Origin of the sequence: Clostridium sp. ATCC BAA-442, assembly GCF_964239415.1 — a bacterium.
In the GTDB taxonomy this organism is placed as follows: Bacteria; Bacillota; Clostridia; order Oscillospirales; family Oscillospiraceae; genus Flavonifractor; species Flavonifractor plautii.
Genome location: NZ_CAXSQB010000023.1, coordinates 1 through 56,569 on the forward strand (window position 1 = coordinate 1; position 56,569 = coordinate 56,569).

The 56,569-nt window shown below is 58.6% G+C and carries 52 protein-coding genes, 3 tRNA genes and 1 riboswitch; of the genes, 22 read left to right on the forward strand and 33 right to left on the reverse strand.

Going from position 1 to position 56,569, the window contains the following annotated elements:
* The 9 genes from ACESY8_RS11020 to ACESY8_RS11060 all read right to left on the reverse strand — a co-directional run.
* Positions 1-2,191, reverse strand: a 2,191-nt coding sequence (locus tag ACESY8_RS11020; RefSeq protein WP_498794741.1) for an InlB B-repeat-containing protein, incomplete at its 3' end; no start/stop codon positions are given.
* A gap of 83 nt (positions 2,192-2,274) precedes the next feature.
* Positions 2,275-2,775, reverse strand: a complete 501-nt coding sequence (locus ACESY8_RS11025) for a hypothetical protein (RefSeq protein WP_174888205.1) — start codon at positions 2,773-2,775, stop codon at positions 2,275-2,277.
* Between the two features lie 817 nt (positions 2,776-3,592).
* Complete coding sequence (locus ACESY8_RS11030; RefSeq protein WP_009257672.1) at positions 3,593-4,225, reverse strand: histidine phosphatase family protein; 633 nt, start codon at positions 4,223-4,225, stop codon at positions 3,593-3,595.
* Positions 4,225-5,010: an MBL fold metallo-hydrolase gene (locus tag ACESY8_RS11035; RefSeq protein ID WP_083493501.1), complete on the reverse strand. Its 786-nt coding sequence runs from the start codon at positions 5,008-5,010 to the stop codon at positions 4,225-4,227. Before ACESY8_RS11035 ends, ACESY8_RS11030 begins: the two co-directional genes overlap by 1 nt.
* Positions 4,971-5,786 (reverse strand): ABC transporter ATP-binding protein, encoded by an 816-nt coding sequence (locus tag ACESY8_RS11040; protein ID WP_009257670.1) that lies wholly within the window; start codon positions 5,784-5,786, stop codon positions 4,971-4,973. The genes ACESY8_RS11035 and ACESY8_RS11040 overlap by 40 nt, the downstream gene beginning before the upstream one ends.
* Positions 5,783-6,751 (reverse strand): ABC transporter ATP-binding protein, encoded by a 969-nt coding sequence (locus ACESY8_RS11045; protein WP_009257669.1) that lies wholly within the window; start codon positions 6,749-6,751, stop codon positions 5,783-5,785. Before ACESY8_RS11045 ends, ACESY8_RS11040 begins: the two co-directional genes overlap by 4 nt.
* The gene (locus ACESY8_RS11050; RefSeq protein WP_009257668.1) at positions 6,748-7,566 is read right to left on the reverse strand and encodes an ABC transporter permease; all 819 of its coding nucleotides are present in this window, start codon (positions 7,564-7,566) and stop codon (positions 6,748-6,750) included. Before ACESY8_RS11050 ends, ACESY8_RS11045 begins: the two co-directional genes overlap by 4 nt.
* Positions 7,563-8,525: an ABC transporter permease gene (locus tag ACESY8_RS11055; RefSeq protein ID WP_021631695.1), complete on the reverse strand. Its 963-nt coding sequence runs from the start codon at positions 8,523-8,525 to the stop codon at positions 7,563-7,565. The genes ACESY8_RS11050 and ACESY8_RS11055 overlap by 4 nt, the downstream gene beginning before the upstream one ends.
* Positions 8,526-8,638: 113 nt before the next feature.
* On the reverse strand, positions 8,639-10,189 hold the full coding sequence (locus tag ACESY8_RS11060) for an ABC transporter substrate-binding protein (RefSeq protein WP_024724590.1): 1,551 nt from the start codon (positions 10,187-10,189) through the stop codon (positions 8,639-8,641).
* Positions 10,190-10,555: 366 nt separating this feature from the next.
* Between ACESY8_RS11060 and mgtA (ACESY8_RS11065) the strand changes: the two genes are divergently transcribed.
* The 6 genes from mgtA (ACESY8_RS11065) to mgtA (ACESY8_RS11090) all read left to right on the forward strand — a co-directional run bounded on the left by mgtA (ACESY8_RS11065) (position 10,556) and on the right by mgtA (ACESY8_RS11090) (position 18,097).
* Positions 10,556-13,219, forward strand: a complete 2,664-nt coding sequence (gene mgtA, locus ACESY8_RS11065) for a magnesium-translocating P-type ATPase (protein WP_155857064.1) — start codon at positions 10,556-10,558, stop codon at positions 13,217-13,219.
* Between the two features lie 10 nt (positions 13,220-13,229).
* Positions 13,230-13,724: a winged helix-turn-helix domain-containing protein gene (locus ACESY8_RS11070; RefSeq protein ID WP_035300053.1), complete on the forward strand. Its 495-nt coding sequence runs from the start codon at positions 13,230-13,232 to the stop codon at positions 13,722-13,724.
* Between the two features lie 221 nt (positions 13,725-13,945).
* On the forward strand, positions 13,946-14,605 hold the full coding sequence (locus tag ACESY8_RS11075) for an MgtC/SapB family protein (RefSeq protein WP_054339052.1): 660 nt from the start codon (positions 13,946-13,948) through the stop codon (positions 14,603-14,605).
* A gap of 11 nt (positions 14,606-14,616) precedes the next feature.
* Positions 14,617-14,874 (forward strand): hypothetical protein, encoded by a 258-nt coding sequence (locus tag ACESY8_RS11080; RefSeq protein WP_054339051.1) that lies wholly within the window; start codon positions 14,617-14,619, stop codon positions 14,872-14,874.
* Positions 14,871-15,188 carry a DUF3784 domain-containing protein gene (locus tag ACESY8_RS11085; RefSeq protein WP_044942228.1) on the forward strand — a complete coding sequence of 106 codons (318 nt, stop codon included), beginning with the start codon at positions 14,871-14,873 and terminating at the stop codon, positions 15,186-15,188. The genes ACESY8_RS11080 and ACESY8_RS11085 overlap by 4 nt, the downstream gene beginning before the upstream one ends.
* Before the next feature lie 146 nt (positions 15,189-15,334).
* Complete coding sequence (gene mgtA, locus ACESY8_RS11090) at positions 15,335-18,097, forward strand: magnesium-translocating P-type ATPase (RefSeq protein ID WP_054339050.1); 2,763 nt, start codon at positions 15,335-15,337, stop codon at positions 18,095-18,097.
* A 539-nt stretch (positions 18,098-18,636) separates the two neighbouring features.
* On the opposite strand, the gene ACESY8_RS11095 is transcribed toward mgtA (ACESY8_RS11090), so the two are convergent.
* Positions 18,637-20,457 carry an ABC transporter ATP-binding protein gene (locus ACESY8_RS11095; RefSeq protein WP_204681420.1) on the reverse strand — a complete coding sequence of 607 codons (1,821 nt, stop codon included), beginning with the start codon at positions 20,455-20,457 and terminating at the stop codon, positions 18,637-18,639.
* Between the two features lie 2 nt (positions 20,458-20,459).
* Positions 20,460-22,187, reverse strand: a complete 1,728-nt coding sequence (locus tag ACESY8_RS11100; protein WP_498794742.1) for an ABC transporter ATP-binding protein — start codon at positions 22,185-22,187, stop codon at positions 20,460-20,462.
* 103 nt (positions 22,188-22,290) lie between these two features.
* Between ACESY8_RS11100 and ACESY8_RS11105 the strand changes: the two genes are divergently transcribed.
* Both ACESY8_RS11105 and ACESY8_RS11110 read left to right on the forward strand, forming a co-directional pair.
* Entirely contained in the window at positions 22,291-23,118 is an 828-nt protein-coding gene (locus ACESY8_RS11105) for a MerR family DNA-binding transcriptional regulator (protein ID WP_009257653.1), read from the forward strand.
* Positions 23,119-23,295: 177 nt separating this feature from the next.
* Positions 23,296-24,501: an FprA family A-type flavoprotein gene (locus tag ACESY8_RS11110; RefSeq protein WP_054339048.1), complete on the forward strand. Its 1,206-nt coding sequence runs from the start codon at positions 23,296-23,298 to the stop codon at positions 24,499-24,501.
* Positions 24,502-24,557: 56 nt separating this feature from the next.
* Here the strand turns inward: ACESY8_RS11110 and ACESY8_RS11115 are convergent, their stop codons facing one another.
* Together ACESY8_RS11115 and ACESY8_RS11120 are read right to left on the reverse strand one after the other, a co-directional pair.
* On the reverse strand, positions 24,558-25,295 hold the full coding sequence (locus ACESY8_RS11115) for a hypothetical protein (RefSeq protein ID WP_338154737.1): 738 nt from the start codon (positions 25,293-25,295) through the stop codon (positions 24,558-24,560).
* A 105-nt stretch (positions 25,296-25,400) separates the two neighbouring features.
* Positions 25,401-27,524 carry an ATP-dependent helicase gene (locus ACESY8_RS11120; protein ID WP_434307726.1) on the reverse strand — a complete coding sequence of 708 codons (2,124 nt, stop codon included), beginning with the start codon at positions 27,522-27,524 and terminating at the stop codon, positions 25,401-25,403.
* A gap of 118 nt (positions 27,525-27,642) precedes the next feature.
* Here ACESY8_RS11120 and ACESY8_RS11125 point away from each other — a divergent pair, with 118 nt between their 5' ends.
* The 5 genes from ACESY8_RS11125 to ACESY8_RS11145 all read left to right on the forward strand — a co-directional run bounded on the left by ACESY8_RS11125 (position 27,643) and on the right by ACESY8_RS11145 (position 32,092).
* On the forward strand, positions 27,643-28,221 hold the full coding sequence (locus ACESY8_RS11125; protein WP_055179787.1) for a GNAT family N-acetyltransferase: 579 nt from the start codon (positions 27,643-27,645) through the stop codon (positions 28,219-28,221).
* 58 nt (positions 28,222-28,279) lie between these two features.
* Positions 28,280-28,390, forward strand: a riboswitch (TPP riboswitch).
* Between the two features lie 76 nt (positions 28,391-28,466).
* Complete coding sequence (locus ACESY8_RS11130; protein ID WP_154024685.1) at positions 28,467-29,078, forward strand: ECF transporter S component; 612 nt, start codon at positions 28,467-28,469, stop codon at positions 29,076-29,078.
* Positions 29,079-29,081: 3 nt separating this feature from the next.
* On the forward strand, positions 29,082-29,960 hold the full coding sequence (locus ACESY8_RS11135) for an ABC transporter substrate-binding protein (RefSeq protein ID WP_204681422.1): 879 nt from the start codon (positions 29,082-29,084) through the stop codon (positions 29,958-29,960).
* Complete coding sequence (locus tag ACESY8_RS11140; RefSeq protein WP_054339046.1) at positions 29,941-31,410, forward strand: ABC transporter ATP-binding protein; 1,470 nt, start codon at positions 29,941-29,943, stop codon at positions 31,408-31,410. Before ACESY8_RS11135 ends, ACESY8_RS11140 begins: the two co-directional genes overlap by 20 nt.
* Positions 31,385-32,092: an energy-coupling factor transporter transmembrane component T family protein gene (locus ACESY8_RS11145; protein ID WP_054339045.1), complete on the forward strand. Its 708-nt coding sequence runs from the start codon at positions 31,385-31,387 to the stop codon at positions 32,090-32,092. The genes ACESY8_RS11140 and ACESY8_RS11145 overlap by 26 nt, the downstream gene beginning before the upstream one ends.
* Before the next feature lie 38 nt (positions 32,093-32,130).
* Here the strand turns inward: ACESY8_RS11145 and ACESY8_RS11150 are convergent, their stop codons facing one another.
* The 3 genes from ACESY8_RS11150 to ACESY8_RS11160 all read right to left on the reverse strand — a co-directional run bounded on the left by ACESY8_RS11150 (position 32,131) and on the right by ACESY8_RS11160 (position 33,545).
* On the reverse strand, positions 32,131-32,985 hold the full coding sequence (locus ACESY8_RS11150) for a DNA/RNA non-specific endonuclease (RefSeq protein WP_204681423.1): 855 nt from the start codon (positions 32,983-32,985) through the stop codon (positions 32,131-32,133).
* Positions 32,982-33,395, reverse strand: coding sequence for a hypothetical protein (locus ACESY8_RS11155; RefSeq protein WP_054339044.1), 414 nt, complete (start codon positions 33,393-33,395; stop codon positions 32,982-32,984). The genes ACESY8_RS11150 and ACESY8_RS11155 overlap by 4 nt, the downstream gene beginning before the upstream one ends.
* Before the next feature lie 62 nt (positions 33,396-33,457).
* A tRNA-Leu gene (locus ACESY8_RS11160) sits at positions 33,458-33,545 on the reverse strand.
* Positions 33,546-33,751: 206 nt separating this feature from the next.
* On the opposite strand from ACESY8_RS11160, the gene ACESY8_RS11165 reads away from it, so the two are divergent.
* On the forward strand, positions 33,752-35,041 hold the full coding sequence (locus tag ACESY8_RS11165; RefSeq protein ID WP_148342316.1) for a ParB N-terminal domain-containing protein: 1,290 nt from the start codon (positions 33,752-33,754) through the stop codon (positions 35,039-35,041).
* Positions 35,042-35,432: 391 nt separating this feature from the next.
* On the opposite strand, the gene ACESY8_RS11170 is transcribed toward ACESY8_RS11165, so the two are convergent.
* The 13 genes from ACESY8_RS11170 to ACESY8_RS11230 form a co-directional block, all read right to left on the reverse strand.
* A complete protein-coding gene (locus ACESY8_RS11170) occupies positions 35,433-35,813 on the reverse strand; it encodes a sensory rhodopsin transducer (RefSeq protein ID WP_021632449.1) in 381 nt (126 codons plus the stop codon).
* A 44-nt stretch (positions 35,814-35,857) separates the two neighbouring features.
* Positions 35,858-36,232, reverse strand: a complete 375-nt coding sequence (locus tag ACESY8_RS11175) for a phenylpyruvate tautomerase MIF-related protein (RefSeq protein ID WP_009257643.1) — start codon at positions 36,230-36,232, stop codon at positions 35,858-35,860.
* A 26-nt stretch (positions 36,233-36,258) separates the two neighbouring features.
* A complete protein-coding gene (locus tag ACESY8_RS11180; protein WP_055179784.1) occupies positions 36,259-36,594 on the reverse strand; it encodes a phenylpyruvate tautomerase MIF-related protein in 336 nt (111 codons plus the stop codon).
* Between the two features lie 62 nt (positions 36,595-36,656).
* Entirely contained in the window at positions 36,657-37,787 is a 1,131-nt protein-coding gene (locus ACESY8_RS11185; protein ID WP_054339041.1) for an iron-containing alcohol dehydrogenase, read from the reverse strand.
* A 27-nt stretch (positions 37,788-37,814) separates the two neighbouring features.
* A complete protein-coding gene (locus ACESY8_RS11190; protein ID WP_007488641.1) occupies positions 37,815-38,636 on the reverse strand; it encodes a carbon-nitrogen hydrolase family protein in 822 nt (273 codons plus the stop codon).
* A 25-nt stretch (positions 38,637-38,661) separates the two neighbouring features.
* A complete protein-coding gene (locus ACESY8_RS11195; protein WP_009257641.1) occupies positions 38,662-39,411 on the reverse strand; it encodes a glutamine amidotransferase in 750 nt (249 codons plus the stop codon).
* Positions 39,408-40,421: an ABC transporter ATP-binding protein gene (locus ACESY8_RS11200; protein ID WP_007488637.1), complete on the reverse strand. Its 1,014-nt coding sequence runs from the start codon at positions 40,419-40,421 to the stop codon at positions 39,408-39,410. The genes ACESY8_RS11195 and ACESY8_RS11200 overlap by 4 nt, the downstream gene beginning before the upstream one ends.
* 42 nt (positions 40,422-40,463) lie before the next feature.
* The gene (locus ACESY8_RS11205) at positions 40,464-41,366 is read right to left on the reverse strand and encodes an ABC transporter permease (protein ID WP_054339040.1); all 903 of its coding nucleotides are present in this window, start codon (positions 41,364-41,366) and stop codon (positions 40,464-40,466) included.
* 21 nt (positions 41,367-41,387) lie between these two features.
* The gene (locus tag ACESY8_RS11210) at positions 41,388-42,329 is read right to left on the reverse strand and encodes an ABC transporter permease (RefSeq protein WP_054339039.1); all 942 of its coding nucleotides are present in this window, start codon (positions 42,327-42,329) and stop codon (positions 41,388-41,390) included.
* A gap of 99 nt (positions 42,330-42,428) precedes the next feature.
* Positions 42,429-44,051 carry an ABC transporter substrate-binding protein gene (locus tag ACESY8_RS11215; protein WP_434307727.1) on the reverse strand — a complete coding sequence of 541 codons (1,623 nt, stop codon included), beginning with the start codon at positions 44,049-44,051 and terminating at the stop codon, positions 42,429-42,431.
* A gap of 4 nt (positions 44,052-44,055) precedes the next feature.
* Positions 44,056-45,033: an ABC transporter ATP-binding protein gene (locus ACESY8_RS11220; protein ID WP_434307728.1), complete on the reverse strand. Its 978-nt coding sequence runs from the start codon at positions 45,031-45,033 to the stop codon at positions 44,056-44,058.
* Positions 45,034-45,039: 6 nt separating this feature from the next.
* Positions 45,040-45,972, reverse strand: coding sequence for a ribokinase (gene rbsK / locus ACESY8_RS11225; protein WP_054339036.1), 933 nt, complete (start codon positions 45,970-45,972; stop codon positions 45,040-45,042).
* A gap of 61 nt (positions 45,973-46,033) precedes the next feature.
* A complete protein-coding gene (locus ACESY8_RS11230; protein WP_009257635.1) occupies positions 46,034-47,059 on the reverse strand; it encodes a LacI family DNA-binding transcriptional regulator in 1,026 nt (341 codons plus the stop codon).
* A 474-nt stretch (positions 47,060-47,533) separates the two neighbouring features.
* Here ACESY8_RS11230 and ACESY8_RS11235 point away from each other — a divergent pair, with 474 nt between their 5' ends.
* Entirely contained in the window at positions 47,534-48,916 is a 1,383-nt protein-coding gene (locus ACESY8_RS11235) for a radical SAM/SPASM domain-containing protein (protein ID WP_007488626.1), read from the forward strand.
* Between the two features lie 146 nt (positions 48,917-49,062).
* On the opposite strand, the gene ACESY8_RS11240 is transcribed toward ACESY8_RS11235, so the two are convergent.
* The gene (locus ACESY8_RS11240) at positions 49,063-50,256 is read right to left on the reverse strand and encodes a coenzyme F420-0:L-glutamate ligase (protein ID WP_054339035.1); all 1,194 of its coding nucleotides are present in this window, start codon (positions 50,254-50,256) and stop codon (positions 49,063-49,065) included.
* Positions 50,257-50,374: 118 nt separating this feature from the next.
* Positions 50,375-51,286, reverse strand: coding sequence for a LysR family transcriptional regulator (locus ACESY8_RS11245; protein WP_007488621.1), 912 nt, complete (start codon positions 51,284-51,286; stop codon positions 50,375-50,377).
* Positions 51,287-51,397: 111 nt separating this feature from the next.
* Here ACESY8_RS11245 and ACESY8_RS11250 point away from each other — a divergent pair, with 111 nt between their 5' ends.
* Together ACESY8_RS11250 and ACESY8_RS11255 are read left to right on the forward strand one after the other, a co-directional pair.
* Positions 51,398-51,544, forward strand: coding sequence for a hypothetical protein (locus ACESY8_RS11250; RefSeq protein ID WP_009257632.1), 147 nt, complete (start codon positions 51,398-51,400; stop codon positions 51,542-51,544).
* A gap of 280 nt (positions 51,545-51,824) precedes the next feature.
* Positions 51,825-51,983, forward strand: a complete 159-nt coding sequence (locus tag ACESY8_RS11255; RefSeq protein WP_007488619.1) for a hypothetical protein — start codon at positions 51,825-51,827, stop codon at positions 51,981-51,983.
* Between the two features lie 72 nt (positions 51,984-52,055).
* On the opposite strand, the gene ACESY8_RS11260 is transcribed toward ACESY8_RS11255, so the two are convergent.
* Positions 52,056-53,339: an adenylosuccinate synthase gene (locus ACESY8_RS11260; RefSeq protein WP_009257631.1), complete on the reverse strand. Its 1,284-nt coding sequence runs from the start codon at positions 53,337-53,339 to the stop codon at positions 52,056-52,058.
* A 158-nt stretch (positions 53,340-53,497) separates the two neighbouring features.
* Positions 53,498-54,187 carry a DUF3298 and DUF4163 domain-containing protein gene (locus ACESY8_RS11265; protein WP_131971789.1) on the reverse strand — a complete coding sequence of 230 codons (690 nt, stop codon included), beginning with the start codon at positions 54,185-54,187 and terminating at the stop codon, positions 53,498-53,500.
* A gap of 144 nt (positions 54,188-54,331) precedes the next feature.
* On the opposite strand from ACESY8_RS11265, the gene ACESY8_RS11270 reads away from it, so the two are divergent.
* From ACESY8_RS11270 to ACESY8_RS11290, 5 genes are all read left to right on the forward strand, one after another.
* A complete protein-coding gene (locus ACESY8_RS11270) occupies positions 54,332-54,640 on the forward strand; it encodes a YerC/YecD family TrpR-related protein (protein WP_009257629.1) in 309 nt (102 codons plus the stop codon).
* Entirely contained in the window at positions 54,630-55,376 is a 747-nt protein-coding gene (locus tag ACESY8_RS11275) for a class I SAM-dependent DNA methyltransferase (protein ID WP_498794743.1), read from the forward strand. The genes ACESY8_RS11270 and ACESY8_RS11275 overlap by 11 nt, the downstream gene beginning before the upstream one ends.
* A 5-nt stretch (positions 55,377-55,381) precedes the next feature.
* Positions 55,382-56,260, forward strand: a complete 879-nt coding sequence (gene hslO, locus ACESY8_RS11280) for an Hsp33 family molecular chaperone HslO (RefSeq protein ID WP_065534380.1) — start codon at positions 55,382-55,384, stop codon at positions 56,258-56,260.
* Positions 56,261-56,382: 122 nt separating this feature from the next.
* A tRNA-Val gene (locus ACESY8_RS11285) sits at positions 56,383-56,458 on the forward strand.
* 35 nt (positions 56,459-56,493) lie between these two features.
* Positions 56,494-56,567: transfer RNA gene (locus ACESY8_RS11290), tRNA-Asp, on the forward strand.
* Positions 56,568-56,569: the final 2 nt, after the last annotated feature.

Genomic DNA, 56,569 nt, shown 5'->3' on the forward strand with positions numbered 1-56,569 from the left:
CGTCGGGCTTCACGGTGACAGTCACCGTGCTCCCCTTGGAGGCGCGGGTGGGGCTCACCTTCACGCTGCCGTTGTCCATGCCCTCCACGCTCACTGTGTACCGGGTCGAGCCGGAGGAAGAACCGCCACCGGAACTGTTCGCCGTCCACTGGGCGTAGATGGTGGCGTTGGCCTGGAAAACCGTGTCGGTCGTGATCTTATCGCCGCTGGTAGGAAGGGTGTACCAGCCGTTGAAAGCGTAGCCCGCTCGGGTGGGGGTGGGAAGGGAGGTGAGCTTACCATCCGCATTGGTGGTCAGGCTGGCCGCCGTGCCAGAACCGCCCTGGGCGTCCAGGGTGATGGTGTAGGTGACGGGAGCGGGGATCACCTGGACCTTGACCGGATTGCTGTCCACTGTGCAGCTGCCGTTGATGGCCCGGCAGAAGAGCTGATGTTCGCCCAGACCCAGCGCATCAGTGTCCACCGTGTAGGTCTTTTCGATCGCACCGTTAATGGCCATCTCGCCTGCATCCGTCTTTTTGTACCATTGATAGGTGACGTTGGCGGTGATGTCGGTCTCGACGCTCAGTTGGAGACTTTTATCCCCCAGGGTCAGGGGACCGCCATTGTTGACGGGCTGTTTTGTGAAGATGGGGTCAAAGTCGATACCCGAGAGTGACCGGGTCTCAAAGGTCATCTCATAGTACTTGCCAATACCAGCACCCCAGCCATTTTCGTTCATCTCGTAGAGAATGGCGATATCGCCGGTCTCTGCGCCGTTCCCGTCCCGAGTCAGCTCGGTAATGGCGGAGTACATGAAGGGGTCATCGCTCCGGCTGGGGTCGATGTCGATGGTGGCGCTGTCCACCCACTCCAGGGTCATGTCTGCGTCCCTGTTCACCCGGGCCACAAAGATCTTGCCGTTATTTCGGTAGCTTGCACCGGACTGGTTGTCTCCGTTCGGATTGGAGCTGGCGGGGCAGGAGATCAGAAGGACTTCCTTTCCTTGGGAGGTATGGGAGTACTCAATGACGGAGATCTGGCAGTTGGAGTTGGTGATGACGCTGGTGTTGACCCGATTCTCCCAATAGCCGTCGGCAAGGCCGGCTGTGCCGGGGATAAAGTCAAAATAGCTCAATCGCTTGGTGTGGTTATTGCGGGCGAAGAAGCGCAACCGTCCGTCGGAGAGCTCCACCGCCACCGACTCGGAGTCCCACTGATCGGCGGTGGAGCTGGGATCGTCCTCGCTCCGCGCCCAGTTCACACCGTCCTCAGAGTAGAGAAAGCTGATGTGCTGGGGCTGAGAGCTGCCGGTGTTCTCAAAGGAGTAGCAGGGGAACACGATCTCCCCCCGGCTGGTGACAAGGCCCTTGGAGGGGGCCACCAGATAAGCCCGCTCGCTGTCCTTCTTCAAGGGGAGCAGGGTGGGGACGCTCCAGCTCTTGCCGCCGTCAGTGGAGGTCACAAGATAGAGGAAGCTGGTGCGCTGGACCTTGAAGGGAGCGTTCTGGAAGAAGAGGTTGCTGTCGACCGGCTGGCCATTGTAGGTTCCGGTCACATTGAAATGCTCGTCCACCGTGAGCCCCTCCACCGGGGTATCGCCGGAGACCGACTTGATGGTATCGCCATCCAGGTAGTAATCGTAGGTATAAGTCTGATTATTACCCTGTACCTCATTGCCGTACGAGTCGGTGGAGAGGAGGAGCCGTCCCTGGCCGTCAAAGCCGGTCTCCTTGGCGGGCCACAGATTACCGCTGCCGTTGAGGGCCACACCGTAGGGGTAGAGATCGGCCAGCAGATAGATGGTCTCCTGACTGCCTTCATATTTCACCGCCACCGAGGGGTCGATGAAGCAGGTGGAACCGTCTCCGCTGTACTCATTGCCGTTGTCCCCTAGGTAGTTGGCGAAGTTGTAGTTCCAGGTTTCACCGTTGTCCTCGGAGCGGGAGACGATGGTGTCCAGTCCGCCGCCGTCGTAGGTGGTGTTCCAGCGGGCGTCTGCCGTTGCCAGCAGGGCGCCGTCCCGCAGGGTGGTCAGACCGGGGATGCGGAAGCTGTCGCTGCCCGCCGTGTCGGGATCGTGCTCGAAAGGCTGGCCCTGGGTGGTTCCGGGCTGGGGCCGGTCGGTGACTGTGAGGGCCGCGGCCTGGACCGGAAGCAGGGCGAGACACAGGGTCGTGGCGAGGGCTGCGCAGTGAATACGTTGTTTCATAACAAGTCCTCCAGATTAAAATTACCTACATATGGATGTCTGCCATGACAAGGACAACAACAGCCTGCTGAATGGGGCGACCGTCACCTTCTTATTTTGCTCGCCTCCATTCTTTTTCGTTTGACGCTTACGTTATAAACCACTGTCACCGCTCCGCTAAACGTTCCATCCCGAATCGTCAAAACACTATCAGGGCGATTTTTAATGGAAGCGCCACTTGCATCAACTGAGCCAGTATATGTACCGTTTTCGATAGTCAGTGTACCATAATTGTCAATCGCGCCATATCCGCCTGTCTTAGATGCAGACGCATCGATTGTGCCGTTCCCCGTTACCGTCAGGGTACCTTTGTTCACAATCGGCCTGCCCGTAAAGTCCGACGCCACGGTAATACTGTGGCCCTCCATGTCCAAGATAATATTCTTGTTTTCCGGAATGGTGATGATCTGCTCCGTCGTCATCCCGGCGATATCACCTGCCAGTGTAACCGTAGTTTCTTTACCATCTGATGCAGCTTCAATCGCCTGCTTCAGAGCGCTGTAGGCTCCGTTATCTGGCTCGGCAGGTTCTCCTACCGGCTCCACTGCTGTCAGTTGTTATTGTCTTTTGCATGCAAAAGACAGAAGTGTGCCGGCACACTTGGCATTCTTACTGTATCACATTGTCCCAATATTTTCAAGAGGGCACGTCCACGGAGTCCTCTTATGCGTTGTAGGGGTACAGTACATATTGAATAGTTGAAGTTGCGCACAGCAACTCGGCAAGAGGGTCCTATCCTTTATGGGAAAGGGTATAACACAGGATATGGTGTGAGCGGAGCCATCAGGAAATACAAGTAAGATCCGGTCATATATCTACTTCTGGAAAGCCCTCCGGAGAGGAACATTGGAGTCTTTCGTCTGCTGGTTTGGTCGAAGAAAAGCGGGCCAAAACCACTGTTCAGACGGTTTTCCCCCACTTTCTTATTGTACCTTTCTATTTTGTCCTAAACACTGTATTTTGTAACGGACTGCTTTTCCATTTTACTGGTCTCTGGATTCTCCCCCCGGGGGCCAGGGGGATCTTTTCCAAGGGGGGGGCCACGCCTGGCGGCGGTGGTTCACCACCGGTTGGACCGCAGGCCGGAGCGACACCGGCTGTATTTCTGGAATAGCCATTGCCTCCAGTGTTTCCTCCGGTATCACCTGACTTGGATGGTACTATTCAGGGCGTAAAACAGCAATTTGCTTTTTCTGAAAGGTATACTTTTCCAGCAGATTTTTTACTCTGCCGTAATAAATATGCAGGAACTTATTGGAACCGCTGTCATGTAAACCGGGTAAGGCCTCCCTCAGAGCGTTTCACGTCCATGACTCAGGAAAGGGCTTTCGTAGTGCGGGTGGCCCACTTTTAGAAGTACTATTAGTATATTGCGCCCACAGCATCTTTTTGAGAACAGGTTGATAGAGGCCGCTGCGAGGAAAGCCTCAGACCGTTCTCTGCGGAAAGTGTCAAAATATATCCCAGTCCGTTGGGAGCCTCGATCTGTGGCCATTGCTCTGGTCCCCAGTGGTTCAGCGCTGTGACCGCTGTTTTAATCAGTCCGGAATGTGTCACCACCGTAGCGCTTTGACTTCCCTGAGCCAGGCAATCCCTCATCAAGCCTGCTACTGCCTCCAGAACCCTCCGGCGAAACGCCTTATATGTCTCTACATCAAGGATGGGGTGCCCTGCCAGCCAAGCCCGGAAAAAATGCATAAAGTCCTCCTGTGTACCAGGACGGTTTTCCAATGAGCCAAAACAGATCTCGCGGAACTCCGGGCGCAGGCCGTCCAGTACGATGTGCGGTCCGTACAGTTCCTGAAACGTCTCCCTGCAACGGGAAAGGTCGGAGCTGAAGTAGCGTCCTGTCCTAGGGTAGCGGATTACCTGCCGCAGCTCCCTCAGTTCCCGGCGCCCCCTTTCTGTGAGCGGTACGTCGCTCCACCCGCTGAACAGGCTTTTTTCGTTGCCCAGCGAGTAGCCATGGCGCACCAGAACCAGTTGAAATTCCATCAGGGCACACTCTCCTCCCGTTTCAGGGCTGGCAGTTCCACCGTCATCAGTGTCTGTGCCAGGCGCACTTCTCCGTTCCACTGGGCCTTCACCTGGTCCACCAGCAGATGAGGGTCCCCATACAGCGGCAGATGACTGAGTAGCAGCATGCCTGGCGCAGCCTTACACCCCAGTTGGGCCACGTCCGTACTGGTCATGTGGCCAGCACGGGCTCCATCCGCCCCGGCATACAGGCTGCACTCTGCGATCAGAAGATCGGCACCCTCTGCAAACTCTGCCAGTTTGGGCGTATAGGCGCCATCTGCCGTATACACCAGAGTGGACTGCCCACATTTTACTTTTACCGCAAGGCACTCCACCGGATGTGCTGTTTTGTGAAAGGTGCAGCAAAATGGCCCGATCTGCAGCTTATCATCTGCCCCAATAGTCTGCGCATAGGTATACGGCTCCATGGTCAAACGTTCAAAATACGGTTCGACCGGCAACCCATAAAAATGCAGTGGTTGCTGTGCAGCCCCAGTCTGCATTTGGATCAGCCTGCCATAGCTCAGTGCCCCCGCGTCGCTGCAGTGGTCGTAATGATAGTGGGACAGCAGCACATGGTGTAACTCCTGAAGAGGCAATGCGTTCTGCAGCATAGACGCCGCCCCGCTGCCGCAGTCCAGAAGTAGATGTTCTCCTTGGCAACTCAACAGATAAGCACTACAGGCTTCGTTTACCCGACAGCACCCCCCCCAGCAGCCGATTACCGTACACCGCATACACAGCCCTCCCCCGTTGAACATGAGCTTGCAATCAGCCGTTTTGTATAGTCGTCTTTCGGCGTACGGATCAACTGGCTCCCCTCTCCCTGCTCCACAATGCGGCCACGGTTAATCACAACGATAAAATCCGACATATAGTGGATCACGCCAATATCGTGAGAGATAAAGAGATATGCTGTAGAAAATTCCTTTTGAAGATCCTTCAGCAGATTCAGGATCTGCGCCTGAATGGACACATCCAGCGCGGACACACATTCATCGCAGATAATGACCTCGGGCGAGAGCAGCAATGCGCGGGCAATGGCAATGCGCTGGCATTGCCCGCCGCTGAGTTCCGAGGGATATTTGCCCAGGGTGGAATCCGGCAGTCCCACACGGTTGAGCATCTCCCGCACCGTTTCCCGGGCTTTATGCGGTTTAAAGCCGTCCACCAGGATCTTCATAGGCTCTACAAGGATTCTCTCCACAGTATAATAAGGGTTCATGGATTCTTTGGGATTTTGGAAAATATATTGCACATTGCGGCGAAAGCGCCGGTACTCCTTTTCTCCCAGTGAGCGGATATCCTGCCCTTTGTATCGCACGATTCCCGATGTAGGCTGCTGCAGATCGCCAAATATCTCTCCCAAAGTGGATTTTCCGCTTCCGCTTTCTCCTACCACGCCCAGAGTCTGTCCTGAGTACAGTGCCAGATCGATCCCCTGAAGCGCCTGAAACGTGTCCCTGCGTCTCAGCAGCATCTGTTGCTTGACGGGAAACCGCTTTTCCATGCCGATTGCCTCCAATACTGCCGTCATGCCCTGCACTCCTCCCATGCTTTGCTGCACCGCACAAAATGTCCATCTCTCCGGGAGCTCTTAACCGAGCCGCCGCACTCCTGCCGGCATGCACTGCAGCGGGGCTGGAACAGGCAGTGGCTGGTATCCCTTCCATGCTCCGGGACATAGCCTGGAATCTCATTGAGCCGGACGTTGCGGTCCTGGTCCAGCCGGGGGATCACAGACAGCAGCGCCTGTGTATAGGGGTGCTGCGGCTGTGAAAATACTTCGTTGCTTCCGCCCGACTCCACTATCTGTCCCGCATACATTACCGCCACCTTGTCGCAATACCGCCGAATCAGGTTCAGATCATGAGAAATCATAATGATCGCCACATGCTGCTGTTCGTTGATCGAGTGGAATAGTTCAATGACCTGCTGCTTTACAACGCAGTCCAGCGCGGTGGTGGGCTCATCCGCAATGATGACCTGAGGCTCGCACATCAGCGCCATGGCTATGTTTACCCTTTGGCGCATCCCGCCGGAGATTTGTGCGGGATAGCTCTCCATCACGCGGTTTACGTCGCGGATACCCACCCGGTCCAAAAGCGTTTTCGCCCGTTCCTGCGCAGCCTTTTTGGACGTCTGGAAATGGATGCGGTACCCATCCGTCAGTTGATTCTTGATTTTGATCAAGGGATGCAAATAAGCCACCGTGTTCTGCGGTACAAAACCGATTTTCTTGCCCAGAAATATACGCCGCTCCTTTTCCGGCAGGTTCAGCAGATCCTCCCCCAAAACCCGCAGATGTGTCACAGAGGCTGTCAGATCCTGCGGCAGTAGATGGAGGATCGCTTTTGCTGTGATTGTTTTTCCTGAGCCGGACTCGCCTGCAATTCCCAGACATTCCTGCCGTTTCAGACAGAGGCCCACATTTTTCACCAGAGCGTCTCCCTCAGCGCTGCGCACCGTAAGTCCCTCAATTTCCAAAACCGCATCATTCATGTTTTCGATCTCCTTTTCACCAGCCGGTCGTTCAGCCCATCCCCCAAAAGATTAAACCCCAACACCGTAATCAGGAGCACCACACCCGGGGCAATAGCAATATACGGATAGTTCAGAACAAACTGCCGTGCCTCGTTCAGCATCATGCCCCAACTGGGCGTCGGAGGCTGGATCCCCAATCCTAAAAAGGAAAGAGAGGACTCCAGAAGCACAGCACCGCCGATGCTGGAGCTGAATTGGGTAATCAGTCTGGGAAGCATATCCGGCAGCATATGAAACAACACAATATATCCTCCACTGCATCCATAGCTGTGCGCGGCCTTGATATATAGGCGCTGTTTATTCTCCAGCACCATGGAGTATACCAGCCTGGAAAATGTAGGAACCATAAAAAGCCCTATGGCCAACACAGCGCCCAAAATCCCCTTGCCCAAAACCGTGACCAGCATCATCGCAAGCAAAATACCAGGAAAGGACATCATGCCGTCAATAAACCGCATAATAACTGCGCGCACCGCGCCTTTGAGCATGGCCGCCGATGCGCCAATAATGCTGCCCGCCAGCGCGCCCACGGTGACCGAGCACACGCCTACCAGCAGAGCCCAGCGAGACGCCTCCATGATTCGGCTCAGGACATCGCGCCCAAATTGGTCGGTCCCTAAAAGGTGTGCCGCACTGGGCAGCGCAAACCGGTTCAGTGTATCCATCTTTTCTGGATCTGCAGGCATCCAGAAAAACGAAATGATACATATAGCTGCGATGCTGGCCGCCATGATAGCACCTGCCCAGAAAGATACGCTCTGTTTTTTCTTCATCCCTGTACGGTCTCCTCTCCGGTACGGATAGTGGGGTTGGCGGCCATAACCGCCAGATCCGTGACCAGCGATACCAAAACCACCATGGAGGTAATAAAGAGCACGATTCCCTGCAAAAGAATGATGTCCCGCTGCTCCACGGCAGTCAGCATCAGACGGCCAATGCCCGGCAGAGCAAAAATTGTCTCTACAATGACCGTTCCTCCCAATAGTTTTGCCAGCTGCATACCTGAGATGGTGATGGGGGCAATAATCGCCGAGCGCAGAGCATAATGCACAATGGCCCTAGCGGGAGGCAGGCCTTTCACATTTGCGCTCATCATAAAATCCTGTTGCAGGGCTGTCAGCATGGATGACCGCACAATGCGGATGAGAATTCCCAGTTCCCCGATAGCCAGCACCAGAGAAGGTAATGCGATGCATTTCAAAAACGCGCCGAAATTTTCACCGGGAGCGGTATACCCCGTGACCGGGAACCATCCCAAATAGGAGGAAAACAGCAGCATAAACAGCATAGCCAGCCAGAAAGAGGGCACCGCACCGCCAATCTGCATCACGGTACGCGACAGTAGATCCATAGGTGAACCCTTTTTCAGCGCGGCCAAGATTCCCAGAATAGCGGATACAACAAGTGCGGCTGCCATGGACAGCAGCGCAACGGAGAAAGTAACGGGAAGCCGCTGACAAATTAGCGTCCAAACATTTTCACCGTACAGATATGAAGTGCCCCAATTCCCGGTAAGTACCCCCTGAATCCAATGCATATACTGGACGTACCAAGGCCGGTCCAGCCCCATCGAGGCACGCAGGGCCTCAACCTTTTCCGGCGTGGCCTCAACCCCAAGAATCAACTGCGCGGGGTCACCGGGGATACATAATAGAACCACAAATGTAATAAGCGATACAACAAACAGCACGGCAATGGCGCTGAGTAGACGTCTGACCACCAGTTTCAGCATAGAGAACTATCCGTCCTTCCTGAGGTTACTCTCCCTTATCTAAGAAGTGCGTGCAACATCAAAATCCTTCAAAGCAGGCGGGCCCTGCATCCGGCAGGACCCGCCCCCTGTTCTTATTGTCCGAGAGATATATCTTTCAATTCATAAATATCGATGGGATACAACTGAAAACCGGTTACTGCGCTGTCTGTCACGTAAATGGTAATAGGGTCCTGAATATAATAGGCAGGCACATCCTGAGCCAGGATCTCTTGGACCCGCTGCACGATTTCTGTACGCTTGTCCTCATCGGTTTCGCTCTTATAATCTGCAAGCAGCTGATCCACTTCTTCATTGGAATAATTGAAGTAGTTCTCACTGCTGTCAGACTGATAACGTGCCAAGAGCACATACGGGTCCAGACGCCCCGTGTGTCCTACCACAGTCAGATCATAGTTTCTTCCGTTGTACACGTCCGACAGCCACGCCGCCCATTCCACGATAGTGATATTACAGGTGATTCCCACTTCTTTCAGCGAGTCAGCGATGACCTGCCCGGCGCTGACATATGCTGGATAACTCTTGGGCAGATACATTTCTAGCGTGAGACCGTCCTGATATCCCGCTTGAGACAGCAGTTCTTTGGCCTTTTCCGGATCGTAAGGGTATCGGTCATTCATATCCACATATTCTTTCAGAACTGTGGGGTAATGCGAACCGATCTTCTGACCATAGCCCCACCATACCGTGTCGATCAGCGCCTGCTTGTCCACCGCATAGTTGATAGCCTGACGCACCCGTACATCCGACAGCGCCTCGTTCTGCAAATTCATCGCCATCAGCTGAAGACCATTGGACGGCGTGGTGATTACATTGAACTGCGGGTCATTTTCAAAGGCAGCCACCTGATCGCCGCTGACCGAGATAATGTCCAGTTCTCCATTACGCAAAGATGCAATCTGCGCCGTTGCATCCGGCATCATCTTGAAGTTGATCGTATCCAGATTGACCGTGTCATAATAGTCCGGATTTTTTGCAAGCGTCAGGGATTGCTGAGGCACCCACTCTTGCAAACGATACGGGCCGGTGCCTACCGGTTGATTTTTCAACGTATCTGCGGCCTTGACATCCACAACGGCGGACCATGGATAGGCAAAATTGGAGAGTGCTGCCACATCTAGTGCTTCACAGGTTACTACCACAGTATCCGCATCCTGAACAGAAAACGTATAATTGGCATAGTCCGCAGCGCGGGGGCTTTCCTCTTCCTTCAGACGCTGGAATGAGGCTACTACGGCCTGTGCGTCACAGATGTCGCCGTTATGGAAGCGAACATCCGGCCGCAAGTGAAACGTCAGTGTCAGACCATCCTCCGATACCTCCCACTTCTGGGCCAGCCCTTCCCTCAGAGAACCATCTGTATTGACCCGAAGAAGCGTATCGTATAGATTATTGGTAATCTGAAATGTACTGGCAGCTGTTGTGCGCTGCGGATCCAAGCCATCTGGATCTACTGAGAGCGCCATACTCAACTCCCGTCCAGCAGACTGCGATTCCGCCGTTTGAGATGGCGGAGCGGGCGTCTGACCGACAGAATCCTCGCTGTTGGAAGTACCGCAACTTGCAAGAGACAGCGTCGCGGCAAACGTCAGTGCTGCGGCAAGCAATCGTTTCATCCTGTTCATTTTAAATTACTCCCTAAAAAGTATTGCGCATATTGCACAAATTAAGTATAGCAAAAATGTCATTTTGAATAAATCAAATGTATGAAAAAAACGAGTGCCTAATGTAATGGTTTATATAGTCTAAGTAAAAAACGTGCTGAAATGATTTGACAAAATCATTGGAGCAGTGGAATCCATTCTTCCAAATTAGCAGGAAAAAGCCGGGTCAAAGACAAGATCGTTTTCGTGGGAAAAGGCAATGTCCCGGATAGCGATATTGTTGACAATTAAAAGCGCAAGAAAAAAGCAAGAATTTGTTTGGAGAAAACCCGTGGATAATGTGCTAAACTATATTTAAATATACTCTGCAAAATGGAGGAAACCTCTGTGGGCACTATACATATTTCTCCTCACGAGCGTTTGAAAAAATACGCATTAAAAGATATAGAGCAGCTTTATAATGATTTTCATGTAAAGGAAGGCGGCTTAACCCAAGAACAAATAGAGCAGATGCGAAAACAGCATGGCAGCAATCATGTCGGCTATTCTTTACAAGCCCATTCTTTTTTTCAGCGTATAAAACGGGCGTTTATCAATCCCTTCAGTGTGATATTGTTTGTATTGGCTATTGTCTCTTTCATCACCGATGTCTGTTTGAAATCCAACTCCGGCAGAAACGGGACCAGTGTGGTCATCATTTTGTCTATGCTTATAATCAGTGGGATGGTACGGCTGATCCAGGAACGAAAAGCCGGCCATGCCGCGGATACTCTCATTCAGCAAATTAAAACGACCGTTTCCGTCTACCGACAGGGACAGCAGCTTGAAATTTCGTCGGAGGAATTGGTAGTAGGAGACACTGTGTCGCTTTCAGCCGGTGAGCGGGTCCCCGCGGACCTGAGATTGATTGAAGCGCAAGACCTGTTTGTTTCGCAGGCCCTTTTAACCGGAGAGAGTAATGTATTAGAGAAAAATACAAATCGTCTGGCCTCTGCTACTCAAATTCCACTGGATCGCTTTTCCAATATAGCCTTCATGGGGAGCAGCGTAATCAGCGGAGAGGGAAAGGGTATCGTCTTGGCTGTGGGCGGCAGCACCGTATATGGAGGCTATCTCTCCGAACTCCAACGGAACAAGCACAGCTTTGATACAGGAGCAAATTCGATTGCCTGGGTTTTGATTCGCTTTATGGTGGCCTTGGTTCCGGTTGTATTTGTCGTTTCCGGCATCACCAAAGGCGACTGGCTGACCTCGTTTCTATTTTCTCTTTCTGTGGCTGTCGGCCTGACCCCGGAGCTCCTTCCCATGGTGATCAATGCTTGCCTTGCAAAAGGAAGCTCTGCCATGGGGGAAAAACAAACGATTGTAAAAAACATAAATGCGATGCAGAGCTTTGGCAGCATGGATGTCCTGTGTGTAGATAAGACGGGTACCCTAACCGGAGATGAAGTGATACTGGAATACTATCTTGATATTTTGGGGGAGGAAAGCAGGGAGGTATTGGACTGCGCCTACTTAAACAGCTTTTATCATACAGGCGTTGCAAACCATTTAGACCAGGCAATCCTGAAATGTTCCAGTATGCCTGGAAGGGAAAACCATTTTTTCTCGTTGGGCGAAACGATCCAAAAATTAGACGAGCTCCCTTTTGATTATGAACGTAAGTGCGTTAGTGTCCTCTTATCTGTTCCAGAAAAGGAAAACTATATTATCACAAAAGGCGATGTCGACAGCGTATATTCCCGCTGCCAGTATGTCCAACACAAGGGACAGACACTAAAGATAGATACCGCTGACTCTGGCGGCATCCATGCTATCGTTGACGAAATGACCGAAGATGGAATGAAAGTCCTGGCTGTGGCCTACAAACCTGTATCAAGCCAAAGCAGGCTTCAGATGGAGGATGAGGCGGAGCTAATCTTGCTGGGATATGTCGTGTTTTTTGACGCGCCCAAAAGCTCTGCCGCCAGTGCTTTGCAGAAATTGGAGCAGCTCCATGTCCAGGTAAAGGTACTGACTGGCGATCAAAAAAGTGTAACCCTTTCCATCTGCCGGAGGCTGGGAATCGAGACAGAACATATCTTAACCGGAGAAGAAATGGAGGAGCTGTCTGAGGATGAACAGCTTCTTGCCGTAGAAAAGACAACCGTTTTTTCCCAGCTTTCCCCCGGACAGAAATCTCAGATCATCCGTATGCTGCGCGAGAATGGTCATGCAGTCGGCTTTTTGGGTGATGGAATGAATGATCTAGCCGCCATGACAGCGGCAGATGTGGGGATTTCCGTAGACACGGCCACACAAGCCGCAAAAGAATCTGCGGATGTGATTTTGCTGAAGAAAGATTTGAATGTGCTGGAACAGGGTATTTTAGAGGGGCGGAAAGCATTTGCCAATATGTTAAAGTACATACGGATTACCGCGTCCTCCAATTTCGGCAATATCTTTTCGATTGTACTTGCCAGCGCCTTTTTACCCTTCCTGCCGATGACGGCGCTTCAACTTCTTTTGCTGAACCTCCTTTACGATATTCTGTGCATGACTTTGCCGTGGGATCGCGTCGATGCGGATGTCTATGAAAAACCAAGCGAGTGGTCAGGAAAAACATTGGGGCGCTTCATGCGCTTTTTCGGCCCGTTAAGCTCCCTGTTTGATCTGGCGACTTTTGCTTTTCTATACTTTATCCTGTGTCCAGCTTTACTGGGAGACAATTTTACAGAATTGTCCTCTGCGATGCAGAGTCAATTTGCAATTCTATTCCATACAGGATGGTTTTTAGAGTCTATGTGGACGCAAGTGCTTATTCTGCACCTGCTCCGCACAAAGCAGCTTTCTATTCTAAGGAGCAGGGCATCCGGGGTTGTATGGCTGGTCACCTCTGCCGGGCTTTTGATCCTTACTGCGATTGTCTATACCCCAGCGGCCCACCTGCTCGGCCTGGCTCCCCTTCCGCTTTGGTATTTTGGATTTCTGGCGGTCACCATTCTGGCCTATATGCTGCTGGTAACGGCCGCCAAACGGTGGTATATTCAGAAATACCATACATTGTTGTAGGGGAGGGGACTTGATGAAGAGAGTAAACTTTGTATCATTGGATTCCCTTACCTTACAGTGGTTTTGCAATACGCTCCAAACCCAGCATCCACAGACACAGGCAGCGAAGGAACTGTATGACGCCTTGGAGGCGTTGTATGCAGGAAAATCCGACTCTCTCATGCTGGAGTTGGGAGAGGCAATCCCAGAAGCGGCCAGCACCTCTTTGGTTTGCGGAAATCTTCTGATTGATTCCAAAAGCCGCCGTGTTATCCGGGACGGCGCAGAGATCCAGCTTACTCCCAAAGAGTTTGACATCCTCTATTTCTTGGCCCGGAATCGTGGAGAGGTGTTTACAAAAGAGCAGATCTATCAGGCGGTTTGGGCGGAGGAATACTATACTGCGGACAGTAATATTATGGCCTTTATACGCAAACTGAGAAAAAAGATAGAGCCAAATCCGGATGCGCCGGAATATATACTTACCATTTGGGGAATTGGATATAAATTTAATGATAAGCTCTGACAATCAGAAATTTAGATGTAAACAGAGCAATCGTATAAAAAAGGGTTTAAAAGTCATCGTTAAAATATGTAAGCAGTCACCAGATGGTGACTGCTTATTTTCTTGCCGAAAAGCAAGGGAATCGCAAGAATTTAGCCATAGGCTTAACAGTAAAAAACAGTTATACTTTGCCCTGTAAAAAATTTTGAGAATGGGGGCGACCCTATGGGGTATTGAAGTTTATGGGCCGGATCGGTCTTTCGGTTCTATTGGGATTCTTGATCGGATTAGAGCGCCAGATTACCGGCCATCCCGCCGGAATCCGTATCAATGTTCTGATTTCAATGGGGGCCTGCCTGTTCCTGATGTTTCCGCTCATGTCCGGCTCGGATGAGGTGTACCGGATTGCCAGTTACATTGTGTCCGGCGTTGGATTCCTGTGCAGCGGGGTGATTTTTAAGGAGGGCGGAACCGTCCGTGGGCTAAATACAGCAGCAACTCTTTGGTGTACGGCCGCTGTGGGTGTACTGTCCAGTTCCGGCAGCTGTCTTTTTGCGGTTGCCGCAGCGGTTATTCTGATTCTTTCAAATCTGCTGTTCCGGCCGCTGGCGGTAAAGATCAAGCCCATTACCTGCGGTGAAGAAACGGAACGAACCTACCGCATTTCTGTTACCTGTCAGGAAAATGCGGAAACAGAAATACGCGCGCTTCTGATCAACAGCAATTCGTGTAAAACATTGTATCTTACGAATTTGGAGAGCAGCGATGTAATTGGCGGCAAGGTAGAGATTCAGGCGGATTTTCTTTCCGTTGGGAAACCAAAGGCTCAGATGGCGGAGGCGATTGTAAACCGACTTTTGACGCTCTCCAGCGTAGTCAGCGCCGGATGGGAATTGGTATAGGAGGGACAGATATGAAGTTTGAATTGCTCTTATCGCATTGGCTTAGAGTGACAAATATTATTTATGCGGCGCTGTCCTCCGGTGTTTTAGCGGCAGTTCTTGCCTTTCCAGAATTCCGCAGGATTCTCTTTCAAAGCTGGCTGGTTGTAACTGATGTGTTTCAGCTTTTCCTCATTATCCTGCTTTTTATACTGCTCTCTAAAATAGCCCAGTTGAACAGGATTAGAAATGGGTGGAGAAATGAAAAAAGGAAGGAGAAGGACCTATGAATGGCGCTTGCCTTTTCCTTGGCATTCTTTTTCTCGCTGCGGGTATTTACTTCTATTCCGGTAAGGCGGTTAATCATATTGCAGCATGGAAGACAATGCCGGAGGAAGAAAAAAGAAAAATCCACATTCGTCCCCTTTGCCGAAATGTGGGGATGATGATCGCCACAAGCGGTATCATTTTTTTACTCAGCGGAGCATGGTACGCGTTTCGTAAAAGCGGGTTTTTATGGTGTATGGTCGGCTGGATGGTCCTATCCGGCGCGGATGTGTACTGGATCGGAAAATCCGGCCGGTACCAGAGTTCAGGAAAATAGCCGGCAGCGTTCCTTACGGTAAAGGAGGTGGTTTTATGGATGCTGGCCCTTCTCGAAGTAGATCGAGCAACCGCACCCGTAAGACTATGGATAGATTTTGGGGGTGGCTGATGCTCATTTAAAAAGTAAAGGAGGTATCAACCCCAATGTATCAAAAGGAAAAGAGCCAAATCACGGTTCATAAAACGGCTGCGGATATGGTTCGCAGGGATGAGGCCAACAAAAAGCTGGCCTTTGCAGCAGGCAATAAAATCAAACCGGTTTTGAAGCAGCTTGATACTGCGCTGACCGGACTGGGTGATAAGGCGGTGATTTCCCATCGGATCGCTTTTGGGCGGAATAAAGTAACGCATGAAAAGAAAAAATCGCTTGTTGCAAGATTGGCAGGGGCGTTTATCAATCCATTTACCGCAATTTTGTTCTGCCTGGCAGTCGTATCTATTTTTACCGATATTGTTGTACCGATCCTTCAGCATGCACCGGAGGATGTGGCTCCGCTTACCATCATTATAATTTTTACGATGGTATTTATTTCCGGTACACTTCGGTTTGTCCAGGAATCCCGGTCGGGGAATGCCGCGGAGAAGCTGTTGGCGATGATTACCACCACTTGCACGGTTACAAGAAAGAACAACGGGAAGCAGGAGATCCCTCTGGAAGATTTGGTAGTCGGTGATATTATTCATCTCTCCGCTGGCGATATGGTTCCGGCGGATGTACGGGTGCTGGAGGCCAAAGACCTGTTTATCAGCCAGTCGGCCCTGACAGGGGAGAGCGATCCCATCGAAAAGATTCCGGTTGTCTGTGAGCAGGAATACGATTCCATCACAGATTACCTGAACATCGCCTTTATGGGAAGCAATGTCATCAGCGGGAGTGCAACGGCGGTCGTGGTAGCCGTAGGTGATGATACCCTTTTCGGCTCCATGGCGGTGTCTGTCGCGGGAGAAGCAGTGGAAACCAATTTTACGAAAGGCGTAAACGCAGTTTCCTGGGTCCTGATTCGCTTCATGCTGGTGATGGTACCGGTGGTATTCTTCATCAATGGTCTGACCAAGGGTGACTGGCTGGAAGCGTTTCTGTTCGCCATTTCCGTGGCAGTGGGCCTCACCCCTGAAATGCTGCCGATGATCGTCACCACCTGCCTTGCCAAAGGTGCGATGTCCATGTCAAAGAAAAAGACCATCGTGAAAAACTTAAATTCTATTCAGAACTTTGGGGCGATGGATGTACTCTGCACGGATAAAACCGGCACATTGACCCAGGACAAAGTGGTTCTGGAGTACCACATGGATGTGACCGGAAAGGAAGATATTCGTGTTTTAAGACATGCGTACCTGAATAGCTACTTCCAGACCGGATATAAAAATTTGATGGATATAGCGATTATTGAGCGGACAGAGGAGGAAGAAGCGGCCAATCACCAGTTGGCCGATCTCTCCGCAGTTTACCACAAGGTAGACGAGATTCCGTTTGACTTCACCAGGCGCCGCCTTTCAACGGTGGTAGAGGATACCAGCGGGAAACGGCAAATGATTACCAAGGGTGCCATAGAAGAAATGCTCTCCATCTGTTCTCATGCGGAATATCAGGGAGAGGTGCAGCCACTTACCGATCAAATTCGGCAGGCGATTCTGAAAACAGTAGCTGATTTGAATGAGGACGGGATGCGCGTAATCGCCATTGCGCAAAAACGGGCGCTTCCTGCCGCTGATACATACAGCGTCAAGGACGAGTGCGATATGGTTCTGATGGGATACCTTGCATTTCTTGATCCGCCCAAGGAATCCACCGCGGAGGCGATTCGGGCATTGAAAGCCCATGGCGTCACCACAAAAATCCTCACCGGGGATAACGACCGTGTGACCCGCTGTATCTGCAAGCAGGTGGGCCTCAAGGTAAGCAATCTTCTGCTCGGCTCCGATGTGGAACGCATGAGCGATGACGAGCTGATCCAGGTGGCAGAATCTACGGATGTATTTGCCAAGCTCTCGCCGGATCAGAAGGCACGTGTTGTGACGGCCCTGCGGAGCGGCGGCCATACCGTAGGCTTTATGGGGGATGGCATCAATGACGCTGCGGCGATGAAATCGGCGGATATTGGCATTTCCGTGGACACTGCAGTAGATATTGCAAAAGAGTCGGCGGACATTATCCTGCTGGAAAAAGACCTGATGGTACTGGAGCAGGGTATCATTGAGGGCCGCAAAACCTATGCCAATATGATTAAGTATATCAAAATGACGGCCTCCTCCAACTTTGGAAATATGTTTTCGGTATTGGCAGCCTCGGCACTCCTTCCCTTCCTGCCGATGGAGAGCGTCCATCTAATCTTGCTGAACCTGATCTATGATCTGAGCTGTACCGCCATCCCCTGGGACAACGTGGATGAGGAATTTATCGCTGTTCCACGCAAGTGGGAAGCATCCAGCATTGGGAATTTTATGATCTGGATCGGGCCTACGAGTTCTATCTTCGACTGGACAACATACGCCTTTCTGTACTTCGTTTTCTGCCCGATATTCGTTTCCGGCGGCGTGCTTTATAATGACCTGTCTGCTCATTACAGAGGAGCGGAACTGGCACAAATGCAGACTACTTATGCGGCCATGTTCCATGCCGGGTGGTTTGTGGAATCCATGTGGAGTCAGACGCTGGTGATCCACATGATCCGAACCCCGAAACTGCCGTTTATCCAGAGCCGCGCCTCGGCCCCGGTGACGTTGCTGACCTTTACCGGCATCGCGGTACTGACGGTCATCCCCTTTACCGCATTGGGAAAAATGCTCGGATTTGTCGCCCTCCCCACAGCTTATTTTGCTTACCTGATCCCCTGCATTTTGTTGTATATGGTGTTGGCGACCAGTATTAAGAAAGCCTATGTGCGTCATTTTGGAGAGCTGCTGTAACAGGAAGGGAGTGTGCATGATATGACAATCAATTGGAACACAATATGGATGAATTTGTTCGGAAAAACGGAGCTGTTCGGAATCAATATGGGGTTTTGGGCAGCGATAACCGTGACGGGACTTATTGTGATCCTGATGAATGTGGTCTTTTGGACACGGAAAAGATTTCATTCATACGGAGACAGTTTATAGCTATTGAACCCCCTGGAGAGCTCCTTCCTGATCCACAAGGCCATGCGCTTTGACAGCAAGGGCGGGAGAATCCCGGATGTGATTTCCGATAACTATGAAAAGCTGGCGCCCTCCGCAGACACCCGGCTGCGGGTCAACCGTAGCGGGATCCAGCAAAAAATCATTATGAAATTCTTGCACATATAACGTAAAACAAGAAGCCTGTTGCAGAATAAAACGGTTCTGCAACGGGCTCCTTTTCACACCAAAATGAAAAAATGCTATAAAGTTGTGGGCAAATATTTAAAGGAAGGGTAAAAGGGGCAGCAACGCAGGCCCTGGGGCAAGTGACGGGCCACCTCCTCCCGTCACGCCGCCTCGAACTGGCTGCGGTAGAGGGAGGCGTAAAAGCCGTTCCGGGCCATCAGTTCCCTGTGGGTGCCCCGCTCCACGATGTCGCCGTCCCGCACCACCAGGATCAGATCCGCGCTGCGGATGGTGGACAGGCGGTGGGCGATGACAAAGCTGGTCTTGCCCTCCATTAAACGTGCCATGGCCTTCTGGATCTCCACCTCGGTTCGGGTATCCACGCTGGAGGTGGCCTCGTCCAACACCAGGATGGCCGGGTCGGTGAGCATGGCCCGGGCGATGGTCAGAAGCTGCATCTGCCCCTGGGACACGCCGGTGGTCTCCCCGGAAAGCGGGGTGTCGTACCCCTGGGGCAGGGTGCGGATGAAGTGGTCGCAGCAGGCCGCCCGGGCCGCCGCCACGATCTCCTCCCGGGTGGCGTCCCGCCGGCCGTAGGCGATGTTCTCCGCGATGGTGCCCTCAAAGAGCCAGGCGTCCTGGAGCACCATGCCGATGCGCCGCCGCAGCTCCCCCCGGGGCAGGGCGGTGATGTCCTGTCCGTCGATGGAGATGGAGCCGCCGTCCAGCTCATAGAAGCGCATCAGCAGGTTGACCAGGGTGGTCTTGCCGCCGCCGGTGGGGCCCACGATGGCCACCATCTCGTTGGGGCGCACCTCCAGGTTCAGATCGTGGATCAGGGTGCGCTCCGGGGTGTAGCCGAAGCGCACGTGGCGAAACTCCACGTGGCCCTGCGTGATCACGGAGGCATCCCCCGCCGCATCGGGCCGCTCCTCCTCCTCGTCCAGCAGGGCGAACACCCGCTCGGCCCCCGCGATGGCGGCCTGGAGGGAGGTGATGACGTAGGAGGCCTCGGTCACCGGCTCGGCGATCTGGTTGACATACTGCAAAAAGGCCTGCACAGTGCCCAGGGTGATAGCCCCGCCCAGGGCCATGCCGCCGCCCAGGACGGCGGTGGCGATGAAGCCAAGCTGGCCCAGCACGCGGATGGCGGGGTAGATGGCGTAGTCGGCGAACTGGGCCCGGCGCTGGGCGCGGAACTGGGCCTCGTTGAGGGCCTCCGCCTCCTCCAGCATGGCCGCCTGCCGGTTGAACACCTTGACCACCCGGTTACCCGCGTACAGCTCCTCCACCTTGCCAGTCAGAGCCCCCATGGCCGCCATATTGCCGCCGTAGGCCCGCTGGGCCAGGGCGGAGACATAGCCGGTGGCCGTCATGCTGAGGGCCAGGGAGACCAGCACCACCAGAAAGAGCCTGGGACTGAGCATCACCATGGCCGCCGCAGCCAGAGCAATGGTAAACACTGATGACACCAGCTGCATCAGTCCCACCTGCATCACGGAGGACACCTTTTCCAGATCGTTAGTGACCCGGCTCATGATGTCGCCGGTCTTGTGTCCGTCAAAGTAGCGCAGGGGCAGACGGTTGAGCTTGGCGCTGACGTCCTGGCGCAGGGAGAGGGTCAGCTCCTCCCCCACGGTGGCGATGATATACTGCTGCACATAGGACATCAGGCTGCTGAACAGCGCCGCGGCGGCCACCAGCAGCACGGGCAGCCCCAGGGCTCCGGCGGCGGTCTCCACCACGCCGGCGGAGCCGTCAAAGGCCCGGATGGCGTCCACCAGCCGGTCGATGCCCATTCCAACCGCCAGGGGAATGGCGGTGAAGGAGGCGGAGCTGAGCAGCGCCGCCCCGGCCACCAGCAGCAGCTTCCACCACTGGCGGGCCATCCGGCCCAGCAGCCGCCAGGCGGTGGCCCTGGTGTTGCGGGGGATGTCCTCATGGGAGAGCTCCCGCTTTTCGGTTTTCTTTCTGCGTGCCATACTCACGCCCCCTCTCTCTGCATCTGACTGTCCGCGATGGCCCGGTAGACCGGGCAGGTCTCCAGCAACTCCCCGTGGGTGCCGGCGCCCACCAGCCGCCCCTCGTCCAGCACCAGAATCAGGTCGGCGTCCAGGATGGTGCTCACTCGCTGGGCCACGATGAGCTTGGCGGGGCGCACCACCTGCTCCCGCAGGGCGCGGCGGAGGGCGGCGTCGGTCTTCACGTCCAGGGCGGAAAAGCTGTCGTCAAAGAGGAGCACCCCGGCATCCTTCACCAGCGCCCGGGCGATGGACAGCCGCTGCCGCTGACCGCCGGAGAAGTTGGTGCCCCCCTGGGCCACCGGGGCATCCAGCCCTAAAGGGAGCCGCTCCACAAAGTCGGCGGCCTGGGCAATGCCCAGGGCCCGCCACAGCGCCTCATCCGTAGCGTCCGGCCGACCCATGCGCAGATTCTCCGCGATGGTGCCGCTGAACAGGAACGCCTTCTGGGGGACGCAGCCGATGCGCTCCCGCAGCTCCTGCTGGGTGAGGGTACGCACATCGACGCCGCCCACGCGGATGGCCCCCTCCCCCACATCGTGAAGCCGCAGCAGCAGATCGGCCAGGGTGCTCTTGCCCGAGCCGGTGCTGCCGATCACGGCGGCGGTCTGGCCTGGATACAGGGTGAAGGAGATATCCCGGAGCACAGGCTCCTCCGCCCCTGGGTAAGAGAAGCTCACGTGGTCAAACTCCACCGCCGGGCGGCCGGGCCCGGCCACAGCGGCGGAAGCGGCCCCGTCCTCCACGTCGGGCCGGGTATCCAGCAGGGCGGTGAGGCGTGCCAGGCAGGCCCTGGCCTTGGGCAGCGTGGTGAGCACCGACACCGCCATGAGCAGGTAACCCATGGTCAGGATGGAGTACTCGGTGACGGCGGTGATCTGCCCCACCTCCATGCCGCCGCCCAGGGTGAGCACGCCGCCCGCCCACAGCACCACGGCCATGAGGGCGCCCATGAGCATCCACACCACCGGAATAGCCACGGCAAAGAGCCGGTTCAGGCGGATCATGTTGTCGGCGTAGGAGCGGTAGGCGTCGCCGGAGCGGGCCTCCTCATAGGCCTCATTGCCGAAGGCCCGGATCACCCGCACGCCGGTGACCGCCTCCCGCACCACACGGTTGATGCGGTCCAGGCGCACCTGGATGCTGCGGGAGAGGGCGTTGGACTTTCGGAGCACCACGGCGGCCACCGCCGCCAGCGCCGCCATAAAGCCCACCTGTATGATGGCCATGACCGGGGTGACCATGGCCGTCATCACGATGGACGCGCCTACAATGAGGGGAGCGGGCACCACCATCTGGAGCACCATCCCCATGGTCTGCTGCAGGTTGGTGATGTCGGAGGTGGTGCGGGTGATCATAGATGAAACGCCCACCTCGTCGAACTGGTGGAGGGAGAGCTCCTGGCTCTTGCGCAGGAGCAGGGAGCGCATTTCAAAGCCAAAGCGGGCGCCCAGGTCGGCGGTCACCCAGCTCCCGGGGGCGGCCACCGCCCCCGACAGCAGGGCCACGGCCAGCATCTGCCCGCCCGTGCGGAGAATGGCGTCCATATCCCCAGGCAAAATGCCCAGGTCCACCACGTTGGCAATCAGGGCCGGGATGAGCAGCGTGCCCACCACCTGGCCCAGCAGAAGGAGCAGGGCCAGCGCCGCCATACCCCGGTGCCGCTTGTAAAAGGATCGCAGGTATTTCATGAGGGCCTCCTTTGCCGTCTTGCTTTTTTTACCGGCAAGAGGTATCATAAACCTTAGAGCGACTTCAATGTCAAGAAAAAATTAAGAGAACCGGAGGCCCGCCATGAATCAGAAAAAGCAGCTCTCCATCCTGGAGTTCTCCCGCCTGACGGGCATCAGCCGGGACAACCTGCGCTTCTACGACCGCATCGGCCTGCTCTGCCCGGAGCAGCGTGGTGAGAACAACTACCGCTATTACGCGCGCAGTCAGCTCAACTCCGCCTACCTCATCAGCTCCCTCCGCCTGCTGGAGGTGGGGCTGGAGGACATCCGGCGCTACTCCGCCGGCCGCACACCGGAGCGGATGCTTGCCTTCTTCGCTCAACAGGAGGAGCGCATCCAGGCCGAGATCGCCCGCCTGCGGGAGACCAGCGAGATCATGAAGCTGCGCGCCTCCTTGGCCCAGGAGGCCCTGGCCCACGCGGAAGGCGCTTATCTGCTGGAGGAGCGGCCCCGGGAACGCATCTTTTTGTGTCCCCCCGCCCCGGACGGCCTCAGCGGCGAGGAGAGCGAAATCTTTGCCTACGAGTATGCCGCCGGGAAGGGCGTCCATCTGGGCCACCCGGCCGGAGTACTCATCACACCGGACAGCACCGCCAGTGGAGAGCCCGTTTGGCGCTACCGCCTCTATTTTAAAACCGGCGGCCGACGGGGTAACGCCTGGAAGCCGGCTGGGCGGTACGCCGTCGCCTATGGACGAAGCATTCCAGACGATTTCGAGCGGGCTTGGGCAGGACTCCACGCCTTTCTGGCGAGCCGGAGCCTGCGCCCCACCGGCAGCGCCTACGGAGAGCTGCTGCTGGACGAGCTCTCCGTCCAGGATACGGGGGACTATTTCGGACGGTTGGAGGTCCCGGTGACGGTTGATTCCTGTTTGGAAAGAGGAATCTAACTTTTTTTGTGAAGACCCCCCATAAATCTTGTGTTTTCCGGCCATTCCTCTCCGTCTGTACCCTTGACGGAGTATCGCAGGTCTGCTATGATAATGGATTGGAAAAGACAGATTTCGCCTGGTCCCGCCGGGCTTTCCCGCACTGGCGCCAGGCCCCGTTTCAAAGGAGAATGCCATATGTATTGTACCCGCAAGCTGACAGAGCAGGTCTGGTGGGTGGGCGGAAGCGACCGCCGGCTGGCCCTGTTCGAGAACCTCTTTCCCATCACCCGCGGCGTCTCTTACAACTCCTATTTGATCCTGGACGAGCAGACCGCCGTGGTGGACACCGTGGACTCCTCCATCTCCCGCCAGTTCCTGGAGAACGTGCTCCACACCCTGGACGGCCGCCCGCTGGACTACCTGGTGATCAACCACATGGAGCCCGACCACTGCGCCAGCATTGAGACGCTGCTGCTCCGCTTCCCCACTCTCAAACTGGTGGGCAACGCCAAGACCTTCGCCTTTATGGGGCAATTCTACGATTTCCCCCTGGACGGGCGCACCGTCACCGTCAAGGAGGGGGATACCCTCTCCCTGGGCGGGCATACCCTCCACTTCCATATGACTCCCATGGTCCACTGGCCGGAGGTCATGATGACCTATGAGTCCAGCGAGAAGCTTCTCTTCTCCGCCGACGCTTTCGGCTCCTTCGGCGCCACGGGCGGCAATCTGTTTAACGACGAGCTGAACTTCGACCGGGACTGGCTGGACGACGCCCGCCGCTATTACGGCAATATCGTGGGCAAGTACGGCCTCCAGGTGCAGGCCGCGCTGAAGAAGCTCTCCGGACTGGACATTGCCATGATCTGCCCCCTCCACGGCCCCATCTGGCGCAGCGATCTGGACTACCTTCTGGACAAGTACGACAAGTGGAGCCGCTACGAGCCGGAGGAGCGGGCCGTTGCGGTGCTGTACGCCTCCATGTACGGCGACACCGAGAACGCTGTCAACCTTCTGGCTGCGGGTCTGGCTGACGGCGGGGTAAAGAACATCGCCATGCACGACATTTCCTCCACCCATGTCTCCACCCTTATCTCCGAGGTCTTCCGGTGCAGCCACCTGGTGCTGGCCGCCCCCACCTATAACAACGGGGTCTATCCCGCCATGGCCACCTTCCTCCATGACATGAAGGCCCTTGGCCTGCAAAACCGCACGGTGGCCTTGGTGGAGAACGGCTCCTGGGCTCCGGTCAGCGGCAAGCTGATGCGTGAGATGCTGGGTGAGCTGAAGGGTTTCCAGGTGCTTGAGCCCGTGGTCTCCCTCAAGTCCGCCCTCAAGGACAGCTCTCTGGAATCGCTCTTCCAGCTCAGAGACCGTATTCTGGACTCTCTCAACGGGTAAGTCAAGCAGACAAAATGCGGCCCATCGGTCAATGACCGACGGGCCGCGTTCGTTTTTCAGCCGGGCCGCTCCGTAGCCGGAATCCAGTCCTCCAGAGACAGAAGCCGGCTCCCCACCAGTTCCTCAAACTCCGCCGCAAAGGTGTCCTGATCCACCTCCGCGTCGTCCACCAGATAGGTGAATACCTCCGTGCCATCCTCCTGCGTATCCTGGTGTACCGCCAGGGAGGCGCACTCCTCCGTCTCCCCATCGGGCAGATAGCGGAACACCGTGTAGAGGTGGGAATACCGATTGGGCCCGGTGCCCGTGTCATACTGCCGTACCATGGCGCCGTCCTCCAGGGGGTAGTCCCGGCAGCTCAGCTCCATGATGTCGTACTGCCAGCAGCTCAGCTCCCCGTCCCCATAGTGGAACACGGCGTTGAACTGGTGGGGCTGAGCCACCATCTGCACCACCAGCTCCGCCCCGCCGTCCCCGTCCAGATCCAGCAGCACATACTCCAGCTCCTCCGCCGGGGGCAGGGTGACCTGGTGCAGCTCCAGCCCCTCCGGCGGGCGATCCAGCGCCCCCGGCTCCCCTGCCAGCAGGGCCCGGTAGTCCGCCAGGGCCTCGGCCGACACAGGCGCGGGGGACAACGGAGGCGAAACGGGCATGGAGTTGGCGGGTTCTTTCAGAGCTTCCAGGGGGGCGGGCGCGGGGCTGCCGGACGGTGCCGGCGGCTCTCCGCCTCCCGCGCAGGCGGTAAGGGCAACGGCCAGCAGACAGGCCAGCCCCGTTATGGACGTGTGGTTCACAGCGGTATTCCTCCTTCGGGCCGTTATGCCGTCATGATAACACCCCCACAGCCCGAAGGGAAACCCCTACGCGGTTTCAAATGGTGAAAATTTGGTAACAGGTCCTCAGAAGTCCGGGGCGGAGGCCAGCCGGAGCAGCCGCTTCCGCAGACAGGCGGTCAGCTCCACCTTTTTGGTGCCAACCTCTTCGAAGGCGATCACCGCCACCGCGCCGGAGCGGCTCACCACCATGCCGGGGCCGAAGGCCCGGTGCACCACCGCCGTGCCGGGCACGTAGTCCTTCTCCCACGCCGCCACCGCGGCGGCGTCAGGCTCCGCCGGGACCTTGCCCGGAGTCCTGGGCCTCTGGGACGTCCACTCCGGCGTACCCAGGAACTGCCCCACAAAGGAGGCCGGGGGCGACGGCTCGCCGAAGCGGTTGTCACAGGTGAGCAGAACAAGCTGCCGCCGGGCCCGGGTGGCCCCCACGTAGAAGAGCCGCCGCTCCTCCTCCAGGGCCACCCGCTCCTCGTCGGACAGGTCGTTCCCCTTCCGGGGATTCACCGATGGGAAAATGCCGTCCACCGCGTCGATGAGGAACACCCGGTCGTACTCCAGGCCCTTGCTGGCGTGGATGGTGGAGAGCACAAAGGGGCAGGCCGGGTCTCCACCCCCCGACTCTACCGTGTCCCGCAGCGCCTCCAGGCGGCGGAGAAAGCCCTCCACCCCCGGCTCCTGCCGGGCCAGGGCCAGCAGCAGCTCCACCCGGCTCTTGTCGCCCCCCTGGCTGGACAGGTAATCCCCGTAGCCCATGTACTTGACGATGCGCTGGAGGGCGGCAAAGCTGGAGAGCTGGGGCAGCTTGGACAGGTGGGTGCGCAAGGCCTTGAGCCGCCCCGTCTGCCAGGGCTCGAAGCCGCCCCCGTCGATGAGGGCGTCCAGCACCGGCGCCCCCTCCGGCCCCCGGCGCAGCTTCTCCTGGAGGACGCTCCGCTTGACGCGCACCTCCAGCTTGTAGTAAATCCGCAAAAACCGCTCCCGATCCGTGCCATCTAAGGCAAAGCAGAGCACATCGGTGAGATCCCGCACCGCCGGGCTGGTGAAAAAGAAGCTCTCCCGCTGGCGGCAGGCGTAGGGGATGCCCCGGCGCTCCAGCAGGTCAATGAGGGGCAGGGCGCTGTCGTTGTTGCGGTAGAGCACGGCGGTGGACTCCGTGCAGTCCGCCGCCGCCTGGGCCAGATAGTGGGCCTGCTGCCCGAAGTCGTTGAGATTCACGTGGCGCACCGGCTCCCCCTGGGGACGGCTGGCCCGCATGTGCTTGGGGTGGCGGCTGCCGTTGCGCTGGATGAAGGCGTCCGCCTTCTCCACGATGGCCCCGGCGGAGCGGTAGTTGGTCTCCATCAGCAGCACCTCCCCCTCCGGGTAGATCTGCCGGAACTCCATCAGCGCCTGGGGCCAGGCCGCCCGGAAGCCGTAGATGCTCTGATCCTCGTCCCCCACCATGAACAGGTTGCGGCTCCGGGCGGCCAGCAGGCGGAGAATAGCGTGCTGGATTTTGGAGGTGTCCTGGGCCTCGTCCACGCAGAGGTAGGGGTATTTGCTCTGGAAGTGGGCCAGGATATCGGGATACCGGCGGAGAATCCGCAGGGCGAAGACCATCTGATCGTCGTAGTCCATGCGGCGGTTGCGCTCCAGGTACTCCCGGTAACCGAAATAGACGGCGGGAAAATCCACCCCGTCCATCTCAATGGCCCGCACCTCCTCGTCCCGCAGCATCCCGTTCTTGCAGCAGGTGATGCGGGTGCGCACCTCCTTCACCTCCTGCTCCCCCGGCCACTCGGCCCCGTGGGACTGCATCAACCAGCGCACCAGGGCGTTCAGCTCCCCCTCGTTGGTCCACAAAGCGAAGGGCTCCACCCCCTTGGCCCAGGCGTAGTAGGAGATGATGGACTGGCAGATGCCGTTGATGGTGCGGAAGGCCAGCGCGCCGGCGTGCGCCTCCCCAAAGAGGGCGGCAAAGCGCCGCTTCATGTCCCCGGCGGCGGCCACGGTATAGGTGACGGTGAGGATGCGCCCCGGCTCCACCCCCAGGCAGTGGATGAGATAGCCCAGCCGGGTCACCAGGGTGGTGGTCTTGCCGCTGCCCGGCACCGCCAGCAGCAGGGTGGGCCCCTCGGCCCGGAGGATGGCCGCCTCCTGCTGGGGATCGGGGGTGAGGGCGTATCTGGCTTTGAATTCGGGGTAGGTCATGGCGTGTCCTCTCTTTCTGTGCGTACTGTTCAGAGTACCCCAGCCCCGGCGGAAAGTCAAGCGGCAGTTGCGGCATGGTCTGGGGCGTGCTATACTGGGTAAAAAGGAGGAATGTCCCATGCCCGCCAACACCCCCCGTCTGGAAACCGAACGCCTGGTGCTCCGCCGGTTTACCCCGGCGGATGTGGAGCCGCTGTTTTCCCTGATGCGCGACCGGGAGGTCAACACCTTCCTGCCCTGGTTCCCGCTGGAGACCGAGGCGGACGCCGCCAGATATCTGGAGGAGCACTACCTGGACTACTACCGCCGTCCCTCCGGCTGCCGCTACGCCATCTGCCTGCGGGAGAACGACCGCCCCATCGGCTACCTCCATGTGGACGACGGGGAGAGCCATGATCTGGGCTACGCCCTGGCCCGGCCATCCTGGGGCCGCGGCTACATGACCGAGGCCGCCGCTGCGGTGGTGGAGCGTCTGCGCGCCGACGGCCTGCCCTTCCTCACGGCCACCCACGACGCGGACAATCCCAAGAGCGGGGCGGTCATGGAGCGCATCGGCATGACCTACCGCTACTCCTACGAGGAGCTGTGGCAGCCGAAAAACCGGCTGGTCATCTTCCGTATGTACCAAATGGATCTGAACGGCACGTGGCCCACCTACCGGGCCTACTGGGACCGCTGGCCCCGCCACTGGGTCTGAAATCCGCCCTTGCAATTTGCGGAAAGGCGTGCTATAGTTGCCACAGAAAAGTCTGCACAACTGAATGCTGGGGGGCCGGATGGAATCCGGCTGAGAGTTAGGCTGTTCTGCCTATGACCCATGGAACCTGTTGGGTAATGCCATCGTAGGGAGCGCGGTTCACGCCGTTTTGCCGTTTTTTGCAAAGTCGCTCAGCGAAGGCTGTGCGGCTTTTACTTTTGCCTAAAACGGAGGTATCTGCAAGAATGAGACGAGAACCCTGGAAACTCAAGGACGTGGTCATGATGGCCATACTGGGTGTGCTGTTCGCGGTGGTCTACATGGCCGTGTTTTACGGCGGCACCGCCATTTCGGTGGCCCTCACCCCCCTGGGCCTGTCGGCCTTCGGCTTTGAACTCATCTACGGCGTGTGGTTTATGGCTGCCACCATTGCCGCCTACATCATCCGCAAGCCCGGCGCGGCCCTCATCACCGAGGTGCTGGCCTCCGCCATCGAGCTGCTCATGGGCAACTCCGGCGGCGCCACCGTGGTGCTCACCGGCTTCATCCAGGGCGTCGGGTGCGAGCTGGGTTTCGCCGTATTCCGCTACCGGAAGTACAACCTGCTCTCCATGGCCCTGTCCGGCGTCTTTGCCGCCGTGTGCATCTTCTGCTACGAGCTGTACTACCTGAGCTACTATCTGCTGGCCCCCACCATGCTGGCCGCCCAGTTGGCCGTCCGCTTTGCCAGCGCCGTGGTCTTCTCCGGCGTCATCGCCAAGCTGGCCTGCGACGGCCTGGCCCGGACGGGGGTACTGCGCAGCTACGCCGTGGGCGCCCGGCTTGCCCCGGTATCCATCGACGATGAGGAGGAATAAGCAATGGGTAAACTGAATGTGGTTCTGGACTGGTTTGCAAATACCAATCACACCGGCTTTCTGCTGGCGGAGAAGCGGGGCTACTTCGCGGAGGCGGGCCTGGAGGTGCACATCGACGGCGAGGTTCACGGCGTTATGGATCTCCACGGCGCCGATTTCGTGCTGGGCCCCCAGATTTCCATGCTGGACTGCATGTCCCGCGGGGTGGAGCTCACCGGCGTGGCCGTCCTCACCCAGCGCTCCGACTCCGGCATCGTCTCCCTGAAGGAGAGCGGCATCACCTCCCCCCGGCATCTGGAGGGCAAGCGCCTTACCCACTGGGCCCCCCGCTGGTTCCACGGCGTGATCGGCGAGGCCGTGCGCCTGGACGGCGGCGACTACGGCAAGGTGGAGCTGGTGCCCATGGACGTGGGCGACATCGTCGCCACCCTGGGCGCCGTGGCCGACGCCACCTGGGTCTACGCCAACTGGGAGAACGAGGAGCTTATCGCGGCGGGCAAAGAGATCAACTTCATCAACCTGGCCGACGTGGACCCCCTCTTCGACTTCTGCGCCCCCGCCATCGCCGCCACGCACCAGGTTCTGCGGGACCGACCCGCCGAGGTGCGGGCCTTCCTGGCCGCTCTGGACCGGGGCTATCAGGAGGCGGCCCGCGATCCGGAGGGGGCCGTCCTGGCGGTGAAGGACGGCCTGCCCGCCGTGTCCGAAGCCATGCTGGTGCGCAGCCAGAAGCACCTGGCCCCCCTGCTGCTGGATCAGCGGGGCCACTGGGGCCCCATCCGCCCGGAGCGCTGGGAGTGGATGGCCGACTGGCTGGTGGCCAACGGCTACTACGACCGCCGCCGCCCCACCGAGTACACCAATGACTTCCTCCCCGTCTGAGGTGGGCCGCATCACCCTGGAGCGCGTCACCTTCCGCTACCTGGAGCAGAGCAAGCGCCCGGTGCTGGACGAGGTCAGCGCCTCCTTTGACCGGAGCCGCATCACCGTCCTCACCGGCCCCTCCGGCTGCGGCAAGAGCACCCTGCTCTATCTGGCGGCGGGGATCTATCCCCAGAACGCCGGGTTCCTCCAGGAGGGCACGGTGCGGGTGGAGGGACAGGAGCCCGCCGCCCTGGGGCCGGGGGAGCGGTGCGCCCTGGTGGGCATGCTGTTTCAAAACCCGGAGCTCCAGTTCTGTATGGACACGGTGGAGAACGAGCTGTTCTTCTGTCTGGAGAACCGGCGGGTGCCCCGGGCGGAGATGGAGGAGCGGCTGAGCGCCGCCCTGGACTTCTGCGGCATCGCCCACCTGCGCCGCCGCCCCCTCCGCTCCCTGTCCGGCGGGGAGAAGCAGCGGGCCGCGCTGGCCTGTCTGGCCGCACTGCGGCCGGCCTGGATCCTGCTGGACGAGCCCTTCGCCAATTTGGACGACCAAACCGCCGCCCTTCTCTGCGGGCAGCTCGCCCGGCTCCACCGGGAATGCGGCACCGGCATTCTGGCCATCGACCACCGGCTGGACCACTGGCTGTCCATCGCCGACGAGATCCGCCTCATGGCCCAGGACGGCACGCTGGACGGCGCCGCCTATGCCCCCAGCGCCCTCTCCCCTCAGGCGTGGGCGGAGCGGGGCGTCAGCGTCCCCGGCTGCCCCTACCAGGCCGCCCGGCCGGTCAAGACCGGGCCGGAGGAGGTGGTGCTCTCCCTGCGGGGCCTGCGGGTCTCCCAGGATGGGCGCGAGGTGCTGCGGGACGTGAACGCCGACTTCTTCCGGGGGCGCATCCACGCCATCGTGGGCCCCAGCGGCAGCGGCAAGAGCACCCTGTTCGGCGCCCTCAGCGGCCTTTACCGCTATCAGGGCTCCGCCCGGCTGGAGGGGATGGAGCTGTCCAGGCACCGCCGCCGGCTGACCGGCCGCATGGGCTTCGTCACCCAGAGTCCCCAGGACCAGTTCGTGGCGGACACCGTTCTGGACGAGGTGACGGTCAGCCTGCGCCACAGCGCCGGGGCGGGCGATCCCGCCGCCGGGGCCGAAGAGGTGCTCCGCCGGATCCAGCTCTGGCGCTTCCGCCGCCTGTCCCCCTATATGCTCAGCCAGGGCCAGCAGCGGCGGCTGGGGGTGGCCGCCCTGCTGGCCTACGACTGCCAGGTGCTGGTGTGCGACGAGCCCACCTACGCCCAGGATCGCGGCCGCACCGCCGCCATCATGGACGCCCTCCAGCAGGAGGTGGTGGAGCGGGGCCTCACCCTCATCCTGTCCACCCACGACCGGGCACTGGCTCAGGACTACGCCGACATTCTCTACGAGCTGAAGGAGGGGAGCCTGTATGAAGTCGCTCAATCCCGCCTGTAAGCTCATCGGGCTGGTGGTGCCCACCCTTCTGCTGGCCGGACTCCATCACCCGGCGGTCAACCTGGCGGTATTTGCGGTATGTCTGGCCGCCCTGCTTCTCTCCCGCGCCAACGTCAAGGTGCTGGCCGGGGCCCTTCTCCCCGTGCTTCTGGTGGCGGTGGGCATGTTCTCCACCGGCTACCACTTTCACGCCGGGGCGGGCATGCCCATCAACGCCGCCGCCCAGGCCCTCACCGGGGCGGCGGTGTGGAACGGGCTGGTGCTGGGCAGCCGGGTACTGGCCTTCGCCGGGCTGGGCCTGCTCTTTGTCCTCACCACCGACCGCATCCTCCTAGTGCGCTCCCTCCAGCAGCAGCTCCGCCTCCCCCCGGTGTTCGCCTACGGCCTGCTGGCCGCCTGGGGCATCCTGCCCAATATGATGGAGGAGTACAAGCGCACCCGCGCCGCCTTTGCCGCCCGCGGCATCCGGGTCTTCCCCGTCTCCCCCGCCCTGCTCAAGCCCCTGCTGGTCAAGTCGGTGCGCTGGTCGGAGGAGCTGTCCATCGCCATGGAGTCCAGGGGCTTCGACGGCCGCGCCCCCCGCACGTGTAGCCAGCCCCTGCGCCTGCGGCCGGTGGACGTCCTCTTCCCCATCCTGTCCTGCGCCCTGTTTCTGGCCCTGTTCTTCCTGCTGGGACGCTGAAAAACCGCCCCGGAGCGAGGCTCCGCGGCGGTTTTGCTTTACGGCTTGCACTGGCCGCAGGGGGAATAGCCCTCGGCCAGCAGGGCCTCCCGGCTTCCGGTGTAGTCCGTCCGGTTCTCCGGCTTCATGTCCTCCACGCTGGCGCAGGTGGGCAGGTGGAATTTCTTCGTGTTGGTATTGAGCACGTAGGCGGCGCCCGCGGGGGTGGGGCTGGCCTGGGTCTCCCCCTGCTCCCCCTCCGCCCAGCTCGCGCCGGTGGCGTAGTCGATGCCGATGCCCGGCTGGACGTTGTAGACATAGACGTTGAAGCAGACTCCCTCCCCCTGGTCCTCCACGCTCCCGGCCTCCATCAGCACTCCGCTGGCCACCAGATTGTCCCCCTCATAGAGCGGGGTGACCCGGTAGAGGACGTGGTTGGAGGTCTCCTTCACATAGTCGGCCACCAAGTTCTCAAAGGGCAGCATGCCCTCCACGTTCATGTAGCGGGTCCCGGTGATCAGGTTGCGCTCGTTGGCGTTCTCGCCGGTGAGCTGGAATCCAATGAGGTGGCAGCGGTTGTAAAGGTACTGACCGCCGTACTCCACGTTGATCCAGCCGGAGGGCTTCACCGAGCTGATGCTCTCCCGCGCCTCGGTGGGCATCAGCTCCTCCCCCACGCAGGCGTAGGCCGTGCCGCAGCGGCCCAGCCCGTCCAGCGCACGGTAGGTCTCAAAGGCCTCGGTGGTATATTCCTCCTCCCCAAAGAAGGGCTGGTTGTCATTGATGACCACATAGGGCTCGCCCGTATAGGCGGGCACCTGGTCCAGATCGTAGCTGACCGCCGGGGCGGCCTCCCCCTGGCAGCCGGTGAGCAGCAGGGCCAGGAACAGCAGGAGCGGAAAGACGCGTCTCATCGGGTATAGACCTCCTTTGTAATGCGCTCGTGGGAGTGGCCGGAAAACTCCTCCCGGCGGGCCAGAGTCCACCCCAGAGGGCCGGGCCGCACATCCAGCCAGGCGTCGGCGGGGTAGCGCCGGTTCCAGCGGTAGAGCACCAGCCCCTCCAGCCGGTCCAGCCAGGGCAACAGGGGCGGCTCCTCCACAAAGCAGAGCTCCCCCGGCCCGGCCTGGGCCAGGAAATCCTCCGCCGCGGTCAGATACTCCGGATACGGCGCCTCAAACAGCCGGAGCGTGTCCCGACTCATCCACAGCCGGCGGCCCGCCGCATCCTCCAGGATGCGGGCGCACACCGCCCGGTCCCGGCTCTGCCGCCGCCCGTGGAACGCCATCCCCCAAGCCTCGTCCACGCAGACAATTGCTGTCATCCGGCTACATCTCCTCCCGGCATAAAAAGAAAAGCACCTGTGTAACACAGGTGCTCTTCCGTTGGTGCGCGAGGCGGGACTTGAACCCGCACGTGCGTAATGCACACTAGAACCTGAATCTAGCGAGTCTGCCAATTCCACCACTCGCGCATGTCCCTTTGTTCAGAACAGGTTATATTCTACCATCTTCTCCCCACCTTGTCAACCCCTTTCATCAAATTTATGACCTCTATTTTTTCTTATTTCAAAATCTGTGCAGCGATTCTCTTTTTAGCTTGATTCTTTTTTCCGCCTTTGATATAATGCTTTTGAGATAAAAATTCTCAATATATTATTCTCAAGAGTGGAGGATCGAAATGAAGCGGATGTTTACAAAGAGCAAGACCAAGGCAGATATCCTGTCCATGCTGGACAGGATGATTGCGCAGCACGGGGATGCAATGTCCATTCCCATGCTCCGTGTGGATCAGAGCGACCACCTCAAACTCTACACCTGCGCTCTCACCACCGGCTTCCTACAGGCTATGATCTGCCGCCTCCCCCGCAGCCTGGAAAACCCAGAGGGCATTCAGCGCGCTCTGGTCATGAAAAAAGTCTCTGAAATTGAGGAGCGCCTCTCCAGCGGCCCGTATGGCTTTCCCAACGCCATTGTTATCACCCTCAGATGCCAGGACAGCCCCTATATAACTGTTGCCCCTCTGGAGAGCCGCACCGGCGACTCCTCCGGCATTGTCCTTTTGACCGTCGCTCTCCACCGTTACCGTGAGCACATCGCAGCCTGTGCGGCAGACGAGGCGGGCTATCTTCTAGCCCCAGAGCAGGAACTGCTGGGCTATATGATCGACGGCCATCACCGCACCGAAGGGGCTTATGCGGCGGGCAAGCTGGACTACCCCTTCCTCACCGGCGTCTACTTGGATCTGGATCTGCGCAAGATGGCAGCCTCCTTTGCTGAGATCAACTGCAACCAGGAGAAGCCCTCCGCCATACATACCAACGCCATCCGCAACCTCTCCGGCCTGATGTCCGACCGGGAGAACACCGCCTTTGACCTGATGGACGAGCTCAATGGCCGGGCCGGCCTCTTTCATGACCGGATCAAGATGTTCGACGGCCCCCGTGCCCGCTCTCTGCCCCGGGCTTATGTCAACTCCAGCAAAATGCAGAAGCTGCTGGAGCATTGGCTCGAGATCAACCTGCAGAACGGCTTCAACTACACCACTTTTTCCGCCCGGGTGGAGGCCATCGAGACTTATTTTTCCGCCTGGAAGGCATGTTACCCGCAGGCCTGGGACAGTTCCGCGCACGTTCTGACCAAAACAATGGGAATCGACATCCTGTTTGATCTATACGGACTGCTGTCGGAGTTCATGCGTTCCTCCATTCTCGCCCCCGGCGCCCTTCCGGAACGGGAGGACTTCATTACCGCCATTCACAGGTGCTTTTTCGACCTTCAGGAGCAGGACGGCGCGGCCTTCTATCTTCCCAAGCGGCTCGAGCTCGATGCCCAGAGCGGCGAATCCATCCCTCTGACCTGGGAGAGCTCCACCTTCGGTGGACTGTCCAGCGGCAAGGGAATCCACTTCCTGAAGGGAAAGCTGCGCGAGATGATCGCCCTCACACGGCACAGCTTCCCCGTACACTGACTACTCCAAAGCACCCCCGCCGGACTGCTCCGGGAGGGCGCTTTGCATGGTATGATACGCCTCAGCGGGCGGCTCCAGCCCCGGCTGTTTGCCCGTACAATGACAAACTCCCGGTAGCAGGTCCATATTCCCCAGGGCACGCGCCCCCCAGTCGCACTGAACGTTGGAGAACTTCCTCCCCTCCGCCCACCACAGGAATTTCTCGTTCTCACTCTGGGCAATGCGGGAACCGATGAACCGGTCTGCCCTTACCACTTCTTTCCCATATTGATGATTTAATTATCGCAGTCTAATGATCAATATATCAGCTCTGCCCCCTTCTATCAAAAAGCATGCATAGAAGAAGCGCACCAGCCGGCGGCCGGTGCGCTTCTTCTATGTATTTTGGGGGTTAGTCCTCCCGGTCCAGGGTGATGTGGGGGACCATGGTGGTGGTAAAGGTCAGCTCAGGCTGGGAGGTGTCACAGTGGCTGAACTGGACCGGCATATCCATGTCGCTCTCCACAACCACGGCATAGCCGACATTCATGGGAACGGGCTCACCCTTGTCGTTCTCCATCAGGTCGAACCGGGCATGTTTGGTCCGGCGGGCAGGCACCACGCTGGTATAGCCGGTCATGGGCTCACGATCCTGGAAGTAGAAGGTGAAGCGCACATGGGCGTCCCGGCCGGTCTCGTTGATGAAGGCGCAGCCCTCATGGCTGGTGAAGTAGCCGGTGCCGCGGGAATGAAGGTAGGCGTCGGGAATATACCACTTGTACTTGTACTCCATATTGATCCACTCACTTTCTATTGTAATTGTTTGTTGCAGTTCACTCAGACCGGCGCGGGGCCGTAGGCTCTGGGATCCGGGTCGTCCACCCAGCCCCAGGAGGGGCACACATCGTGGGCCACGAAGATCCGCTCCTTCTGGATGCCCAGCACCTGACTCAGATCATTCATGAACTCCTCGGAGAGCATCTCGCAGTTCTTGGGGCCGATGTCATAGTCCCCATGAATTTTAAAGTTCACAAAGGCCGCGGGGGTATCCCTGCCGCTGAAGAACATCTGCTGCTTGTCCTCCATGACGATCATGAGCCAGCGCTCCCGCTTGGTGGGCACCTTCTCCCATGACACGGCCAGGGCCGTTTTCAGCTCCTTTGCTCTGTCGCTGGGAATCTCCACATTGGTCCTGATGATGATACAGGGCATATGCAATACCTTCCTTTCTGTCATGTTCAGTTCTTGACCCAGCCCCAGGAGGGACATTCATCGTGAGCCACAAAGATCCGCTCCTTCTGAATACCCAGCACCTGGCTGACATCGGTCAGGAACTCCTCGTTCAGGATCTCGCAGTTCTCCCTGCCAAGGCTGCCTAGAATCTTGAAGTTGACAAAGGCCGCAGGGGTATCTTTGCCGCCGAAGAACATGGTGGTGTTGTCCCGGATGGTGGTCATGAGCCACCGCTCACTCTTACCCGGAAGCTTCTCCCAGGAAACCACCAGGGCTTTTTTCAGTTCCTCGGCCTTCTCCTTGGGCACCTCCATATTGGTATACATAACAATACAGGGCATGTCCGTATCCTCCATTCCAATCAATTTATCAGCAAGGGCGGTCCCCTTCTCTGGCCGCCGGATTAAAACGCCTCCAGATAGATCTGCTTTACCTCGTCCCGGGTAAGCGCCTTGGTATGATTCCGCATGCTTCCGGCAAAGACGTTGATGCAGTTGTCCGTCATCCAGTCGATTCCGGACTCCTCCACCCCCAGCTCCCGGAGCTTGCAGTTCAGATCAATGGACTTGAGGAAGCACTCCACCGCCTCCGCGCAGTCGGTCTCGTCCTTGCCGCCCAGCAGACGGGAGATGGCCGCGTAACGCTCCGGCTTGGTGTTGTAAGAGTGGCGGAAGAGGGGGGGTGTCAGGGCCGCCAGTCCCTTTCCATGGACCACGTTATACATGCCGCTGACCGGATGCTCCATCCCGTGGCCGCCGCCCACGCCGGCGGTGTTGATGACAATGCCGCCCAGCAGGCTGGCCAGGGTGATGTTCTCCCAGTCCTCCTGTGTGCCCTCACCGTGGTACACCTTGGGCAGGCTCCCGGCTGTCAGGCGGATGGCGTGCAGGGCAAGCTGGTCGGTAATGGGCTGGCTTCGGGTGGCCAGGTAGCCCTCCATGTTGTGGGAGAGGGCATCGAAGCCCACCGAGGCCAGCACCTCCTTGGGCATGGTCTTCATCAGCTCAGGGTCGATAAAGGACACTTTAGGATAGATCAGGTCTCCCCACAGGGACTTCTTGTCCTTAGTCTCGGGGTTGGTCAGCACCGCAAAGGGGTTGGCCTCGCTCCCTGTGCCGCAGGTGGTGGGTACCTCCAGAATGGGCAGGCAGCCGGTACCCTGCTTTCCACCGGAGATATAGTCATTCACGTCACCGCCGTTCACCGCGCAGAAGGCCACCGCCTTGGCCGCATCCATCATGGAGCCGCCGCCCATGCCGATGACTAGGTCGCACCCCTGCTCCCTGGCCAGGGCCGCGCCCTCCATAACCGTGGTGGTCAGGGGGTTGGGCTCCACCTTATTGAATACCGTGGCGCGGACGCCCGCGGCCTCCAGCAGGGCGATGGAGCGGTCCAGCAGACCGGAGCGTTTCGTGCTGCTGCGGCCCGTCACGATCAGGGCGTGGGTGCCATAGCTCTTGGCCGTGGCGCCCAGTTGGTCGATCACATTGGCGCCAAACAGCAGACGGACCGGCATAAAGTAAGAGAATTCCATACGATTACCTCATTTCTTTGATTTATATCAGCAGGTATAGAGCTCCGGGCGGCGGTCCCGCAGGAGCGGGCCGTTGATCCGGGCCCTATCCGCGTCCTCCAGCTCCATCTCTGCCAGCACCACCACGTTCTCCGCCTCATCTGCCTGGGCCAGTACGGAGCCGTCCGGCCCCAAGAGCATGCTGTGGCCGAAGAACGTGTATTCTCCCTCCTGCCCGGAGCGGTTGCAGGCCGCGAGAAAGAGCTGGTTTTCAAAGGCCCTGGTCTTGAGTTCCGTCTCGAAGACGGGCAGCTCGGAAAAGCCCCCCGGCATAATGCTGCTGGAGATGGAGATCAGAATCAGCCTGGCCCCCTTCTTCATCAGCTCACGGCAGGTCTCCGGGTAGCGCCGGTCGTAGCAAATGGCCAATCCCACCTTCCCGTACCGGGTATCCGCCACCACAAACTCCGGTCCGGGTGTGAAATAGTAGCGCTCATAGCTGCGCGTACAGGGTACATGTACCTTCCGATAGACCGCACCGATCGTCCCCTCCGGCGTCAGCAGAACCAGGGAATTATAGTAGGTACCAATCAGACTCTTTTCAAACAGCGGAAGGGCCAAGTAGATCCCCAGCTCCCCCGCCAGGGAACGAAAGCGCCGGACGGTTGGCCCGTCCAACTCCTCCGCGTAGGCAAAGTAGCGGGTGTCCTTATACAGCGGGAAAAACTCATCCAGCGCCAGCTCCGGCAGCACGCAGAGATCGGCCCCCTGCCTGGCCGCCTGAATCAGCAGCCGCTCCGCGCGCTCCACGTTTGCCTCCCGCCCTCCGATGTCCGCCGACATCTGTATGGCGGCAACCTTTACCTTCATTGTTCCGCCCCTTCTCTCCGGCCGGTCATCTCTGCACCACCCAGTCGATCATGTTCTTCCAGAACAGGTGGATATACTCCCATTCACAGAAAGCGGGGGGCATCCAGTGGGGCGCGCAGTCCGAGGCCCAAGCGAAGCTTCTGCCCTTTCCGTACTCATAGAAGGACAGGATGGGGTCTCCCTGGTATTCCACCGCCACCTGTGCCCCCGGCTTGGCTACGGCCTTGTTGTAGCCAAGCAGATAGGGCCATTCCTCGGGCAGCCCCTTCAGTGCCGGATGGCGCTGGGGGTCCACCTTCAGATCAATGCCTTCCGGGTGCTCCTGCCGGTCGTCATAGGGGAGAAAATCGACCGGGAGTGCCTTCTCGATGGGCGAACCGTGGTAGCAGCCCTTGCCGCCGATGCCCTGGAAGGTCATGTAGCCTCCCATCATCCCCAGGGCGCCGCCCTGCTCTACATAGTCCGCCAGGAGCTGTAGGCGGTTGGGGAAACGGACGCTTTGGGTAAACACCAGGGGGTGGAGCAACAGGGTATTGGCCCCCACATCGCTGAGAATCACCACATCATACGTCTTCAGCTCCTCCATCGTAGAGGGGAATTTCTCTCCCACCAGATGGGAGGGCAGGTGGGTGATCTCTGCAAACTCGTCCATCGCGGCATGGATTCGGCCGATCTCCGTTCCATACCCGCCAACCGAGAAGTCGTCCCACCCCTTTACCTCCATGTTATGGGTCAGCCAGGACTCCCCGGCAAACAGCATCTTGTACTTTTTCATATCAAGCTCCCTTCCATCGGTTCAATCGGTTGATTCTGTGCGGCGCAGCGGTGACACTTCACGATGTGGTCCCGTCCCACCAAGGCAGGCGCCGGAATATGCTTGGAGCAGTTCTCCGTCCGGTACGGGCAGCGGGGGTGATACCGGCAGCCGGAGGGCGGCCTGATCGGGCTGGGCAGCTCGATCGGCGGCTCCCTGTTGGCCGTACTTAGGCGGGCGTCTCCGCTGATCTGGGGAATGGAGCGCAGCAGCTCCTTGGTATAGGGGTGCCTGGGGTTGTGATAGAGCTCCTCGGAGGTGCTGTACTCAATGACCTCGCCCAGGTAGAGCACCGCAATATGGTCGCTCATGTACTCCACTACGCTCAGATCATGGGAGATAAAAATAATCGAAATGCCGAACTCCTTCTGCAGGTCGTGAAACAGGTTGAGCACCTGCGCCTGCACCGACTTGTCCAGTGCGGACACCGGCTCGTCGGCCAGGATGATTTTAGGCTCCATTGCCAGGGCCCGCGCCACCGCCACGCGCTGTCGCTGCCCGCCGCTCAGGCTGTTGGGGTATTTGTTGAGGAAGGACTTCTGCATCCCAACCGCGTCCAGGTAGCGGTATGCCCGCCGGCATGCCTCATCTCTGGGCACCTGATTGGCCGTCAGGCCGAAGGTGATGTTCTGCAGTACATTCATCTTGGGGTTCAGGGAGGAGTAGGGGTTCTGAAAGACCATCTGCATATTCTTCCGAAAGGTCTGCACATCCTGCCCCGTGGCATGGGCCATGTCGTACTCCTTCCCGCAGAGCTTCATTGTGCCGCTGTCCGGCCGGATGCTGTGAAGGAGCAGCCGCGCAACCGTGGATTTTCCGCAGCCGGACTCACCGACGATGCCCAGCACCTCCCCCTCCTCCAGGCCGAGGGAAACGTGATTTACTGCTGAAACCACGTCGTTTTCGCCCAGCAGGCGCTTTTTTACCACAAAGGACTTGCACAGGTCGTTGACCTCTAAAATCTTGCTCATTGTACGCTCTCCAATCACGGCGCGCCGTCATACCGCGCGGGCTTAGCTGTTGGCCTCCATGGCTTCCTTCAGGCCGTCCGAGATGATATTGACACTCAGGGCTGTGACAAAAATGAACAGGCCCGGAATAATGGTAATCAGGGGATTGATGTAGATCTGCTGCCGCAGGGCGTTCAGCATGGAGCCCCATTCCGGCGTGGGGGGAGAGATGCCCAATCCCAGAAAGCTCAAGCCAGAGGCCGACAGGATGCTGACGCTGAATTGCGTGGTACAGTAGATGAAGATCCGCCCAAAGGTGTTCGGTATGATGAAAAACACGATAACCTTCAGCGGGCTGGCCCCGGAGGTCTGCGCCGCCTCAATAAAGTCCTCCGGCATGATATCCTGCACGGTGGATTCGGCCACCCGGGCGATGGGCGGAACCAGAATGACGGCGATTGGAATGATGATGCTGGACAGGCCCGAGCCCAGAACCGAGGACAGTGCGATGGCCAGCAGAATGGAGGGGAACGCATAGAAAATATCCAGGGTGCGCATGATGATCTGGGCATAGGCCTTGCCGAAATAGCCGGAAATGATCCCCAGGATACTGCCCACGATGGTGGCCAGCGCCACCGGCAGGAAGCCCATCAGCAGGCTCAGGCGCCCGCCGTACAGGCAGCGGGTCAGGATGTCGCGCCCCTGCTCGTCTGTTCCCAGCAGATGGCCGGCCGTGCCGATGCCCTGCAGCCGCTCCGCCGCATTGCCCTCAAAGGGGGTATACTGGGTGAGCAGCGGCGCGCCGAGGGCGCACAGCACCACGATCACGAACAGGATCAGCGCGGGAAGGGCCGCCGGGTAACGGAGAAAGGTCCGCACAAAGCGGCTGCGCGCCTCCCTGCGGAAATGGAGCTCCTCCGGATCCGCCGCAGCTCTGGAGCCAATGGATGACAGCAAAACAATCACTCCTTTGTTTCCCGCAGGTCTTTATTTTCTCAGGCGCGGATCTGCCACAATGCGGAGCAGATCGATGAGCAGGTTGATGCTGACAAAGATCGCCGCCACAATCAGGATGGCCGCCTGGGTCACGGGAAAGTCGCTGGTGAAGATGCTCTGATAGATGATCAGGCCGATTCCCGGCCAGGAAAAAATGGTTTCCACCATCGTGGAGCCGCCCATCAGGTAGCCGAACTGCAGGCCCGCTACGGTCAGCAGCGTGGGAAAGCTGTTGCGCAGCACATGCCGCATGATGGCCGGCTCACTGAGTCCCTTCGCCCGCAGGGTAGTGACAAAGCTCCGGCTGCGCATCTCGGAGACTGAGCTGCGCACCATCCGCGTCATAATCCCCAGTGTCATGGCGCCGGCCGCGATAGCGGGAAGAATCAGGTGCTGTATGAGGGAGGAGAAGGTATAGTCCCCACTGGTATACATGCCTGTAGACGGCAGCAGGCGCAGGGTGACGGAGAAGATACCGATCAGGATCAATGACAGGCAGTAGTTTGGAATACTGATACCGCCGATGCCGAATACCGTGCCGATCCAGGAGAAGATGGAATTCGGCCGGTACGAGCTGTAGACACCGATCAGGATACTGAGCAGGAACGCTAAGATGCTGGCCCCCAGCGCCAGAATCAGGGTATTGTGGAGGGCCTCGCTGACCACGCTGAGCACGAGCCGGTTGTCGCTGACAGAGTTCCCAAAATTGCCGCGCACCGCGTTGCCCAGCCACATGAAATACTGCATATAGAGTGGCTGGTCAAAACCATACTGGTCGATGATCACCTGCCGGAGCTCCTCCGAAGCATCCAGAGGCACAATGCTGTCAATGGGTTCTCCCGGCATCATCTGCAGCAGGGCGAATACAATAACCGTCACACCGAAGAGCGTGAGGAACGCCAGGCCTATTCGTTTCAAGATAACTCGGACCATACTAACTCCCCTTGTATACTGCGGCCGGCGGCCAGGTTTCACTGGCCGCAGGCCAGAGTCTTTTGCCGGAAATGACAGCGCTTATGAGACGGGGTTCTCTTACTCGACGGTAACCGTCGTCAAATCGACATACCAGGTCTGGGACTGGGCAAAATTCTGCACATTGGGGGCCAGGACCCGCAGGTTCCGGTCGTTGCAGACGATCACCCAGGGCAGCTCCTCGGTAAAAATCTTCTCGGCTTCAATGAACTGCTGGGTGGACTCCGCCTCGTCCGTGGCCGCATAGGCCGCCTCGATACAGGCATCGTACTCCGGGTTGCTGTACTTGCCGGTGTTGAAGGAGCCGCCCGTGCCCGCAAACTTCTGGAACACATTGGGGAACATGGTATAGAAGGAGGTGTTGAGCGCGCCCACATCGGCGTACTCATCCTTGAAGCCCACCTTCATTACGTCCCACACCCGCTCGGATTCCGACATATCCAGCTCAATGTGGATACCGACCTCCTCGGCGCACTTCTGGATGTACTCATTCATAATCTGGGGGAACATGTTGCCGGAGCCGCTGGTGGGGCAGACAAAGGTCGTGGTAAAGCCGTCGGGATAGCCGGCCTCGGCCAGCAGTTCTTTCGCCCTCTCCGGGTTATAGGTATACTCCTCCACACCCTCCGCATACCACGGAGAACCTGGATACATCAACTGCGCCAGCGGTGTGCCCACACCCTGAAGGATGTCATTGCACAGTCCCTCCCGGTCAATGGACATGCTGAAAGCCTGCCGGACGCGGGCATCTGCAAAGGGGCCGGACTCCGTGTTCATGATGTAAAGCCACGCATGGGGGTAGTCGTTCAGCTTGACCTGATAGCCCTGGGACTTCAGAGACTCCAGGGACTCCACGGGAACGACCTCGGCCCAGTCCACCTCGCCGGACTGGAGGGCCGCCAGGCGGGCCGACGCGTCGGAGATGGGCTTGAGGATCAGTGTCTTGATCTGCGGCACGTTCCCCCAGTAGTTCTCGTTCCGCTCCATGACGAGCTCCTGGCCCGCGATCTTGCTGACAAACTGGAAGGGACCGGAGCCTACGGGGGCGTCGGCAAAGCCGTCGCCCTTCTCCTTCACCGCCTCCATGGAGGGAATCATGATATAGGGCAGATCGTAGATCAGATAGGCGTTGTTGTCCTGCACAGTGTCAATGGTGATCGTGTAGTCGTCCACCTTGGCATAGGATTCGATATTGGCCAAGAAGCTGCCCACCGATGCGGCGCAGGTGGTGCTGTAGTACTCAAAGTCAGGATTCATCACGCGGTCCAGAGCAAAGATCACACAGTCCGCATTGAAATCCGTTCCGTCGTGGAACTTGACTCCCTCCCGTAGATGGAACGTCCACCGCTTGGGGTTTTCCGGGTTCTGCTCCCAGGAGGTGGCCAGGCCTGGGATAATCTTGCCGGCCTCAGTTTCCGAGCTCGCATCCCACTTCACCAGGGCGTCATAGAGCTGGAAGCTGACGAAGCGGTAACCCTCCTGCCCCTCCGTGGGCTCGGAATCGGTATTGGGCAGAGCCGCGCAGGTCATCGCAATCCGCAGAGTGCCGCCGTCGCCGGTACTGTCCACACCGGAACCGCCGCCGGTGGGCGAGGTTTTCTCATCCGAATTGCCGCAGGAGACACAGCCCGCCAACAGGGCTGCCGCCAGAGAGAGCGCCAGGAATCTTTTCACGTGTTTCATGTCCTCATTTACCTCCAGACGTTACTAAATTCATATGACACGCCGTCATATGGTGCTCATCGATGGGCTTGAGCTCTGGAACGCTCTGCCGGCACGCCTCGGTTGCGTAGGCGCAGCGGTTGGAAAAGGGGCATCCGGGCGGCATATGGACAATGGTGGGCGGCTGTCCCTCGATGGCAACCAGCCGCTCCCGGTTGCCGCTCTTGGGGAGCGCGGCGATCAGCGCCTTGGTATAGGGGTTCGCCGGCGTCTCCAGCACCTGCCTGGTGGCGCCGCACTCCAGAATGATGCCACCGTACATGATGGCGATCTGATCCGCCACCCGGGCCGCCACACCGATGTCGTGGGTCACCATCATGATGGACATGCGGTCGCTCTCCTGCAGCTCCAAGAACAGGTTGAGAATCTGTTTTTGGATGGTGACATCCAGGGCCGTTGTGGGCTCGTCCGCCAGCAGCAGGCAGGGATTGCAGCACAGCGCCATAGCGATGACCGCCCGCTGGCGCATGCCGCCGCTCATCTCGTGTGGGTAGGCGTTCATCCGCTCCCTGGGCGAAGGGATACCCACCTTGACGAAGAGCTCTTCTACCCGCTCCCTGGCCTCTGCCTTTGTCAGGCTGGAGTGCGCCCGGATGGTCTCTACAATCTGATAGCCCACCTTATACATCGGGTCCAGCGCGGACAGAGAGTCCTGATAGATCATGGCCATCCGGTTGCCCCGGATATCCCGGAATTCCTTCTCACTCATTCGGAACAGGTCATTTCCCAGAAACTCCGCCTGTCCCTCTACGGCGGCTGTCTTGGGCAGAATCCGGAGCAGCGCCTTCATATAGGTGCTCTTTCCAGAGCCGGACTCCCCCAATATCACCAGCGTCTTGCCCCGCTCCAGGCTCAGGGAAACCCGGTTCACCGCCCGAACCATCCGGTCCTTGATCTTGAAATCTGCACACAGCCCGGTGGTCTTAACAATGATGTCGCTCATCCGCATTCACTCCATGCGCTTCTTAAAATCCAATACTTCTTCATACGATGGGATAGAATCCTGTGCCCCTACCCTGGACACCGCCAGGGCGGACGCCATATTGGCGAAGACGATCGCCTCCTCCGTGGAGCGGCCGTCCGCCAGCTCCCGGGCCAGCGCCGCGTTGAAGGTGTCTCCTGCCGCTGTGGTATCCACCGCCTGTACCTTGGGCGGGCGGTAAAGCGTATGCCCCTCCCGGTTGACATGCAGGGCACCGCGGCTTCCCAGCGTAATGATGATATTCCGCGTCCCTTTCTCCAGCAGGGGTTTGCAGTGAACCGCAAGCTCCTCCACTTCATCGGTCGGGCAGCCGGTCAGGCGCTTGAATTCGCTCTCATTGGGGGTCAGATAGTCCAGTCCCGCATATACTTCATCAGGCAGGCTGTCCGGTGCGGGGGCCGGGTTGAGAATGACGGTTTTGTGCAGCCCACTGGCCAGCTCCACCGCGTAGCAGACGCTCTCAAAGGGGATCTCCATCTGGAGCAGCACAATGTCGCTCTCCTCAAACCGCGCCCGGTTCCGCCTCAGATAGTCCACATCGCAGAGGTTATTGGCGCCGGGAATGACAATTATGGAGTTGTTTCCCTTCTCATCCACACAGACCACCGCCATGCCGGTGGATACCCCGTCCACCGTCCTTATTGCGCAGGTGTCCACATTGGCCTGTTGCAGATTTCGCACCAGCTCACCGCCCAGGGGGTCATCTCCCACCGCATTGAGGAACGCGGTGTCCCCGCCCAGACGTCCGCAGGCATACGCCTGGTTGGCCCCCTTCCCGCCGCAGGTCTTTCGGAAGGAGCGACACAGGATGGTTTCGCCCAACTCCGGGGCCTGCCGTACTCCGATCACAAAGTCGACGTTCGCGCTTCCTACCACCAAAATCTTTTTCAATGAGAACACCCCTACGTCTTCCTAGATTCTTTCCCCCGCCGGGGCACCGATGCCGGATGATCCGCTGTACTTATACATATAGAATCCGTTCGCCATAGATGGTCTTGACCGAGCCTCTCACCACCAGCTTGGGCTGAAGGTGGATATTTTTGGTTTCAATGGGCTTACCCACGATTGCCCGGATCAGCGTATCCGCCGCCCGGCGTCCCATTTCGATGGTCGGCTGCTGAATGGTGGCCAGAGGCGGGTCACATAGCTGAGAAAAGCCGATGTTGTCAAAGCCGATGATTTCCACATCCTCCGGGATAGCGTAAGTCAGCTCCTTGAGCGCCTTAATGGCGCCCAGCGCCATGGTATCATTGGCCGCCAGGACTCCGGTAAAGCGGGTGCCCTCCCGCTCCAGCTCCATGATGGCCCGGTATCCGCTTTCAAAGGTGTAGTCGCCATATTTAATGAGCCGCTCCTCAAACGGCAGACGGTACTGCTCCAGCGCATCCCGGTAGCCCTGAATCCGCTCCACCGAGGTGGAGATGTTTCGCGGACCGGAGATCAAAGCGATTTTCTCGTTACGATGCTGAATGAGCAGGCTACACGCCATGAAAAGGGCGTAGGAGTTGTCCACAAAGATTCCCGCCGTATACTCGGCGCCCGCCAGCATGCGGTCCACCAGCACACAGGGCACGCTGTACTTCTTCAGCCTCTGGTAGTGCTCTCCAGCGGTCTGGGCTGTTGTCACTAAAATAATGCCGTCTACCCGCTTGGCCAGGAAGATGGAGAGGTAACGCTCCTCCTTTTCCATGGAGAAATCTGTGTTTCCCAGCAGAACGGTGTACCCTTGCTCTGTGGCCTCCCCCTCGATTGCCTTGACCAGCTCACCGAAAAAGGGGTTTATAATATCCGGGATAATCAGCCCAAGAGTCTTGGACTGGTTCTGGCTCGGCAGGCTGTAGGAGCGGTAGTTCGTCTCCTTCACAATTTGCAATACGCGTCTGCGTGTTTCAGGGCCGACTCCCTGTTCAATTCCGTTTACGACTCTGGAAACCGTCGCTTTTGATACTCCGGCCATTCTTGCGATGTCTTCCATCGTAACTCTCATGTATGTGATCCTTCCATACAGGGGCCCTGCCCTGCGGTGTCATCTGGTACTGCTTTGTTTGTTAAGTGAATTGTATTTGAGTAACAAAGTTTCGTCAGTATGTAAACATAGCCGAAATTTATAGTATAAAATAAACAAACAGCACAAATCTTTTAAGACACTTTTACAACAACTTGAGAGTTTTTTGTAACTTTACCGCTTAATTGACCCATGATTTAGAGAAATGTATTTCCCTCCCGTCCCTTCTGTGCACCTCAAAATATTCTCTATCGTTTTTTATGGTTTTAAATATTATAAAAAACGGTTGTCAAAACGCAATAAAGAAACTTCAAAAGCCAAACTGCTTTTAAGCAAACTGCCATTTTTGTCTAGAGTTTGGACAGGATGCGGGTTTTGTCTATTTTCCTTTTGCAAAAACGGCGGTATAGTAGCAACGATGAATGGTATGACATGCCGTGAAAGGGGAAAACCAAGATGAAGATTCCTGACAGTTTGAAGCGCTACGGCCTGGCCAAGGTGTATGATTATCTGGACAAGGACCCGATGAACAACATGGGCAAGGTCATGGATCTGGTCAACAAGTTTGCCGGCGACACCCTGTCCCTCCAGCGGGAGGCATTTGATAAGGTAATTAACGACAAGGACTCCTGTTGGCACCAGCTCATTGAGAAGGTCTGGACCCAGACCGACCCCAGTGTGCTCAAGACGATATTCAACAACTTCTTTGTCAATGCAAACCTGGTGGGCTGGCCCAAGCAGGAGGAACTGCGCAAGAAGTACGGCTGCAACATTCCCTGGGCCATCCTGCTGGACCCCACCTCCGCCTGTAATCTGCATTGCACCGGCTGTTGGGCGGCGGAGTACGGCAACAAGCTCAACCTGACCTTTGATGAGATTGACTCCATCATTACTCAGGGCAAGGAGCTGGGCATCTACCTGTACATCTACACCGGCGGCGAGCCGCTGGTGCGCAAGAAGGACCTGATCGCCCTGTGCGAGAAGCACAGCGATGCGGCCTTCCTCTCCTTTACCAACGCCACCCTGATCGACGAGGAGTTCTGCCAGGACATGCTGCGTGTGGGCAACTTTATCCCCGCCATCAGCCTGGAGGGCTTCGAGGAGGCCAACGACTCCCGCCGCGGAGAGGGTGTGTACGACAAGGTCACCCACGCCATGGCCCTGCTGAAGCAGCACCACCTGCCCTTCGGCATCTCCGCCTGCTACACCAGCGTCAACTACAAGGACATCACCAGCGAGAAGTTTTACGATCTGATCATGGATCTGGGCGCTTACTTCGTGTGGTTCTTCCACTACATGCCCGTGGGCAACGACGCCGCCCCCGAGCTGATGCCCAACCCCGAGCAGCGGGCCGAGGTCTACCGCCGCATCCGCGCCATGCGGGAGACCAAGGGCATCTTTGCCATGGACTTCCAGAACGACGCCGAGTATGTGGGCGGGTGCATCGCCGGCGGCCGCCGCTACCTGCACATCAACGCCAACGGCGACGTGGACCCCTGCGTGTTCATCCACTATTCCGACTCCAACATCCGGGAGAAGAGCCTGCTGGAGTGCCTGCAATCCCCCATGTTCATGGCCTACCATGACAACCAGCCCTTCAACGAGAACATGCTCCGCCCCTGTCCCATGTTGGAAAACCCGGAGTTCATTGAGAAGATGGTTCACGAGACGGGCGCCCACTCCACCGATCCTCAGTCTCCCGAGAGCGTGGAGCATCTGACGGCCAAGACCCACCCCTATGCCGACAACTGGACTCCCATGGCCGACAAGCTGTGGTCCGAGTCCCATCCCGGCTGCGCCGGGTGCGCAGGCTGTGGCAGCACCGGCTGCGGCCAGTAACAACGGTCACAAAAAAGCGCGTGTACGTAGTTTTCGTACACGCGCTTTAGCCTGTCGAAGAAGTCTTTTCGACAGGCTGAGGGACTTTTTGAAACTTGAAAAAAGTTGAAAAAAATGGCCCGCCGGTCTCCCGGCGGGCCGCTGTCTTATTCGGTGGTATAATTGTCGAAATAGCCCTGAATGTAGACGATGGGGGTACCCTTGTCGCCAGAGCCGGAGGTCAGGTCGCACAAGGAGCCGATCAGGTCGGTCAGGCGGCGGGGCGTGGTGCCCTGGGCGGCCATTTTGCCCACCAGGGAGCCGTCCTTCTTTTTGATCTCGTCTTTGATGGCATCCCGCAGCGCCTCGCCGGACAGGGCGGCAAAGTCGTTGTCCGCCAGATACTTGAGCTTGAGCTCGTTGGGGGTGCCCTCCAGGCCGGCGGTGTAGGCGGGAGAGACCACCGGATCAGCCAGCTCCCAGATCTTGCCCACGGGGTCCTTGAAGGCGCCGTCGCCGTAGACCATGACCTCCACGTGCTTGCCGCTCTCCCTCAGGATGCGGGCCTGAATGGCCTCCACCAGATCCTGGCACTCCCGGGGAAAGAGCTTCACCTTGTCCTCGGTGGACTTGTTGGAGCCCAGCAATCCGTACTTGGCGTTGTAGCCGCTGCCGTCGATGGAGGCGGTCATGATCTCGTCCAGGCAGAAGACCTTCTCCGCCCCGGCGGCCAGCAGGCGGCGCTTGGTGCGGGCGCGGGTGTGGATGTCACAGGCCAGCACGTTCTTGGTGTAGGGCAGGATGGCCCGGGGGTCATTGGCGAAGATGACCTCCACCTCCGCGCCGCTCTCCCGGATCAGGTTGGAATAGTAGTCCACATAGTCCACGCCCGTGAAGGGGTGGACGGTGTAGCCGAACAGCTCCCGGTAACGCTCCAGGGTGAGGACATCCTTATAGGGGTCCACCCCCTTCTCGTCCATCGCATCCACATCGATGAGGTGATTGCCCACCTCGTCGGAGGGGTAGGACAGCATCAGGACGACCTTTCTGGCCCCCTTGGCGATGCCCCGCAGACAGATGGCAAAGCGATTGCGGCTGAGGATGGGGAACAGGACACCCACGGTCTCCCCGCCCAGCTTGGCGCGCACGTCGGCGGCGATATCGTCCACCGAGGCGTAGTTCCCCTGGGCGCGGGCGACAATGGCCTCGGTCATGGCAATCACGTCCCGGTCGCGGATGGTGAGCGCTCCGTCCTTGACAGTCTCCAAGACGGAATTGGTGACGATCTCCACCAGGTCGTCCCCACTTCGGATGATGGGAGCACGAATTCCCATGGATACGGTGCCGACCATGCGGCTCATGCAACAACACTCCTATTATCTTTCATTTCGGTGCGGCACTTCCGCCGCAACGGATGTATTATACTATAAAGGAGACAGCTTGTAAAACAAAAATTTTGCAAGCCGTCCCTTTTTTGGCTCACACCCCATCTCCCTGCTCCGCCGGGAAATGCTCCCCCACCCATTGGCGGACGCACTCCAAAAAGCGGGCAGTTAACGGCGAAGGGGAACGGCCGCGGCGTATCGCCAGGGCGATACGCCGGTAGTGTCTCCGCTCCAGCGGGATGGCGGCGAAGGCGTAGCTGGAGGCACGCAGCACCAGCTCCGGACGGATACTCACCCCAAGCCCCTGTTCCACCATGGCCAATGCGGCAAAGTCATCATTGACGGTGTAACGGAGATTGGGCCGGAATCCCTCCTCCTGGAAAATGAGGCCGATCTCCAAATCCCGCTCCTCCGGTGTGTTGATATAGGGATCCTCCCGGAACCGCTCCATGGGATAGTAGGGGGCCTTTGCCAAAGGGTGATCCAGGGGAAGTACCGCCATCAGCTCGTCCCGAAAAAGGGGGTAGGTTTCCAGCCCCGGCCCCGCGGGCAGTCCCAAAAAGCCGCAGTCTGCCTGACCCTGCCGCAGCAGATCCTCCACCTCCGCGAACTCCCAGTTGCTTACCAGGTCAAACTGAATACCCGGGTAGCGGCCGAGGAACTCCTTCATGATAGCGGGCAGCCAGTGGATGGACACGCTGGCGAAGGTGGCCACCCGCAGGGTTCCCCGGGTCAGGCCGTGGAGCTCCGCCACCTGCTCCTCCAGCTCCCTGCCCGCATTGCACACCGCCTGAACATAGGGCAGCAGCGCCGCCCCGCTGCTGCTGAGCACCACCCCCGTCCGGCTGCGGGTAAGAAGCTCCATGTCCCACTCCCGCTCCAGATCGGCAATCACGCGGCTCACCGCCGACTGGGTATACCCCAGCGCCTCCGCCGCACGGGTGATGCTCCCCAGCTCCACAGTTTTCAGCAGAATTTGATACTTGTTAAGATTCACAATTACCATTCCATTTCCGCATATTCAGCATGAAAAAGATTCGCTTGTCTCATATCTTATATTATTGTATACTGAAACCGTAAGGAAGGCAAGAGCTTGTGATAGAAAGGAGTTATCACAATGAAAAAGACGATTTGGACCACCGACCACCGTACGCTGGAGCATTACAGGGAGATGAGCAGCATGCCCTTCTCTGTTGATCTTATGCGTGCTTACTGGCAGGGCAGCCCCTGGCGGGCCCTCCGAGTGCTGTTTCCCAGGGGTTGACACCTTGTCCTGCAAGGGTTTCACCATATAACACGCCTCATGGAGCGGCGGGCATGCCTCCCTCCTTGATCTGCACAAGGATTTGTCCCCCTCCAGCCACAGAAGGGGGCCCCCCCCCCCGGCGGGGGCCCTTCTGTGCGTTTCAAGCGCCGGTTAAACAATCATCGTACGTTCCTTGGAACTATTTTGCGTGTAACCATCCTTGTTTTCCCCTCTACAATGGAAATACTATGCCTCACAGGGCAAAAATGCTCTGAAAACCGCAAAAGAGGTGTGTCTTATGAAGAAGGCTCATGGAACGAGCAAACAGCTTCCTGCGCTGGACGAGCGCAGCGATGGAATTCTGGAAAACAGGGGCTGGTCCGCCGAGGCCAAGCGCCGCTTCTGGCCCAAGCACTCTTGGAAGGCACTCATGGACTGTTATCGCCACAGCCGCTGAGCTGGTGTGCACAAGGAAAGCCTCCGGCACAGCCGGAGGCTTTCCTTTGCCTTTCCGCACAGAGGGACGGTCTCAGCTCCCGGCCCGCCGGCAGATCTCATGGCGCTTGGGGCCGGTGGAGACGATGGTGATGGGGGCCTCGATGTGCTTTTCAATGAAGTCCACATAGTCCCGGGCGGCCTTGGGCAGCTTGCCGTAGTCGGTGACGCCCCGGATGTCGCACTTCCAGCCCGGCAGGGTTTCATACACCGGCTTGGCCCGGTCCAGCAGAGCGGGCACAGGGAAGTCGGTGGTCACCTTGCCGTCGATCTCATAGCCGGTGCACACCTTGATCTCGTCGAGGTAGCCCAGGCAGTCGATGGCGGTGAGCGCCACCTGTGTGGCCCCCTGCACTATGCAGCCGTATTTCGTAGCAACGGCATCGAACCAGCCCACCCGGCGGGGCCGGCCGGTGGTGGCGCCGAACTCACCGGCGTCGCCGCCCCGGCGTCTCAGTTCGTCGGCCTCCGCGCCGAACAGCTCGCTGACGAAGGCGCCGGCGCCCACGGCGGAGGAGTATGCCTTAGTGACCGTGATGATATCGGTAAGGGCCGTGGGAGGCACCGCGCCGCCCACGGTGCCGAAGCCCGCCAGGGTATGGGAGGAGGTGGTCATGGGGCAGATGCCCAGGTTGGGATCCTTCATGGAGCCCAACTGCCCCTCCAGCAGCACCCGCCTGCCCTCCTTAAGGGCCCGGTGAACGAAGCCCACCGCGTCGCCCACGTAGGGCTCCAGCGCCGCGCGGTAGCCCATCAGCTCGTCAAACAACGCCTTTGGCTCCAGCAGAGGCTTGTGGTAGAGGTGCTCCAGCAGGACGTTTTTCAGGGTACAGATGTGCTCCAGTTGACCCATGAGCCGCTCCTCATTGTAGAGGTCGGCCACCTGAATCCCGATTTTGGCGTACTTGTCGGAATAGAAGGGTGCGATGCCCGACTTGGTGGAGCCGAAAGCAGCCCCCGCCAGGCGCTCCTCCTCATAGCTGTCCAGCAGCACATGATAGCTCATCAGAAGCTGGGTACGCTGATCCACGATGATATGGGGGGCGGGCACACCGCCGTCGGCCAGATGCTTCAGCTCGGCCAGAAACTTCTTCACGTCCAGGGCCACACCGTTGCCGATGATGTTGGTGGTATGCGGGTAAAAGACACCCGAGGGCAGTTGGTGGAGCGCAAATTTGCCGTAGTCACAGATGATGGTGTGCCCGGCGTTGGCCCCGCCCTGAAAGCGGATGACCACATCGGACGCCTCGGCTAGGAGATCGGTGATCTTTCCCTTGCCCTCGTCGCCCCAGTTTGCGCCAACGATTGCTTTGACCATAGTTCGTTCCTCCTGCCGCGGGGATTCGCGCATTGGCCTTTTCCCGCGCGCAACCGCCCGGGAGGGCACCTTCATTTATGAAGGAGTCTCTCCCGGAACGCCCTTTATTATAACGCCGCGGCGGCAGGGCTGACAAGGTAAAAAGTGCAAAAAAACAGCTATTCCTCCGGGGTATTTTCTTTCTGGCCCGGGATTGCGAGAGAAAAGGCCGGAATCCCCTCCGCATAGGGCGCGATGGAGTAAAGTGGAAAGTAGATCACAGGCCCCGCCTCCGTCAAATAGAAACGCTCCGGGTCGAAGCTGCGGGGCAGCCGCGCCTCCCAGTCGGGCGCGAACCAGGACTCCCCCGCGGACAGCCGAGCCCGGAGCTGCCGCTCCACCTCCGCCAGCGCCCATGCCCTCCACCGGAATCCCGGCGGAAACAGCTCCCCCAGCGTCAGGGGGCTCCCCCCCGGCAGCGCCCAGGCGCTTCCCTGCCGCAGGGTGACGCCGTGGGGGCCCCCGGTCCGCTCCGCGGCGTCATAATACAGGCTCAGGCACTCCGGGGTGTGGAGGGTCACGGCGCCGGTGAGGGATGCCTCCCACGGCCGGAAGGGATGGGAGACCTCCCTGGCCTGCCGGGCGGCCGTGCAGGCCCTGGGATAGAGCTCCCGCTCCCAGCGGGCCGCCCACGCCCCCTCCAGGCGGCGGCACCAGCGCTCCAGCCGCCGCAGGCCGGGTATTCCCTCCGGCAGCTCCAGGCGGACACCGGAGACCGCGAGCACCGGCTCCTCCTCCCAGCAGAATTCCCGCCTCCACTCCTTCCAAGTCGGCTCGGCCTTCTCCGTCCCTGTGTGCAGCCCCTTCATCGCGGGCACCTCCCTCTTTCAGAATCCGGTGCTCCATCCTATGAAACTCCGTAAAATCGGTGAAAAAGAGGTTTACTTCTATACTTCACTTTGGTAAAATAGATACGATTTCCGCAGAGACTGACGAGGAGGTCATTGATACCTATGACGAAAAACGAAAAGCGGGAGCATGGGGATGTGCTCTATGAGGCCATTCTTACCCTGAAGGATCTGGAGGAGTGCAAGAAGTTCTTTTCCGACCTGTGCACCGTGGCGGAGCTGAGGGCTATGGAACAGCGCTTTGAGGTGGCCATGCTCCTGTCCGACGGCATGATCTACAACGACATTCTGGAGCGCACCGGCGCGTCCAGCGCCACCATCAGCCGGGTCAACCGTTCTCTCCAGTACGGGGCCGACGGTTATCAGGCGGTGCTCCCGCGGATCAAGGAGAAGCTGGGCGGCGATGGCATATGAATTCCTGGCGGGGTGCTACGACGCCTTTACCGCCGACGTGCACTATGCCCGCTGGGCCGACTATCTGGAGAAGCACTTCGCCCGCAGCCGGCTGCCCATCCGCACGGTGCTGGATCTGGCCTGCGGCACCGGGAGCCTGACCCGTGTCCTGGCGGAGCGGGGCTATGAGATGATCGGCGCCGACCTGTCCCAGGAGATGCTGGCCCAGGCGGCGGAGAAATGCCAGGGCGCAGGCCCCATCGAGCCGATCTTTCTGCATCAGGCCATGGAGGAGCTGGATCTCTACGGCACTATCGACGCCTGCGTGTGCTGCCTGGACAGCATCAACTACGTCACCAGCTCCAAAAAGCTGGCCCGGGCCTTCCGGCGGGTGCACACCTTCCTCATGCCCGGCGGCCTCTTTCTCTTTGACATCAACACCCCGCAAAAGCTCCGGGGCCTGGACGGCCAGATGTTTCTGGACGAGAGCGAGGATGCCTACTGCGTCTGGCGGGCCGACTGGTCGGAGCGCCGGCGCATCTGCACCTATGGAATGGACATCTTCCGGCTGGATCCAGGCGGGCTGTGGAGCCGCTGGGAGGAGGTTCACGAGGAGTACGCCTACGAACCGGCGGAGCTGGAGGCGCTGCTCCGGCAGGCCGGTTTCCGGCAGGTCAGACAATACGGCGAGCTGAGGTTCCGCGCCCCCAGGGAGGGGGAGCAGCGGATTTTCTTTGCCGCACGAAAGGAATTTTGACAAGCATGGCAGACAAGATCATTCGCGTTTTGGCCAAGGACGCGCCGGTGAAGGCATCGGCGATCACGGCCAAGGAGATGGTGGAGCGTTCGCGGCAGATTCACAAGACTCTGCCCGTGGCCACCGCGGCCCTGGGCCGCAGCCTGATGGCCGCCTCCATGATGGGCAACCAGCTCAAGGAGAAGGATGGCTCGGTAACCCTGCGCATCAAGGGAGGCGGCCCGCTGGGCGGCATCACCGTGGTGTCCGACAGCCAGGGCAACGCCCGGGGCTATGTGGTCAATCCCCTGGTGGACCTCCCCCTGAAGGGCCCCGCCAAGCTGGATGTGGGCAGCGCCGTGGGGCGGGACGGCTCCCTCACTGTCATCAAGGATCTGTGCATGAAGGAGCCCTATGTGGGCACTGTCCCCCTGGTATCCGGCGAGATCGCCGAGGATATTACCTCCTACTTTGCTGAGAGTGAGCAGATCCCCACCGCCTGTGCCCTGGGCGTGCTGGTGGACGTGGACCAGAGCGTGCAGTGCGCTGGTGGATACCTCATTCAGCTCCTCCCCGGCGCAGATGACGCCGCCATCTCCGCCATCGAGCAGGGTATCGCCAGGGTAGGCCCGGTAACCGAGGCGCTGCGGGGCGGCCTGAGCGCCAGGGAGCTGGTGGAGCAGGTGCTCTCTGAATTTCAGTTGGAGGTACTCTCTGAGGAGCCGGTGGAGTACCGCTGCTACTGCAGCCGGGAGCGGGTCACCCGCGCCCTCATCAGTATGGGGCGTGAGGAGTTGAACTCCCTCATCCGGGAGCAGGGCAGGGCCGAGCTCACCTGCCAGTTCTGCGACAAGGTATATCACTATACAAACGAGGAGCTGGAAGGACTTCTGGCCTCACTGTAGGTTTGAGAGAAAAAAAGCAAAAAATTTTGGCTGAAATGGTTGACAACTGGGGGAAGCTTTAGTATAATAACCTTCGCCGCGTGACCAAGAGTGATTTACAAACTGGTCTGCGGCGAGGACAAGGGAGCATAGCTCAGCTGGGAGAGCGCATGCCTTACAAGCATGATGTCACAGGTTCGAACCCTGTTGTTCCCACCACTCCCGTGAGGGAGCTCCCGTACCCCCTACCGTCTGGCGCGGTAGTTCAGTTGGTTAGAACGCCGGCCTGTCACGCCGGAGGTCGAGGGTTCAAGTCCCTTCCGCGTCGCC

Bases quoted from the DNA above. Each gene is read 5' to 3' on its own strand.
- ACESY8_RS11030 (WP_009257672.1), bottom strand. From the start codon at position 4,225: ATGGAATTTCAACTGGTTCTGGTGCGCCATGGCTACTCGCTGGGCAAC.
- ACESY8_RS11035 (WP_083493501.1), bottom strand. From the start codon at position 5,010: ATGTTCAACGGGGGAGGGCTGTGTATGCGGTGTACGGTAATCGGCTGC.
- ACESY8_RS11040 (WP_009257670.1), bottom strand. From the start codon at position 5,786: ATGACGGCAGTATTGGAGGCAATCGGCATGGAAAAGCGGTTTCCCGTC.
- ACESY8_RS11045 (WP_009257669.1), bottom strand. From the start codon at position 6,751: ATGAATGATGCGGTTTTGGAAATTGAGGGACTTACGGTGCGCAGCGCT.
- ACESY8_RS11050 (WP_009257668.1), bottom strand. From the start codon at position 7,566: ATGAAGAAAAAACAGAGCGTATCTTTCTGGGCAGGTGCTATCATGGCG.
- ACESY8_RS11055 (WP_021631695.1), bottom strand. From the start codon at position 8,525: ATGCTGAAACTGGTGGTCAGACGTCTACTCAGCGCCATTGCCGTGCTG.
- ACESY8_RS11060 (WP_024724590.1), bottom strand. From the start codon at position 10,189: ATGAACAGGATGAAACGATTGCTTGCCGCAGCACTGACGTTTGCCGCG.
- ACESY8_RS11075 (WP_054339052.1), top strand. From the start codon at position 13,946: ATGGGCCGGATCGGTCTTTCGGTTCTATTGGGATTCTTGATCGGATTA.
- ACESY8_RS11080 (WP_054339051.1), top strand. From the start codon at position 14,617: ATGAAGTTTGAATTGCTCTTATCGCATTGGCTTAGAGTGACAAATATT.
- ACESY8_RS11085 (WP_044942228.1), top strand. From the start codon at position 14,871: ATGAATGGCGCTTGCCTTTTCCTTGGCATTCTTTTTCTCGCTGCGGGT.
- mgtA (WP_054339050.1), top strand. From the start codon at position 15,335: ATGTATCAAAAGGAAAAGAGCCAAATCACGGTTCATAAAACGGCTGCG.
- ACESY8_RS11095 (WP_204681420.1), bottom strand. From the start codon at position 20,457: ATGGCACGCAGAAAGAAAACCGAAAAGCGGGAGCTCTCCCATGAGGAC.
- ACESY8_RS11100 (WP_498794742.1), bottom strand. From the start codon at position 22,187: ATGAAATACCTGCGATCCTTTTACAAGCGGCACCGGGGTATGGCGGCG.
- ACESY8_RS11105 (WP_009257653.1), top strand. From the start codon at position 22,291: ATGAATCAGAAAAAGCAGCTCTCCATCCTGGAGTTCTCCCGCCTGACG.
- ACESY8_RS11110 (WP_054339048.1), top strand. From the start codon at position 23,296: ATGTATTGTACCCGCAAGCTGACAGAGCAGGTCTGGTGGGTGGGCGGA.
- ACESY8_RS11120 (WP_434307726.1), bottom strand. From the start codon at position 27,524: ATGACCTACCCCGAATTCAAAGCCAGATACGCCCTCACCCCCGATCCC.
- ACESY8_RS11125 (WP_055179787.1), top strand. From the start codon at position 27,643: ATGCCCGCCAACACCCCCCGTCTGGAAACCGAACGCCTGGTGCTCCGC.
- ACESY8_RS11130 (WP_154024685.1), top strand. From the start codon at position 28,467: ATGAGACGAGAACCCTGGAAACTCAAGGACGTGGTCATGATGGCCATA.
- ACESY8_RS11135 (WP_204681422.1), top strand. From the start codon at position 29,082: ATGGGTAAACTGAATGTGGTTCTGGACTGGTTTGCAAATACCAATCAC.
- ACESY8_RS11140 (WP_054339046.1), top strand. From the start codon at position 29,941: ATGACTTCCTCCCCGTCTGAGGTGGGCCGCATCACCCTGGAGCGCGTC.
- ACESY8_RS11145 (WP_054339045.1), top strand. From the start codon at position 31,385: ATGAAGTCGCTCAATCCCGCCTGTAAGCTCATCGGGCTGGTGGTGCCC.
- ACESY8_RS11150 (WP_204681423.1), bottom strand. From the start codon at position 32,985: ATGAGACGCGTCTTTCCGCTCCTGCTGTTCCTGGCCCTGCTGCTCACC.
- ACESY8_RS11155 (WP_054339044.1), bottom strand. From the start codon at position 33,395: ATGACAGCAATTGTCTGCGTGGACGAGGCTTGGGGGATGGCGTTCCAC.
- ACESY8_RS11165 (WP_148342316.1), top strand. From the start codon at position 33,752: ATGAAGCGGATGTTTACAAAGAGCAAGACCAAGGCAGATATCCTGTCC.
- ACESY8_RS11170 (WP_021632449.1), bottom strand. From the start codon at position 35,813: ATGGAGTACAAGTACAAGTGGTATATTCCCGACGCCTACCTTCATTCC.
- ACESY8_RS11175 (WP_009257643.1), bottom strand. From the start codon at position 36,232: ATGCCCTGTATCATCATCAGGACCAATGTGGAGATTCCCAGCGACAGA.
- ACESY8_RS11180 (WP_055179784.1), bottom strand. From the start codon at position 36,594: ATGCCCTGTATTGTTATGTATACCAATATGGAGGTGCCCAAGGAGAAG.
- ACESY8_RS11185 (WP_054339041.1), bottom strand. From the start codon at position 37,787: ATGGAATTCTCTTACTTTATGCCGGTCCGTCTGCTGTTTGGCGCCAAT.
- ACESY8_RS11190 (WP_007488641.1), bottom strand. From the start codon at position 38,636: ATGAAGGTAAAGGTTGCCGCCATACAGATGTCGGCGGACATCGGAGGG.
- ACESY8_RS11195 (WP_009257641.1), bottom strand. From the start codon at position 39,411: ATGAAAAAGTACAAGATGCTGTTTGCCGGGGAGTCCTGGCTGACCCAT.
- ACESY8_RS11200 (WP_007488637.1), bottom strand. From the start codon at position 40,421: ATGAGCAAGATTTTAGAGGTCAACGACCTGTGCAAGTCCTTTGTGGTA.
- ACESY8_RS11210 (WP_054339039.1), bottom strand. From the start codon at position 42,329: ATGGTCCGAGTTATCTTGAAACGAATAGGCCTGGCGTTCCTCACGCTC.
- ACESY8_RS11215 (WP_434307727.1), bottom strand. From the start codon at position 44,051: ATGAAACACGTGAAAAGATTCCTGGCGCTCTCTCTGGCGGCAGCCCTG.
- ACESY8_RS11220 (WP_434307728.1), bottom strand. From the start codon at position 45,033: ATGAGCGACATCATTGTTAAGACCACCGGGCTGTGTGCAGATTTCAAG.
- ACESY8_RS11230 (WP_009257635.1), bottom strand. From the start codon at position 47,059: ATGAGAGTTACGATGGAAGACATCGCAAGAATGGCCGGAGTATCAAAA.
- ACESY8_RS11235 (WP_007488626.1), top strand. From the start codon at position 47,534: ATGAAGATTCCTGACAGTTTGAAGCGCTACGGCCTGGCCAAGGTGTAT.
- ACESY8_RS11240 (WP_054339035.1), bottom strand. From the start codon at position 50,256: ATGAGCCGCATGGTCGGCACCGTATCCATGGGAATTCGTGCTCCCATC.
- ACESY8_RS11245 (WP_007488621.1), bottom strand. From the start codon at position 51,286: ATGGTAATTGTGAATCTTAACAAGTATCAAATTCTGCTGAAAACTGTG.
- ACESY8_RS11250 (WP_009257632.1), top strand. From the start codon at position 51,398: ATGAAAAAGACGATTTGGACCACCGACCACCGTACGCTGGAGCATTAC.
- ACESY8_RS11255 (WP_007488619.1), top strand. From the start codon at position 51,825: ATGAAGAAGGCTCATGGAACGAGCAAACAGCTTCCTGCGCTGGACGAG.
- ACESY8_RS11260 (WP_009257631.1), bottom strand. From the start codon at position 53,339: ATGGTCAAAGCAATCGTTGGCGCAAACTGGGGCGACGAGGGCAAGGGA.
- ACESY8_RS11265 (WP_131971789.1), bottom strand. From the start codon at position 54,187: ATGAAGGGGCTGCACACAGGGACGGAGAAGGCCGAGCCGACTTGGAAG.
- ACESY8_RS11270 (WP_009257629.1), top strand. From the start codon at position 54,332: ATGACGAAAAACGAAAAGCGGGAGCATGGGGATGTGCTCTATGAGGCC.
- ACESY8_RS11275 (WP_498794743.1), top strand. From the start codon at position 54,630: ATGGCATATGAATTCCTGGCGGGGTGCTACGACGCCTTTACCGCCGAC.
- hslO (WP_065534380.1), top strand. From the start codon at position 55,382: ATGGCAGACAAGATCATTCGCGTTTTGGCCAAGGACGCGCCGGTGAAG.